Below are 51,720 nucleotides of genomic sequence, written 5' to 3'. Positions count from 1 at the left end.
TAGGTAAGAATGTTATGTTTTTCAAATTAAAAAAAGTATAATGCACTACGGGTTAAGAAAATGTTTAAATTTCATTGAAAAAACACTTAGGCAGGTGAAGGACACCCGGCCTATAGTTCTGGTTCAATGTCATTAAGTTAAGAAAGCTTAATCCGTTGGCAGGGACGCCAACGGTTGCAAAATTAAGTCTTGGCGTCCTCGCTAACGCATAGCATAATGACATTGAGTTCTAGCTAGAATTTGATGTCTTCACCAACCTCAGCCTGTTATATTAGCCAATTTTTAAACAGTTTCTTATAAAATATCAAAATAAATCAACATTTACTGTCATTTCTATTTTGAAAGTTGGGAATTATTACATTATATTTACCCCAACCAAAACCACTACACACAATAATAAAATGGGAGATTTCGACAACAAAGAGAGAGAAGAGGTTTTTTCGAAGAAAGTAAGAGCGGGTAAACGTACTTATTTTTTTGATGTAAAAGCTACACGTTCAGGTGACTATTACCTTACGTTAACCGAGAGTAAGAAAAGATTAGAAGATGGCGTTTTTGTAAAGCACAAAATTTTCTTGTACAAAGAAGATTTCGAGAAATTTACAGAGGGGTTAACAGAAACAGTAGATTATATCAAATCTCGCCAAGAAGTTGTAGAAAAACGCTACGAGTTCTCTGAAAACCCAGAATACGCAGCAAAAGCTGATGACGATTTTTCATTCTAAAATTACTCGATAAAAATATAATCCTTCCCATTTGGGAGGGATTTTTTGTTTAAACAAATCGCCAAATTTTTAGCCACAGATGTACGGATTTAGAACGTTGATTTTTTTGATTAATTTATTCCTATTTTAAAATATAAATAAATTCATCTGTGCATCTGTGGCAAAGAAAACTCCCAAAAATTATGAAACAGTTATCCGTATTTTTTGTAGCCTGTTTAATATCCTTCACAGCTTTTGCTCAAACAGAAAAAATAGATACCAAGCTTACTAAAATGATTGCCGATTTGGCCCAAGGTTTTAATGGTGATGTTGGGATTTATGTAAAATCCTTAAAAACCGGAAAAATAGCTGCGCTAAACGCTGATACCATTTTCCCGACTGCCAGCATGATCAAAGTGCCTATTACCTGTGGAATTTTCGATAAAATTGAGAAAGGAGAATTGGATTATAAAGCACAATTAACCTACAAAGACAGTTTGCTTTATGCTGGCGAGGATATTCTGGGTTCGTTTAAAAACGGTGAAAAGATTTGGTTAGCTAAGGTGTTGATGCTGATGATCACTACCAGTGATAATACGGCAAGTTTATGGTGCCAAAGTTTAGCAGGAACTGGTGTAGCTATTAATAAACTGATGGAGCAGTACGGTCTTCAGCATACTCGTGTGAATTCTAGAACCCCAGATCGCCAAGCTAACCAGCGTAAATATGGTTGGGGCCAAACAACGCCAAGAGAAATGGCAACTTTGCTAACTTTAATTAGAGATGGTAAAATGATTAGCCCGGCGGCATCAGAACGTATTTACAGAAACCTGATCCGCATTTATTTTGATAATGAAGCGCTGTCTGAAATTCCACCTTATGTACAAGTAGCATCTAAATCGGGTGCAGTTAACGCTTCTCGTTCTGAGGTAGTTTTAGTAAATGCACCACACGGCGATTACATTTTCTGCATCACCACAAAAAATCAAAAAGATACCAGATGGCAATACGATAATGAAGGTGAAGTGTTAGTACGCAAATTGAGTAAAATGCTTTGGAACTATTTTGAGCCAAAAAGTAACTGGGAGCCAGCAAAAGGTATGGAAAAGTACCACTAAGATCTAAATTCCACCTAAAACTGCCGAAAATAACGTAACCACATAAAGCCCGATAAATACAATTGCTAAAACACCAAAGTACTTAAAAAGCGATTTTAACCTGTTCATCGCTTCGTTCAGATTTTCTTGTTCGCCGTACAATACACCTTGTTTGGCTTTCATTGCGTAGCGAACCATCAAAAGGCTAGGATAGAAGATCAGTAAACCATAGAATAAAAATACAATGGAAATAGTAGTGCCATCCATTGCTCCTAATTGACCAAGCATTTTTCCCATTTCGGGGTTGGCATTAATGGTTGGACCAACGGTTAATGCTGCTAGCAGCAAAAAAGCCGAAATTACAAAGCCTACAATACCTAAGAAATTTGCCCATTTGGCCATATCGTAGATATAACTACGCATGTCTTCTGTTACGATTAGCTGAGGGTGTTTTTGATTTTCTAGGTCTTGAAACTGCTCTTGATCTTCCATTGCTTTGTATTCTAGGTGCTAAGCTAGGGATTTATTTTTAGAGTTGGAAGGTTGGAAGGTTGGAAGGTTGGAGGGTTTGAGGGTTGGAATCAATAATACGTTTTAAATTTATTAAACCACGAAGTGGTGATATTATTATAGCAAACAGAAAATTTGTAAGAACAACCCCGAAGGGGTGACATTATTGATACGTTTGCAGGCTGAAAAGTAGATAGTTGTAATGCTTTCTGTAAAATAAACCTTATTGGAGCGGTATACCCCCGATTCTTCATCGGGGGATTTAGCGGAAAGAAGGGCTGGCTTTAATTGTAAGTGGGGTTTTGCTTTTCTAATTAAGGTTGGAAGGTTTTTTGGAAAATGACCATTCGAGTTCGTGATAACATTTGAACCGGGCAAATTTCAATGTTACAACAATAAAATAATCAGGCAATAAAACAATAAAACAATTACTTATCTTTGCGCCTTGATTTTGGATTGCTAAGAACAATCTGAAATCGTAAATCTAAAATCGTAAAATATAATGGCATTACAATGTGGTATAGTAGGCTTACCAAACGTAGGTAAATCGACTTTATTTAACTGTTTATCTAACGCAAAGGCGCAATCTGCTAACTTCCCTTTCTGTACAATAGAACCAAATGTGGGCGTAATTACCGTTCCAGACGAGCGTTTAAACAAACTAACAGAACTGGTAAAACCACAACGTGTAGTTCCTAATACGATCGAAATTGTTGATATCGCAGGTCTGGTAAAAGGTGCTTCGAAAGGAGAGGGCTTGGGTAACCAGTTTTTGGGAAATATCAGAGCTACTAATGCTATTATTCACGTTTTACGTTGCTTTGATGATGGAAATATCATTCACGTTGATGGTTCTGTAGATCCAATTCGTGATAAGGAAATTATTGATACCGAGTTACAATTAAAAGATTTAGATACGGTAAGCAAGCGTATCCAAAAGATAGAAAAGCAAGCTAAAAACGATAAAGATGCGAAGAAAGAATTCGATATCTTGTCGGTAGTGAAAGACCATTTAGAAACTGGTAATTCTGTTCGTTCTGCAAACTTATCTGTAGAAGATTTTGAATTTATTGGTGGATTAGGTTTGTTAACCCAAAAACCAGTAATGTACGTTTGTAACGTAGATGAGGCATCGGTAGTAACTGGAAATGCTTATGTAGAGAAAGTTAAAGCCGCGGTAGCTAACGAAAATGCCGAGGTGTTGATTATCTCTGCTAAAATCGAATCGGAAATTGCTGAATTGGAAGATTACGAAGAACGCCAGATCTTTTTGCAAGATTTAGGCTTAGATGAATCTGGTGTAGCAAAGCTGATTAGAGCTGCATATCGTTTGTTAGATTTATATACTTATTTCACTGCTGGTGTACAAGAAGTAAGAGCCTGGACCATTACCAAGGGTTTCACTGCTCCGCAAGCTGCAGGTGTGATCCACACCGATTTTGAGAAAGGTTTTATCCGTGCAGAGGTAATTAAATACAATGATTTTGTAACCTTAGGTTCTGAAAATGCATGTAAAGAAGCTGGTAAATTAGGTGTAGAAGGTAAAGCTTATGTGGTAGAAGATGGTGATATCATGCACTTTAGATTTAATGTGTAACCCCCTAAATCCCTAAATGGGGACTTTGATAGAAACGCCCTTAGATTGCAAAATCTAAGGGCGTTTTGGTTTTTTCGTCTTTGAGAGGATTTAGAGATTACTTAGCTCGGAAATTATGGTGCAATGTGTATTCAAAGCCGTTCAGCCCCACTCTCTTGGCATTACTGAATTTTCGTCATATAATGGCTGCTAACGGTTTCGGGCTTTGCGTTCGGGCGGGTTTCGGAGCACAAAGCTTCAATTTATTGCCAAAGTTTATTAGAAGCACAAAACTCCAAGTTTGCACGTCAGCCCGCCTGACGCAAAACCCGTGTTAGTGGCAGTTTATTCTATTTTTAATTGATTAGTTAAGTTGTCTAAAAATACTTTCGTCAATTCTTTTTGCTTTTTACTTTTCGTTTCGTCAATTAGTTTATTGTAGTAAGTTGAAGCTTTGTCAATTCCTATTTCAGAAAACTCTTTAGCAATTTCTGGTCTATTAATTTTTAAGTTTATCTCTTTTAGTAACCAAATAAAATTGAACTCACTATAAACGTAGTATTTGTCTAAAAGAACAACTCTCTTGCTAGTCAAAAAATCATTAGGTTTTATTCTGTCAAATGGGGTAGGAAAATTATTGAAGTCTTGATAGAATTTTTCTCCAAATTTTTCTAACGCTTCAAATATTTGATTTAAAGATTTGATATTGTCATCTTCATTGTCTCGGAATGTCCAGTGATAATCTCCTTCTCCTTTTGGGCTAAGTCTTTGTCTAACCAAGCAACTTGCATAAGAAACTTTACTTGGGTCAGTTTTACCTGCTAAATCAGGAATAAAGTCAAAGTGAATGGCTGTCTCACAACAAACTAAGCCTCCATACCACGAACCTTGAATACCCAAAATTTGTATAATGTTATTTTCGGTAGTTCTATAAAAATTAAAACCGCTTCCTTTCCATCCTTTTTCCCTAAGTCGTGGAGCCAAAAATTTTGTTGAAAGCTTTTTGAATTCGCTTGCGTTCATTTTATTCGTGAAGGTTGTCTTTAAATTGCCACTAACTAGTGTATTTGCGCAATTATATTACGCCAATCCCGCCTAAAATGGTAGGATTGGCGCAACTGCTCTACGGTAAATATAAATATTTGCTCGGAAAATGAGAATGGGGAAGTAGACCTTAAACCAAAAAAGCAGGGCCGGCATTTCATATGTACAACCCTGCTTTCCTTTATCAGTTAAACAGTTCAACAATCGAACAATTAACTCTATTTCTTCATCATTTTCAAGAAAGTAGCCAATTTAGCTTTCATTTCTCTACGATCTACAATAAAATCTAGGAAACCGTGCTCCAAAACAAATTCTGAAGTTTGGAAACCTTTCGGCAAATCTTTTTTAATCGTTTCTTTAATTACACGAGGACCAGCGAAACCGATTAATGCTCCTGGTTCTGCAATATTGATATCGCCCAACATGGCATAAGAAGCTGTTACACCACCTGTGGTTGGGTCGGTTAATAACGAAATGTAAGGAATTTTTGCCTGACTTAACAAAGCCAGTTTTGCCGATGTTTTAGCCATTTGCATTAATGAAAATGCAGCCTCCATCATACGTGCGCCACCAGATTTAGAAATCATCAAGAAAGGAATTTTCTTTTTCAAGCTGTAGTCAATAGAACGAGCGATTTTTTCGCCCACTACAGAGCCCATAGAACCACCAATGAAATTGAAGTCCATACAAGCAATTACGATATCTTCACCATCTATTTTGCCATAAGCAGCACGGATAGCATCTTTTAAGCCCGTTTTTTTGGTGGTTTCTACAATCCTATCAGTGTAAGGTTTGCTATCTACAAAACTTAACGGATCGCCAGAAGTTAAATTGGCATCTAGCTCTGTAAACTCATTATTATCAAAAAGTACGTTGAAATATTCTTTAGAACCTACGCGTAGGTGGTAACTGCAGTATTGACAAACCCACTTGCTTTCTTGAAGGTCGGCACTGTGAAGGGCTTTCTTGCAGCTCGGACACTTGTTCCATAAGCCATCTGGCGCCTCTTTCTTCTCGTCTGTACTAGTGCTAATCCCTTTATTCTCTCTTTTAAACCAAGACATGTGTATTTTTTAAAATGCGATTACAAAGAAACGAAAAAAAAAATTAACGCAAAACGCAGTTTTCAGTTAATAAACACCAGTTTTTAATTTACAGTTTCATTATTGTTATTTGAAAAGATAGTATAGTACTCCTATTTAAGTTCAGCCCCGCCATCCGCTTTACTTCTCCCGATGAAAAATCGGGATACGTGTTCGCTACTGTCGGGTTTAAAATGCAAATGTTGTGCACAGGTTGAAGTTCTCCAAACCCGATTGCAGTGAAAATACTTTTTGTTGGTGTCACCCTGAGCTTGTCGAAGGGTTGTTTATAATAAGCAGATGCTTCGACAAGCTCAGCATGACAAAGTTGAGTGGCAATTGCAACAAAAAGATTGCAACGGAAAGCGGGACTAGCGGAACGTTTGGAAAACGGCAATTGCTTTTCAAAAATAAATTATCAAAAATCAAATCTCAATGAACAAGCAACCAACTAATGAACCAATTAACAAATGTTGAGCAATGCGAAATCCCGATACTTCCTATCGTGTGGACACATCTCATTCCTCCCCCTTGAATCCCCCTCCAAAGGGGGACACATAGCGCTTAAGCATTTTGCATATCCCCCTCTAAGAGGGGGCAGGGGGAGGAAAAATGGCATTTGCTAATATTTGTGTCCACACGATAGGATACTTCGGGAAACACAATTAGCCAAATAACCAATTAAAACGATTAACCAGAAAACAAGCCTTAGTGTATAATTGACAATAAGTAAAATTTAATTACATTTGTGAACGAACATTAGTTGTTAGATTAATTTTCCTAACTTCGAAACAATAATAAAACTAAATATAAAATGAGTTTAAAAGGCTACAAAGGCGTAATCCACGGGACTGCAGTTCAAGAATTGTTTGAGCAGGCCAAAAAACATCAATTTGCACTTCCAGCAGTAAACGTAACAGGAACCAATACGATTAATGCGGTAATGGAAACTGCGAAGGCGGTAAATTCGCCGGTAATTATCCAATTGTCTAACGGTGGTGCACAGTTTTATGCTGGCAAAACCTTAAATAACGACAATCTACAAGCTTGTGTTTTAGGCGCTGTTTCTGCTGCTAAGCATGTGCATTTATTGGCAGAGCATTACGGTGTTGCGGTTATTTTGCACACTGACCACGCTGCTAAAAAGTTGTTACCTTGGATTGATGGCTTGTTAGACCACGGTGAAAAATTCTTTGCCGAAACTGGTAAACCTTTGTTCTCATCGCACATGTTGGATCTTTCTGAAGAGCCAATTGAAGAAAACATCGAAATTTCTGCCAAATACCTAGAGCGCATGAAAAAACTAGGTATGACTATAGAGATTGAGTTAGGTGTAACTGGTGGTGAAGAAGATGGTGTGGATAACAGCGATGTAGATAGCTCTAAATTATATACGCAACCAAGTGAAGTTGCTTACGCTTACGAAGAACTGAGCAAAGTAAGCGACCAGTTTACGGTTGCGGCAGCTTTTGGTAACGTACATGGCGTATATAAGCCAGGTAATGTGAAATTACAACCAATCATTTTAAAAAATTCTCAAGATTTTATCAAAGAGAAATATAGCTTAACTGCTGAGAAGCCAATTAACTTTGTATTCCACGGTGGTTCTGGTTCTTCGCAAGAAGAAATTAGAGAGGCAATTTCTTACGGAGCAATTAAAATGAACATCGACACAGATTTGCAATGGGCTTTTTGGGATGGTATTTTAGGCTTCTACAAAAAGAACGAAGCTTATTTGCAAGGTCAGATTGGTAACCCTGATGGCGAAGATAAACCTAACAAGAAATTCTACGATCCACGTGTGTGGTTGCGTAAATCGGAAGAAGCGTTTGTTGCTCGTTTAAAAGTAGCTTTCGAAGATTTGAACTGCGTTAACGCAAATGATAAATTGTAAGATTTAGCATCACGTATATTTAAAGCCATCCCGAAATGTCGGGATGGCTTTTTTGTTTGCTAATAGCCCGTAATTGCGAGGCACGAAGCAATCTTAAAAGTTATATCACTAAAGTTGTAGGATTGCTTCGTGCCTCGCAATGACGATAGAACTAAACATTCCTTATAATTCCGTAAATTTCTAGTCTAAAACTTAAAACATGAGCACAAAAAATAAAGTCAGCTTGTTTGAGAGATTTTCAAATGCTGCTACCAAGTTTACAGGAAGTTCGCCAGCTTTTATCTCTGCGGTAGCTATCGTGGTAATCTGGGCAGTTTCGGGTCCAATTTTTCATTACTCTGAAACTTGGCAATTGGTAATCAATACGGGCACTACAATTATCACTTTCCTAATGGTTTTCTTGATCCAAAAAGCACAGAATAAAGATGGAAAAGCCATTCAATTGAAGTTGAATGAGCTGATTGCTTCTCACGAGAAAGCCAGTAATAGGATGGTGGATATTGAAGATTTAACCGAAGAAGAACTAGACCAATTCCATAAGTTTTACGCTACTTTGGCTAAGTTGGCCGATGATGATGCTGACATCCATCAATCGCATTCTATTGATGTGGCTAAGAAACTGCATCGCCAAAAGATGGTGAAAATGATAAAAGACGTGGTGAATGATGGGAAGAGGGATTGAGTTAGCCACAGATGCACAGATTGTGGATTACATAGGGATGAAACACCCGCCCGTTGGGCACCCCTCTGAGAGAGGGGAATGCCATATACAATTCCCTCCGACTAGTCGGAGGGTGGTCGAAGACTGGGGTGTTTTATTAATATGCTCTATTTAATCACTAATTCCTTCCAAACTCTTCCGCTATTAACTCCTTACTCACGGCAGCTCCAGCCATGTTGCCGGCGTAAACTGCATTTGCTACAGCCCGCATCATGCAGGTACTATCGCCAGCAGCAAATATGTTATCTACTGTGGTTTTTTGAAAAGCATCTACTTGTATAAGCCCCATTTCTGTGAACTCGCAGCCTAAGCTTTCTGGTATATTGCTATGTTGTGTAAATGGTATCTTAGCGTATAAGGCATCCAATTTTTGAGTGCTACCATCTGAAAATATCAGTTCTTGAATTTGGCCTTCTTGATGTGAAATTTTTACAATCTCTTTTTCTACTACACCGATATTTCTACTGGCTAAGGTTTTTATTTGTTCACCGCTTAAACCCGACTTTCCGTTGGTGTAAATAGTGAGGTACTTAGTCCAGTTCCAGAGCAGTTTACCAAATTCGTAAGCCATATTTCCATTGGCAAATAAACCAGTTTTCTGATTACGAACTTCGTATCCGTGGCAATACGGACAGTGAATTACACTAATTCCCCAGCATTCGGCAAAACCATCAATATTGGGCATTTCATCTTTAACCCCCGTAGCAAAAATCAACTTTCTGCCTGAGAAAATCTGTTTAGATTGAGTTGTGATCTCAAAACCGTTATCGATCTTTTTACCTTCAATAGCAATATCATTTACAAAAGAAGCAGTATCATAATTGGCAACCTGCGATTTTGCCAGCTCCGAAATTTCCTTCGGAGTTTTGCCATCTTGTGTAAGGAAATTGTGCGAATGTGGTGTTTGTTTATTACATGGATTACCACTGTCAATTATTAAAACTTTTTTTATTGATCTGCCCAAGGCCATTGCCGCAGATAAGCCCGCATAGCTTCCGCCTATGATGATTACATCGAAATTTTGTTGATTTGCCATATTTTGCTCAATTATAATTGAACAAACGTAATTAATTTTTGTTTAATGCAATATTGTTGCGTTTGTTATTTCAAAAGAATGACAATCTTATGCTTCATCCATAAGCTTTTGAAATTGCGTTACAAATTGGCCAACGTGATAGCCATCTGCCAAACCGTGGTGAATATGAATAGAAACAGCCATCGTTTTAATGCCTTCTTTTTCTGTCACTTTACCGAATGATATTTTTGGAGAACTATCCGGAAAGGTAAAACTGCGGGCGTGGGATAGGGAAGTAAAGTCTACCCAAGGAATAGCAGAAAAATGTATTTCGCTAGCTCCAGGTTTTGATGGCGTTAAACCTTCTGTGCTTTGCACTACTTGTATCGCCTTTTGTGCATCGGCAATAAAGATATTTTCATCGGTATTATAATCAAAGTAAGCAAAACCGAAAGTGCCATTTGGACGATTAATGGTAGTAGAAACGCTGGCTTGGTCGTGGATAATTACCTCATCATTTAAAATGCGATAACGAAATTCTTCGATTGAATTGGCAGCTTTTAAAGCTCTGTACAGGTAGTACAAAAAAAACGATTTGCTGGTTGCTTTGGCATTTGCGTAGGCTTTAGTGCAGTCGATATTTACCACCACACCAAAAAAGGGTTCTTCAAATTGACTGAAGAGTTTAAAGTGTTCTCTGCGTTTCCAGGTTTCTATGTTGATTTTTTTCATGTTCTTAGTTATAAGCCACAGATTTATTTAGATAATAATTTATAAAATATTACATCTGTGCATCTGTGGCAAACGTTTTATAACAACCCAATAATCTGGTCAATACTCGTTACCGAAACAAAGTTTGGGTGATTTATTGGTTCTTCATGCAGTTCGTGTACCCAAGTAGTGTGGTAGGGCACTTCTATCGCAAAAGCATTTAAGGCCAGCACAGGCACAATATCCGAACGGCGAGAATTGCCAACCATTAAAAAATGTTCTGGCTTACAATCTAAATGCTTAATTAGTTTTTCGTAATGGCGGGGCTGCTTATCGCTCATAATTTCGATGTGGTGAAAATACTTTGCCAATCCAGATTTTTCTAATTTTCGCTCTTGATCTAATAAATCGCCTTTGGTAGCCATTACCAATCTGTATTTGCCATGCAGGTGTTGTAAGGTTTCTTCAATTCCATCTAAAAGTACGATGGGCTTTTGCAGTAAACGGTGACCAATATCAAATATCTGATTGATTAAATTACCATCTACTTTCTCGCCGCTCAATTTAGTGGCTGTTTCTACCATACAAAGCATGCACCCTTTAATGCCATAACCATACATTTTTAGGTTTTTCATTTCGATATTGAACAACTCTTTAATCACATCATTTTGTGGTAAATGCGGAAGTAACTGAGCAAATTCTAATTCTGCCTCCCTAAAATAAGGTTCGTTCTCCCATAAAGTATCATCGGCATCAAAGGCAATGGTTTTGATTTGGTTCTTCATCGTTTATCTTTGTTAATATTGCAAATGTCTGCGAAATTTTTGCAGCAGAAAAGGACAAATGTCCAAAAGAAATTTATGCTAAGAACAAATACTGATTTTTTAACCTATATCGATAAGCTTTATCAAAGTGATCAATCAGAAATAAGCTTACAGAATTTTGAAAAAGATAGCTTGCTGCTTCGTCAGGGTGAGAAGAGCCATCGGGTTTTCATAATTAAAGAGGGCATTGCAAAATGCTTCTTTGCGGAAGAAAACGGAAAGGATTATATTCTTGAATTTATGAGTAAGGGACAGGTTTTGGGCGAAATTGAAGTGATCCGCCAGATCGCCTGTCTTTGCAATGTAGCTGCACTAACAGATTTACAGGTTTATGTAATTCCAGCTGCTAGTTTTAAAGCGCTTTTAGCAAAAGATTTTACGCTTAACAAAATTCTGTTGGAAGAATTGGCAGAACGTATCATCAACACCAGCAGTCGGGCTTCGTTTCAACAATTATATACTGTAGAGCATGGTTTGGCCAAATTATTAGAGCTACAGGAAAAGCAAAATCTAACTATTAATAAAGAAGATATGGCTGCATATTTAGGGATTACGCTAAGGAGCTTGAATAGAGCATTGAAGAGTATTTAATTACTATTAAAAATCCTATTCGAAACCATCATCGCTTCGCCCCATTTTTCCATATTTAAATTTAACTGAACACCTTTTGAACTTAGATAACTGATCACATTTTCTGTGGCGATATTTCCAGTTAAATCATCAGCAGCCATTGGGCAACCGCCAAAACCTTTCAAGGCACTATCCATTCTGGTACAGCCAGCGGCAAAAGCAGCTTCAATTTTCTCTAAGCGTTGCTGCGGAGTACTATGTAAGTGTAGACCAAACTCGATGTTCGGAAACTGCTGAACTAGGGGAGGAAGTATGGCTGTAATTTTCTCTGGAGTAGAAACACCAACGGTATCAGCAACTGAAATAATTTTAACGCCTTTTTGTACCAATTCGTTCGCCCAATGGGTAACAATATCAGTATTCCAATCATCGCCATAAGGATTGCCAAAACCCATTGACAAATAAACAACAGCTTCTTTTCCGTGCTGATCACAAAGGTTCAGCATTTCTTCAACTGTGTTTAAAGATTGTACAATGCTCGAATTGGTATTGCGCTGCTGAAAAGTTTCTGAAATAGAAAATGGAAAGCCCAAGTATTTAATTTCAGGATGCTTCACTGCATTTTCTACACCTTTTAGGTTAGCTACAATGGCCAATAATTTGGTGCCGCTAGATAAATCCAGTCCTGCTAAAACTTCTTCCGTATCCCGCATTTGCGGAATAGCTTTTGGCGAAACAAAACTACCAAAATCTAAGGTATCGAAACCTACTTGAAGCAATAGGTTGAGGTATTCGATTTTCAACGCTGTTGGTACAAAATCGTGTAAACCCTGCATGGCATCACGAGGGCATTCTACCAATTTAATTGAAGAACTAAAGCTTTCTGTTTTTGTACTCATCGTAATCGGTTAATGCGGCAGTATAAGTTCCGCTCATATATGGCGATGAAATTAGGAAGTCTGCTGTTGCTACATCACAAGCCATCGGAATGTTCCAAACAATGCCCACACGCAATAAAGCTTTCACATCTGGGTCGTGTGGTTGCGCTTCCATCGGATCCCAGAAGAAAATCAGTACATCAATTTCACTTTGTGCAATTAGAGCACCAATTTGTTGGTCGCCACCAAGAGGACCACTCAATAATTTTTTTACTGGCAAGCCTAAGTTTTCTTCTAACAATCTGCCGGTGGTGCCGGTTGCCAATAAATTATGCTGACTGAGCGCTTCTTTGTTGGTGATTGCCCATCTGATTAAATCGTCTTTACGATGATCGTGCGCTACTAATGCAATAGTTTTGTTGGCTTTAAGTTGCTTCTGCGTCATGTGGTTTCTTGTATTCTTTGTAAGGTTTAAATGGTCTGATGATTAGTCGCGTACCTCTATCATAGCTAAAGTAACTCCAAACCCAGTTTACAAAAACTACTAGTTTGTTCCTAAAGCCTACTAAGGTCATTAAATGTACAAACATCCAAGTAAACCATGCAAATATTCCCTGAAATCTTATTTTATTGATATCAACAACCGCCCTGTTTCTACCTACAGTTGCCATAGCGCCTTTATCGAAATATTTAAAAGGTTCAGTAGGTTTGTTTTCAATAATATTGATGATATTTTTTGCCAGATGCTTGCCTTGCTGTATCGCTGCAGGAGCCACTCCTGGATGCCCATTCGGTGTTTCTTCGGTAATCATGGCTGCAACATCGCCTATGGCAAAAACATTTTGATAACCGTCAACCAAGTTAATTTCGTTCACCTTCAAACGGTTTCCTCGCACTAAGATTTCTGTGTTTAAACCATCTAAAACCACACCTTTTACACCAGCGCTCCAAATTACCGTAGCAGATCCAATATTTCTACCATCAACTAATGAAAGCGTTTTTCCATCATAACCTTGCACACGAGCCTCTGTATAAACGGTAACGCCCAGTTCTTCCAAAAACTGTTTAGATTTTTGTTGCGCTTGTACCGACATGGCGCCTAATAATTCCGGAGAACCTTCGATGAGGTAGATGTTTACCTTATTTAAATCTAGTTCCGGATAGTCATTTTTCAGTACGTGTTTCTTCAGCTCGGCAATTGCACCAGCAGTTTCAACGCCTGTTGGTCCGCCGCCAACAACCACAAAATTTAACAGCTCATTTTCTTTTATAGGGTCTTTGGCAATGATTGCTGCTTCCAGATTTTGCAAGATCAAACTTCGTAAATTCAATGCTTCAGGAATTGATTTCATGGGCATGGCATTCTGAGAAATCTCCGTTTGCCCAAAAAAATTACTTGTAGAACCTGTGGCAATAACCAAGTAATCGTAATAACAATCGCCAATGGTAGTTTCCAATCTATTTTCCTCTGGAATAACTTTCTTAACTTCTGTTACCCGAAATTTTAGGTTTTTCTGTCCTTTAAAAATCTTACGGATAGGAAAAGCGATAGAGTCAGCTTCTAAACCGCCAGTAGCCACTTGATAAAGTAGGGGCTGAAAAGTATGGTAATTATGTTTATCTAGAATGACAACGTCGACGTTTTTATTTTTTAGTTTTTTTGCCAGCTCAATGCCACCAAAACCACCACCAATAATTACAATTTTCTTTCTTTGTTCCATAACAAAATTTGAAATTAATAGCCAAACAAAGCTGTTTAACTCAATTTAGCAACATTTTAGTTGCTATTAAGTTTGGTAAATATAGGAATTAAATGGTTGGAGAATTGGTTGGTTTGTAGGTTCTTTTGGTCTAAAGTGATGCTCGTCACAAATGTTGAATTAGCTTGACAAAAGGCTGTTTTGAAAAGGCCTGTGTTGTGGTTTATCGGAAACTATAGCCCCGCTTTCCACTGTAGTCCCGATGAAAAATCGGGATCCACTTCAATCGGGTTTAACAAACCTAAACCTGTGCGCAGCACTTGCATTTTAAACGCGATAGGAGCGAACACGTAGCGGAAACCTATGTTTGCCCGAAGTAAAGCAGGTCGGCGGGAGTGACAGGGATAGAAGTACAAGTTTTGCTTTTCTAAAAATAATTATCGGTTGCATTTGCTTCTTTTTATAAGCTAATCGAAATCTTTTCGTTATTTTTAAATTATGCAAGCATCGCAAAAACCAGACGAAATTAGATTTGAAAGTAGCTTAGAATTGTTGGCCAAGCAAGTGGTAGAAGGTTTTATCACTGGTTTGCATAAAAGTCCGTTTCATGGCTTTTCGGTAGAATTTGCGGAACATAGGCTGTACAATAATGGCGATAGTGTAAAAAGTATTGACTGGAAGTTGTTTGCCAAGACGGATAAACTTTTCAGCAAACGTTATGAGGAAGAGACGAATTTACGCTGTCAGTTTGTGATTGATGTTTCTTCATCTATGTATTTCCCGAATGATAAGTACAATAAACTCACTTTTGCGGTGCAAAGTACAGCCGCTTTGATTTATTTGCTGAAACGCCAGCGAGATGCTTTTGGACTAAGTTTGTTTACAGATGAGTTGAAGCTGAGTACGCCTGCTAAATCTACAAGTGTGCATCAGAAATTTCTGTTTACCAAGTTGGAAGAAGTTTTAGCTTCGCCTCAATTGAATGTGCAAACTGATTTGTCGGCAGCGTTACACCAAATTGCAGATTTGATACATAAACGTTCTTTGGTGGTTATTTTTAGCGATATGTTGCAAACAGCTAACAGTGCAGATCGTTTGGATCAGATTTTTTCTGCCTTGCAGCACCTGAAATTTAATAAACATGAGATGGTTGTTTTTAATGTGACCGATAAGGCTAAGGAGCTGGATTTTGATTTTGAAAACCGTCCATATGAGTTTGTGGATATGGAAAATGGAACGGTTTTGAAAGCACACGCATCTAAAGTTAAAGACGCTTATTTAACGCAAATGAATAATTATAGGGCTAGCTTGGCGTTGAAATGTGCGCAGTATAAAATAGATATGGTTGATGCAGATATCAATGCAGGTTTTAATCAAATTTTAGAAGCGTATTTGATTAAAAGGCAGAAAATGAGTTAAAGCCCTTCTCTGCCTTCGGCATCTCTCCCGGAGTGTGAGATAAAAATATATTCTCGCCATTGCGAGCTTTTTGAAGCAATCTTGCGATAAAGGACTGATAATCAAATTTTAAAACAAGACATCGCTAATTTCGCCATCCTTATCAAATACGGATTTTGCAAACGGACACAAAGGCATAATCTTTAATTGATTTGCTCTGGCATATGCTACGGCTTTCATCACCATTTGTTTGCCAACGCCTTTGCCTTTAAAATCTGGATTTACATCGGTATGGTCTATAATGAATTTGGTTGGACCAGCCCAAGTATAAGTCATTGAACCTGCTTCAGTACCGTTTTCTACCGCTTTGAAGGTGCCTCTTTTTTCGTCGTTTTCTTGAATGATTTCCATGTTGTTTTAGTTTTTTAAGCTTAATTAATCTTCACTTTCTTATGTTTTCCTAAAATATTAAAACCATTAAGGAATTAAGAAACATTAAGTAAGTTCTGTTTGATAGTGTGACTAACTAGCTTTTTGAGTTATTTTATCAATATTTTTGATTATTGTACTACAAGCCTCTCTAATCTCATCTTCCGTAATGATTAGTGGTGGTGCAATTCGCATAGCATCGCTGCAGTGCAAAAACCAATCGCTAATAATCCCATCTTCAATACAAGCATCAATAATTGCTTTGTTGGTTTCAAAACTATCGAAACCTACAGCAAGCATCAAGCCTTTTCCTCTAATTTCGGTGATAGCTGGGTGTTGTAAAAGTGATTTGAAAAGTTGTCCTTTGCTTTCTACGCTGGCAACAATATTCTCATCTGTCAATGTGTTTAAGGTTGCTAAACCAGCTGCACAACAAACGGGATGGCCGCCAAAGGTAGTCATGTGCCCTAAAATTGGGTTGTAAGATAGCACTGACATAATTTCTAGGGAGCTAATAAAAGCACCAATTGGCATTCCGCCGCCAATTCCTTTAGCCAAAAGTAAAATATCTGGAGTTACGTTGTAATGCTCAAAAGCGAACATCTTTCCTGATCTGCCAAAACCAGATTGGATTTCATCAAAGACTAAAAGTGCTCCGGTTTCATCGCATCTTTTTCTCAAAGCATCCATGTAAGCTTGCTCGGCTACTCTGATGCCTGCTTCGCCTTGTATCGGTTCTACAAAAACAGCTGCAGTTTCGCTAGTTATTTTTTCAAGATCAGCAATATTGTTATGGTTGATGAAGTTTACGTTTGGTAAAAAGGGACCGTAGCCTGCAGAATAAAAGTCGCTCTCCATTAAACTTTCTGCACCTTGAGTACTGCCGTGGTAAGCGTTTTTGCAAGCTACAAAACCTTTTCTGCCAGTGTAACGTTTCGCTAATTTCATAGCACCTTCTACGGCTTCGGCACCCGAGTTTACAAAGTAAGTGCTGCTTAAATTGTTCGGTAAAACCGAAGCCAAAGCCGTAGCAAAATTAACCTGCGGACTTTGAACAAACTCGCCATACACCATCAAGTGCATATAGGTTTCGACTTGGTTTTTTACTGCCGAAACTACATTGGGATGGCAATGGCCAACATTACTTACACCAATTCCTGCAATTAAATCCAAATATGCTTTGCCATCAGCATCGTAAATATGAACACCTTTTGCCTTTACAAATTCGAGCATTAAAGGAGTAGGAGAGGTTTGTGCGTTGTGCTGTAGAAAGAGTTGTCGTTGGGTAAGCATGCACAAAAATAACTGATTTAAATTTCAGTTTTTTGGAAATAACGTCAAATAAAAAAGTCCCGGCGTTAAACCGGGACTTTTTCAAATAATTATGTGGTCTAATTAGCTGGCTGAGCAGGCATTGCCGTTCTGTATTGCTGTAAAATTTCCTTTTTGAAAGCTTCTTGCGCTCTGTAGAACTTGCCTACTGTTTTAATTGGTAAGCTAGATTTGAACTTGTTATAGTATTTGCGTTCGATATTCAAGTCACGTTGTCTAAAATTGAAATCGTTTAAAATTAAAGTTTGAATTTCTTCATCATCCAAATCTTCAATTTCTTTCAGTTTTCTAAAGCTGATCATTTTTTGAGAACGCTCTTTCCTTAAAGTAGATAGTTCCCTTACATAATCGTTATAGATTGGCCAGAAAATTTTAGCGTCTTCTGCCGATAAATCCAATTTTGTAGTTAACCAGGCAACTTTTCTGGCTTCCATTTTTTCTCCACCTCCACCACGCGGCCCCTGGGCTGTCGCTAAGAAAGGTATTGAAATTAAAAGTGCGAAAATAAGGTGTTTCATTCTTTATAAATTGTTAGATAAATCACTGGTAGAGAAATTACTTAAGATGTAACTTTCCATTTCGTCATCTGTCACGTTAGCGGTTTTAACATTTTGGCTTTCTTGTACGTATTCTAGAATTACGCTTTCATCTATATCATAAAGCAATTGCTCTTTGGCCAGCTCTGTTTTGCGTAACTGCCTGTTTTGATATTGTTCGTTTGCAAACCAACCGGTAGTTGATGCAAGTACAAGAGAAGCTGCTACGGTATACTTAAACAAAGGTTTTTGCCAAAGTTTAACGGCTTTTTTGGTACTGGTAGTTTTGGCTTCGATATTTTGCTGCAATTGCTCGAAATAACCATTAGGCACTTTAAAGCCAGTAGTTTCTTCTGTAAATTGCGCTAAGGTAATTCTCGAGTTGATTTGGCTTTCCAACTCATCGAAATAATTTGCCGGCACGGTAAAACCTGTCTGTTCACTTTTTTGTAGCGAACTCATAAATACAGACTGATTGATCCTTTCCTCAAGTCCTTCGAAATAATCAGAAGGAACTGTAAAAGGGTTAGATTTTTTCAGTTTAGCTAATCTTGGCGCTTCGTTTTCCCATTCCATATTTTCGGCCATTTTACTCATTCGTATTTATTGATGTTTTTTTAGACAAAAGGTTTAATTTCAATCTTCATTTAATAAAATAGTTTCGATTTTTTTTACAGCGATGTGGAACGAGGCCTTTAAAGCCCCCACGCTGGTGCCTAAAACTTCAGATATTTCTTCGTATTTCATGTCGTCAAAATACTTCATGTTAAAGATGATACGCTGTTTTTCTGGAAGTGTAAGCACGGCTTGTTGCAGTTTGCGCTGAACTTTATCGCCATCAAAATATGTGGAAGAAGCAAGCGTTTCGGCAAGTTCCGTATTCACTTCATCTAAAGAAATATTATTGCGGTTTTTCTTCTTATTAAGAAATGTAATGGATTCGTTGGTAGCAATTCTGTAGATCCAAGTATAAAGCTGCGAATCGCTGCGGAAGTTGTGCAAGTTTTTCCAAACCTTCACAAAGGTTTCCTGAACTAAATCATCGGCATCATCATGGTCTATTACCAACCTGCGGATATGCCAATAGATTTTCTGCTGGTATTTTTGTAGCAATAAGTTGAAACCTACATTGCGAGTTTTTTCTTCATTAAACTTCGAAAGTATCTCTTCGTCTTCAACTTGCTTCATTCAGAATTAGATTTGAGATTCGAGATTTGAGATATGAGATTTAGTCAATGTCTTAAATCTCATATCTAATGTCTCAAATCTATTTTTTTCTAGCCATCACTTTTTGCACTGCTGCAACAATGTCTGATGGATCTAGTTTATATTTTGTCATTAACTGATCTGGTGTACCGCTTTCGCCGAAGCTATCGTTAACAGCCACAAACTCTTGAGGAGCTAAATAAGTAGTTGTTAATAGGTGTGCAACGCTTTCGCCCAAACCACCTAGTTTGTTGTGCTCTTCGCAAGTTACAACGCAACCAGTTTTCTTTACCGACTTTAAGATAGCTTCTTCGTCCAAAGGTTTAATCGTGTGGATATTTATAATTTCAGCATCGATACCTAATTTCTCTAGCTCTTCGCCAGCTTGGATAGCTCTCCAAACCATATGACCAGTAGCAACAATAGTTACATCTTTGCCTTCGTTCACCATCCATGCTTTGCCAATTTCAAACTTTTGATCTTCTGGCGTAAATACAGGGATTACCGGGCGACCAAAACGTAAATAAACTGGGCCTTCGTGATCTACCAATGCTAAAGTAGCTGCTTTAGTTTGGTTATAATCACAAGTGTTAATTACTGTCATGCCAGGCAACATCTTCATTAAACCTATGTCTTCCAAAATTTGGTGGGTAGCGCCATCTTCTCCTAAAGTTAAGCCAGCGTGTGAAGCACAAATTTTAACGTTTTTGCCCGAATAAGCAATAGATTGACGGATCTGATCGTAAACCCTTCCAGTAGAAAAGTTAGCGAAAGTACCAGTGAATGGAATTTTACCACCAATGGTTAAGCCAGCTGCAATGCCCATCATGTTTGCTTCTGCAATACCAACTTGGATAAAACGCTCAGGAAAATCCTTAATAAACGCATCCATTTTTAATGAACCCACTAGATCGGCACATAGCGCAACTACGTTTTCATTTTTTTTGCCTGCCTCATGCAAGCCTGCTCCAAAACCAGAGCGAGTATCTTTCTTATCTGTGTAAGTGTATTTCTTCATTTTTTTAGTATTGAGTAAAGCGTATTGCGTATTGCGATTTCCCTCTATACGCATATCTCTATACGCTGTACTTTGAATTAATAATCCCCAGCTGTTTCTTTGATTTGACCCAAAGCATTTTCCAATTGCTCATCGTTTGGAGCAGAACCGTGCCATTTGTGCGTGCCAACCATAAAATCTACGCCGTAACCCATTTGAGTGCTCATCAAATTTAAAATAGGTTTACCTTTTCCTGTTAGAGATTTAGCGTATTCTAAAGCTTTTACAATCTCGTCCATGTTGTTTCCGTTAGAAGTAATTACATGCCATCCAAAAGCTTCGAATTTAGCCTGTAAATTTTCTAAAGAAAGTACTTTTTCTGTAGGGCCATCAATTTGTTGGCCGTTGTAATCTACACTAGCGATAATGTTATCAACTTTGTTGTGTGGTGCAAACATTAGTGCTTCCCAATTTTGACCTTCTTGCAATTCGCCATCGCCAAGTAAAGCAAAAACTAGAGATTTGTCGCCATTTATTTTTTTGGCAAGGGCTGCCCCAATGGCTACCGAAAGTCCCTGGCCTAAAGAGCCCGAAGCGATACGGATGCCTGGTAAGCCTTCGTGGGTAGTAGGGTGGCCCTGAAGCCTTGAATCTAGTTTTCTAAAAGTTTTTAATTCGCTAATATCAAAATAACCTGCTCTGGCCAATACACTATACCAAACTGGAGAAATATGACCGTTAGATAAAAAGAAAAGATCTTCATTCTTACCGTCCATGTCAAATTTAGGATTGTGGTTCAATACCTCGAAATAAAGAGCCGTGAAGAAATCTGCACAGCCTAACGAAGCGCCCGGATGCCCAGATTGCACTGCGTGTACCATTCGAAGGATATCTCTTCTTACTTGCGAAGCGATGTCTTCTAGTTCACTGATTGTATGTTTCATTAAAAATTAATTATATAGTTATTATAACAAAGTTAATTTTTTTATCTGTTTAAAGACTATCGCTAGATGGGTTTTTATCACTTTTTGTTGTTAATCCAATAAGTAGTTTTCCACATAATTTGGAATTTTGATAAAAAAAATGTTGATAAGTTTGCGAATCTGAAAATTATACTCTTATTTTGAGTACATTATTACCCAAAACTCAACATTTCAGATATTGACGCTTATGAGAATTTTTACTTTTTTAACATTCTTGTTTTTATCTTCAGCGGTTTACGCTCAAACAGGTGCTATTGGTATAGGTACAGAAAACCCTAATGCAAAATCCATTTTAGAAATTTATTCTACTGAAAAAGGTTTGCTGATCCCGAGGCTTACGGAAACACAGCGGAACACTCTGCAGGCTACCGGTGCTACAAATGCAGTGATTAATGGTTTACTTATTTACAATACCAGCACTAACAAATTCAATGTTTGGAACTTAAATAAGTGGGATGAATTAGCTGTTGGTGGGGCTGCGGGTGCACAAGGTCCTAAAGGCGACAAAGGAGATACAGGGTCGGTTGGTCCGCAGGGGCCACAGGGTTTGCCAGGGCCAAAAGGCGATAAAGGCGATGCTGGGACTAATGGAGGTCAAGGTGCAAAAGGCGACAAAGGAGATAAAGGTGACGCTGGTGCAATTGGACCACAAGGTTTGCAAGGTCCAAAAGGTGACAAAGGGGATGCTGGATTAAACGGTGTTAACGGATTAAACGGTGCTACAGGTCCTCAAGGGCCAGCCGGTAGAAATGGCGTAGATGGCGTAAATGGGAATAAGGGAGATAAAGGCGATCCTGGTGATAAAGGTGACAAAGGTGATATAGGAACGCCCGGCGTTAACGGCGCTGTTTGGTCTAATGGTAATTTAAATCCGCCAGTTGCTGCTTCGGAACCAGCAGGTTCTAAAGATGGAGACTATTACCTTAATAATACAAATGGAAAAGTATTTATAAGAAATAACAACGTTTGGCAGGAGGTAGCAAGTTTAACTACTGGTATTGTGGGGCCGGTTGGTCCAGCTGGTGCACAGTGGTTCAATGGAACGCTTAATCCACCAAGTAATGCAACGGAGCCTAGCGGAGTAAATGCAGGTGATTTATATCTGAACAACAATTCCGGAAACGTTTATAAAAGACAAGCTGACGGTACTTGGCAAACCATAGCAAACTTAACTACTGGTATTGTCGGTCCGCAAGGTCCTCAAGGAGCTGTTGGTCCGCAAGGTTTACAGGGTCCTCAAGGTGCTAAAGGCGATAAGGGTGATGCTGGCGTTGCGGGTCCTCAAGGTGCGCAGGGACAACAGGGTGCTATTGGTCCAGATGGCCCTACAGGTTTAACTGGTCCAGCTGGTCCGCAAGGTCCTATAGGCTTAACTGGTCCTCAAGGTCTTAAAGGAGATAAAGGCGACAAGGGTGATAAAGGAGATACAGGTACTACTGGCGCTCAAGGTGCTGTTGGCCCTCAGGGTTTAGCAGGTGCAAAAGGCGATAAGGGAGATAAAGGAGATAAGGGTGATGTAGGTACAACCGGTCCTCAAGGTGCGGTCGGTCCCCAAGGAGCCGTAGGTGCCAAAGGCGATAAGGGCGATAAAGGTGACAAGGGAGATGTTGGTACAACTGGTCCTCAAGGTGCAGTTGGCCCGCAAGGTATAAAAGGAGATAAAGGCGATACGGGTTCTGTTGGCCCTCAAGGTGCTATCGGTTTAACTGGTCCGCAGGGAGCGAAGGGCGATAAAGGCGATGTTGGTTCGCAAGGGCCGCAAGGTTTACCTGGTGCTACAGGCCCTCAAGGGGCTGTGGGGGCAAAAGGGGATAAAGGCGACAAGGGCGACAAAGGTGATGTGGGAGCGACTGGTCCCCAGGGTTCGATAGGTTTAACTGGCCCGGCAGGTCCTGCAGGTCCAACTGGAAGCCCGGGTCCTCAGGGAGCAGTAGGAGCAAAGGGCGACAAAGGTGATAAAGGTGACGCAGGTGTAGCTGGCCCAGTGGGTCCTCGTGGAGCACAGGGAAATCCTGGTGAGCAAGGTCCTGCCGGCCCGCAAGGTCCATCAGGAAATACCGATTCATGGTTGCGCAAAGGTAATGGTGAGGGGAGCTTTGGTGGAACTACAACACCTGGTGTTAACAACGATTTCGTAGGTACTACAGATGCAAAAGAGCTGGTTATTGCAGCTAATAGAACGGAAGGTATCAGATTAGCAACAGATGGTAAGGTAAGAATTGGTACAAATGGTACTTATATTGCATCTATTTCTAAGGCGTCATCAAACGCCAACATTCCTGCTATCGCCGTAAAAAGCTCTCATAAACAAACCTTTACCTTAACTGGAGTGGCTTTAGGTGCAAGTGTATCGGTTTCGCCATCTATAGAATTGCCTACGGGTGTGGTTATCGCTTATGCAAGAGTGGTCTCTGTTGGTTTAGTCGAAGTTAAATTTGTAAATGTAAGCGATACAGCTTCGGCTGCGTTTTCTGCAACTTTCTATATCAGTGCAATTCAATAGCTATGAGAGTAGGTTTTTACTTCGTTAGTATTTTAAGTATTTGTACAAGTTCTCTATTTGGGCAACTTGTAAATAATGGAACTGTACTTTTTGTGGATAAAAACGCTCAGCTTACTGTGAGCGGTAATTATGTTCATAAAGATGGTGATGTAGTAAATAATGGTGAAATAGTTGTAAAAGGAGATTGGAGTAACAAAAGTAAAAATCCAGTTTTCGATACCAAATCTTCAGGAACTGTAATTTTTAATTCAAAGGCAAGCTCATTTGGCGGAAATCCTACATTATTTCCCCATTTGATTTTTAAGGGCAACGGCATTTTTTACGCAAAAGCTCAATTGATAGCAAGGCTTTCTTTAGATATTGATGACGCCGAAATTCAGGCTGTAATTCCAGAAGCTATTACCGTAATGAACGACAATCCGCTTTCTTTGTTTAGAAACACAGGATTTATCAATACAAGTTTAGGTAGTGATGGTTCACTGGTGCGGTACACTAAAGCAGGTGAAGATTATGTTTTTCCTCTTGGTGTAAGTGCCAACCTCTTACGTTTTGTTACCGTGAAACCAAAAGATGCCAATACGATAGCGATGTCTTTTTTAGATAAAGACCCTAGCTCTGGGGGCTATAGCAGATTGAGCAAGACCAATTCGGTAGGCGAAATTAATGATGCCTTCTATCATGTCATCAATAGATTAAAAGGTACTGGAGGAATAGATCTAACCTTCCATACATCGGCAACAGAGAAGTACAACAATTTAGCACGCTGGACGAGAAATACGATATGGGATAAAGCGACATCTGTTCCTAATAAAAGTAATGCTGCAATTGCTCCTGGGTTAACCCAGGCTTTATATCATCAAAATGCAGATTTGGCGTTGGGAAGCAGCGTAGCCTTTGCACTCGCTCAAGTTACAAATGCTAGTCCATTAGAGTTATACAATGCTTTTTCTCCCGATGGCGATGGAAAGAATGATACTTGGGAAGTGAAAAATATTGATGCTTTTCCTGATAACGATTTGAAGATTTTCGACCGTTCTGGAAATTTGGTTTACAGAATGAATAGCTATAATTCATCTAAATATTGGGATGGCCAGAATGTAGCGTCTGGAACTTATATCTACATTCTGAGAGTAAAGATTGATGGAACAGATCAATATTTTAAAGGTTCAATTACCATGGTTAAAAATTAGGCAATGAAAAAGTTTTTGTTTCAGCTTTTAATTGTTGTTTGCCCTTTTGCTGCAATGGCGCAAAATGAGGTAACTTATAGCCAATATATGTTCAATAATTTGTTGGTCAATCCAGCATACGCAGGTTATAAGGAAGATATTAACATCAACTTATTGAGCCGTAATCAATGGGTGGGTATAAAAGGAGCACCAACAACGCAATCTTTAATAGCCGATGGCGCTTTTTTTAACAATAAAAATGTAGGCTTAGGTCTATCTATTTTAAACGATAGGGTTGGTATCCAGGGGCAAACGGCTATCATGGCTAATTACGCTTATCGGTTACCGGTAGGGCAAGAAGGCCGTTTAAGTTTTGGTGTAGGTGTAGGGGCTATACAATTCTCTTTAAATAGCGATAAGGCTATTGTTGGAGATATAACCGATGCTACTTTTAGTGGTACGCAAAACTATCTATCACCCGATGCCAAATTGGGTATACATTACAGCGACGATGTATTTTACGCTGGTCTTTCGGCAAATAACTTGTTAACTACGGCACTTAACAAAAATAATCAGCAGGCTAGGTTCGTGATTTTGCCACCTATCCACATTTTCTTAACAGCGGGAGCGATAATAAATGTTAATGAAGATGTTAAAATGAAACCCTCAGTTATGCTACGTGATGACCCTCAAAGTATGGGTAATTTGGATTTAAACGCATCTTTTTTGTTTAAGGACGTGCTCTGGCTTGGAGGGTCTTATAGGGTGGGTGTTGATATGTGGAAAAATACTAACAATTTAAATCCAACTTTTCAACAAAATTCGCTTGTTGGATTAGTTGAGGTTTTTGTTGCAAAACAGTTTCGCATTGGGTATGCTTACGACTATAGCTTGTCTGGCCTAAAGTCGTACTCATCTGGAAGCCATGAAATATCATTGGGCTTCACTATTGGAAATAAAAACTACAGAAACAGTGCTTTAACTACTCCGCGGTATTTTTAACGCAGAGTTTCTATGAGATTAAAAAAGTTTTTCAGGGTTCTTACTCTTTTCTTGTGTATTTATCTACTGCCTTCCGTACTTTTCTCTGATGATATTAAGGAAGCTGATAAACTTTATAAGCAACTCGATTACAAATATGCCTTAGAGATTTACGAAAAAATCATGAAGGCTAATCCAAACATGGAAGTTGCTCAGAAAATTGCCAATTGCTATCGTTTTATCAATAATACAGAAGCCGCCGAAGTTTGGTACAAAAAAACGATTGGTTATACCGATGCTGCTGCGGAGAACTATCTTTATTTGGCAGAAGCGTTAAAGCAAAACGGAAAATTTGATGAAGCTGCTGCAAATTTTATTGCTTGGGGCCAGAAAAATCCAGCGCAAGCTAAAGAAGCTGAAAAGCAAGCTAATATTTGCAGTGTGGCTAAAACATGGTCAGAAAACCCAGACATTGGTGCACAATTAGAAAATGAAATAGGTTTCAATTCCGAAAATTCTGATTTCAGCCCAGCGAGATTTGGATCAAATATCATCCTTATTTCAGATAGATGGCAAAAAAATAAAAAAGGTGAAGAAATTTACGGTTGGACTGGCAATCCATACTTAAAAATCTATAGTGCTTCTGCTTCATCTAAACAAGTAGATATTCTAAAAGGAACAATCAATAAAGGTTTTCATAGCGGACCTCTTGCTGTTTATCCAAGCTTGGATACGGTTATTTTCACTAGAGCGGTAATGTCTGCCAATAAAAAAATGAAGATTGGCGACACTGGTAAACAATATTTGTTGGTAGCTGTGAAGAAAGGCGATGAGTGGGTAGCGAAAGAGAAATTGCCGTTTAATGAAGAAGGTTTGTTTTCTGTTCAACATCCGGCTTTATCTCCAGATGGTAAGGTATTGTATTTCGCTTCTGATATGCCTGGTGGTTTAGGAGGAATGGATTTGTACTACAGTGAGAAATTGCCAAACGGCACGTGGTCTAAACCTTTAAATTGTGGCGATCAGGTGAATACTCCACAAGATGATGTTTTCCCTACCGTTAGGCAAGATGGTAAGTTCTACTTCGCTTCTAAAGGCCATATTGGCATGGGAGGCTTAGATGTATTTTCTGCTGTTGGTAGTAAAAACAACTTCAAGGAGGTAGAAAACTTAAGAGCACCGCTTAATTCTCCAAAAGACGATTTTGGTATTTTATTTAACAACGATTTAAAAACTGGATATTTATCGAGCAATAGAAACGGAGGTGTAGGACTAGACGATATTTACAGATTTACGACTGGTATCAAAGCTGAGCCGAAATCGCAAATTTATGCGGTAAACGGATCTGTGGTAGAAAAAGGAACCAATGCACCGATTGCTGGTTTAGAAGTTTTATTGATTAACAAAGGTAATGGCACAGAGACTAAGGTTTTCTCTGATGCGCAAGGTAAGTTTGCATTCACCTTAGAAAAGGAAACAGACTACATCGTAAAAGGTAACCCACAGCAATATTTTACCACACAATCTGGAGAAATATCTACTAAGGGTATTAATCAGTCTACGGTTTACGATATTAAGTTTGAGCTAGAGCGTTCTAAAGATGTATTTACGGTAAAACTCAACAACATCTTCTACGATTTCAACAAATGGAATATCAGAAGAGACGCCATTTCTGATTTGGATAAAGTGAACGATTTTATGGCCAGCATGCAGAATGTGCGCATGGAATTGGTAGCGCATACAGATGCAAGAGGTACCGCTGCGTACAATCAGATCTTGTCTGAAAAACGAGCTACAAGCGCTATGGATTATTTAATTAACAAAGGTGTACCTGCAGATCGTTTAAGCGCCATAGGCAAGGGTGAAACAGAGCTACTGAACGAGTGTAGTGATGGCGTTAAATGTACCGAAGCGCAACATCAATTGAACAGACGTACAGAGTTTAAAATTGTGAAAGTGACGCCGGTTGTAGCTATGGCAAAAGTAACTAAACATCAAATGAACTAATCAACACACAATAACCTATTGTAAATCCTTTTCGATTTTTGGAAAGGATTTTTTTATGCGGTGTGTTGCCTAGTTAAAACTTACGAAGTTTCAAAAACTTCGTAAGTTTCATAGCAGTTTGATTTTAACCCAACAACTCTAGCACCTGCGCTGTAGAATTTTTGGTGTCTACTTTTTTAATGATATGCGCAATGTTGCCTTCTTCATCTATTACAAAAGTAGCTCGGTTAGTACCCATATATTTTTTTCCATACATGTTTTTCTCGCCCCAAACGCCATAGGCTTCTACAATTTGCTTGTCGGTATCTGCCAATAAAGTAAAAGGCAAGCTGTGTTTGGTAATAAATTTCTGATGCGATTTTTCATCATCTACGCTTACACCAAGTACTTCAATACCTTTAGCTTGTAAACCTTGGTAGTTATCTCTAAAATCGCAAGCTTCTGCGGTACAGCCTGGCGTGTCATCCTTTGGATAAAAATATAGCACTACTTTTTTGCCTTTAAATTGCTCTAAAGTAACGGTATTGCCATTTTGGTCTTTTGCAGTAAAAGCTGGTGCTTTGCTGCCTTCTTGTAATGTGCTCATTTTGGTTAACTGTTTTATAAAGTATAATCGGTTAACTGTACAAATCGATTAACCAGTTTTGCGATTAATCGATCAAACAATTATTTATAAAATTCTATTGCGTATCTTTTGGTATTGTCCTTCATGTCAACAACAAGCAACTCAAAAGTATGTTTACCTACGGGAGTTCTTTCGTCGAAAGTATGCCAAAGGTTGGCCGTTTTTGTGTCAAATTCCATTAACACCCATTTGCCATCAATATAGCCATTAAAGCTCTTAATGCCTGATAAATTATCGCTGATCCTGAAATTCATTTTGCTTAGGCCGGCCATGTTTTTGCCATTGGCGATATTTACTGGGACAATGTTTGGTGCGATAGTATCAATGGCGATGAAAAAACTGCCGAAGTTACGAGGCTTAGCTTTTACCCAACCGTTTTCAAAATATCCTCCTTGAGAAGAACGACTACTGCTTACAATTAAGGCTTTGCTTTGGTGCTTGATGATCGAACTGTCTGCTTTTATCCAAAGCTCAAAACCTGTGTGTAATGGCGTGAGGTTATTGTGGATGTGGTGAATCTCGGAAAAGGCATTCTGCTGCGGCTTTGCTGTCTTCTTGTACTGAAAATTGAAATCGTTGTACAGCGTGCCTTTCGGTAGAATAACCTTTACATCCTCTTGGTTAAACTCATTTTGTTTATTGTAGCTGAAGTTGGTTCCTATTGGAGGTTCCGGTGTGTTGATCACAGCTTTTGGGTCAGCAAATACATTAAACGCTAAAGTAGTTTTATTGCCCCTCGCATCGCTAATGGTATATTTCACTTTGTGCGTTTTTCCGTCATTAAAGTTGATACGACCATTGTTCACCAAATTGAAATAGATAGGTAAAGGATTTCCTGGGTCTACAAAACTTTTTTGGATGCTTTGTTTCGTACGGAGATAGGTTGGATAATCGATATGAGCATTAATGGCTTTGCTTACATCGAAAGTAAATCTTTCCAAAGCAGAGGTGTAAATTTTAATGTCATCAACTTCTAGTTCTATTGAATATGCACCGTTATTACCAGAAGCACCGTTGTGTCTGTCGTTCACTACAATCCCAAAACCAACTTCGCCACTTAAATTGATGGTGCTAACTTGGTTAAGCTTGTAAATGCCTTTACCGCCAGCTACTTGAAAGTATTGCTTTGGCGTAAATTCGTTAAAAGGTTTGCCATTTAGGCGATAGACATACATGGCATGTATAATCGGAGGAACGTCATCTGATATGCTAATGCCCAACAATTGCGGGTTTATTGTGGCTTCGGTTTTGGTATCACGAATTTCGAAGTGTAGGTGCGGACCGCCAGAGCTACCAGTATTTCCAGTATAGGCAATTACTTCTCCTTTTCTAACGGGTATCAAATCTGCCGAAGGAAACTCATCTATCTCATAAGAAGTTTTTTTGTATTGGATGTTTTTTACAATTTGCGCAATTTTTGGATTAAACCTCGATAAATGCCCATAAACCGTAGTATAACCGTTTGGATGGTTAATGTATAAAGCCAATCCGAAACCGCTGTTCTGCACTCTCAATCTCGAAATGAAACCATCCGCTGGTGCGTAAACTGGATAGCCAATGCGCTGATTGGTTCTAAAATCGATCCCAGAGTGAAAATGGTTAGAACGCAATTCTCCAAAAGATCCTGCCAAAGCTGGCGGTTCAATATCTAAGGGTGAGCGGAAATCTGTTAGCGGATAAGTGAAGTTGCTGTATGTTTTTTGCGCTTTTAGAGGTGTGTAAACTGAAATGAGTAATAAAAGGAAAATAATATAATTGCGCATCAAATTTATTTTATATCAAAATTAAGTAGTTGTTTTTCTTCTAGCCAAGCTTCCAATTTGTCGCCTTGGTTTACTTTGCCCACACCTTCTGGAGTGCCCGTGAAAATTAGGTCTCCTTTTTTTAAGGTGATGTATTGCGACACAAAAGAGATGATCTTTTCAAATGAAAATAAAAGGTTGGCCGTGTGTCCGTTTTGCTTGCTCTCGCCGTTTTTCTTCAATTCAAACCTCAGGTCGTACATATCTTTATAATCGTTCTTTGGTAAGAAATTGCTGATTACTGCAGAGTTATCAAACGCTTTTGCTAATTCCCAAGGCAGTCCTTTTTCTTTGTGCTCGCTTTGGATATCTCTTGCTGTAAAGTCAATACCCAAACCAATTTCTTCGTAATAGTTAGAAGCAAATTTCTCGGCAATATGTTTGCCCTCTTTACAAATTTTAAGTACTATTTCTAGTTCATAATGTACATCGTTAGAAAATTCTGGAATGTAAAAAGGCTTATTGTCTTTTAATACCGCGGTATCGGGTTTTAAAAATATGATGGGTTTTGAAGGGATCGCGTTGTTAAGTTCTGCGGCGTGTGCGGCGTAGTTTCTGCCAATTGCAATAATTTTCATATAGCAAAAATAGGGTATTTTTTTTGGTTAGTTGTTGATTTGGTTAATCGGTTAATTGTTTATTCAGTTAACCAGTTCAAACGATTAACCGATTTAAACACTTAACCCAATTACAATACCGATATCCTTTTAATTACAGGCTCTCCACCCGCTACAATGCGTAGAAAATAAATTCCAGAGTTTAGTTTAGCAGGCATGTTGTAGGTTTTGGTATGCTCGCCATGTTGAATACGTTCGTTAGCAAGGGTCACAATATCATTACCAAGTAAATCAGTAATTTTGATAGACAAACTGGTTTCCTTTTCTAAGCGAAGATTAATGTTTAATTGGTCTACAACCGGATTTGGATATATTTTTAAAACATTGAGTGTTTTTCCATCTTTTCCCTTCGTGCCGTGGTCTGTATTGTTACTGCCAGAGTTGATGTTGTAACTAGGCCTGTAAGTTTGTACGCTGCCTTTAATTACAGGAATACGACTTACTGCTTTAGCTTTAGGTCTTACAGAAAATTTAGTGGTATCGGTTTTTTGGGCGAAAACAGTGCCGCATAACAGCAACAGCATCATTATTAAGGATGCTTTAATGCCATTGAGCGTTATTTTTACTCTGTCTGTTTTCATTAAATGCTTCACAAAAATATAAATATTTAAACAAAAAAATCAAACAAAAAGTTGAAGGTTTATATTATTTAACAATATTTAACAGAGATATAAAATGATTTGGTTTTAGGGCGAGATTTTAAATTTTTAGCTTTTCGAATCAAATCAATTTTAATCTTGAATATTTATGTAATTTTGCTTCAAAATATTATTACGTGTCAAGTCATAAAAACGTTAATGCCCTTACTGCCGGAGGGTTATTATTAACACTAGGTATAGTGTTTGGCGACATAGGAACGTCGCCTCTTTATACATTAAAAGCCATTTTTAACATCGCGTTAGCGAAAATTCAGGTAAACGGACAATGGGTTACTCCTGCGCTAGACGAAAAGCTAGTTTTAGGCGCTTTATCCTGTATTATTTGGACGCTGACTTTGCAAACGACCATCAAATACGTGATCGTTACCTTGCGTGCCGATAACAAAGGTGAGGGTGGAATTTTTTCGCTTTACTCTTTAGTGCGTAAAAAAGCAAAGTGGCTGGTTATTCCTGCAATTATTGGCGGTGCTGCCTTACTTGCCGATGGAATGATTACACCAAGTATTACTGTTACCTCTGCTATTGAAGGTTTAAAATTGAAGTTTCCAGAGCTGTCAATACTGCCTATTGTACTTGCTATCGTGACCGTACTCTTTGTGATACAACAGTTCGGTACCAATTTAGTAGGCAAACTTTTTGGACCAATTATGCTATTGTGGTTTTTGGTGTTGGGCGGTATTGGTTTTATCCAAATAATTGATAGCCCTTTTGTTTTAAAGGCGCTTAACCCTTATTATGCGTTCGATTTATTGCGAACTAACTCAAAAGCATTGCTCATTTTAGGTGGTGTTTTCCTTTGTACAACAGGGGCAGAAGCATTGTATTCTGATTTGGGCCACTGCGGTAAAGCAAATATCCGTGTTGCTTGGGTTTTCGTAAAGCTGATGTTGATATTCAACTATTTAGGTCAGGGTGCTTGGATTTTAAATCACGCTAACTATAATATCGCAACAACAAATCCATTTTTCGAACTCGTGCCAGCTAGTATGGTGCTGTATTTGGTAGGCTTGGCCACACTTGCTGCGGTAATTGCTTCGCAGGCAATGATATCGGGTTCTTACACGCTCATTTCGGAAGCGGTAAGGCTCAACTTATGGCCAAAAGTGAGAATCAACTATCCTAGTGTACAAAAAGGACAGCTTTACGTGCCATCTATCAACTGGATACTTTTTGCCGGCTGTATCATCATCGTTTTGATATTTAAGGATTCGAGCCGCATGGAAGGTGCCTATGGTTTGGCAATTAACCTTACGTTCTTAATGACCACCGTTTTGGTTGCTGTATATATGTTGCGCAAAAAGTTTCCGATGTATTTAATCGTACTGTTTGTTTCGGTTTACATGGCGATAGAATTAGCCTTCTTAGTAGGTAACATGTCTAAATTTACGCACGGCGGATGGTTTGCTCTTTTAATGAGCTCGGTGTTGTTAAGCGTAATGTGGACTTGGTACTCGGCTCGTAAAATCAAAAATCGTTTTGTGAAGTACGTAGAAATTGACGACTACTATGATATCATCAAAGAATTGAGTAGCGATATTTCCGTACCTAAGTTTTCATCTCAATTGGTTTATTTAACTAGTGCCAACTTTAAGCAAGAGATAGAGTCTAAAATCATTTATTCAATAATACAAAAAGAGCCTAAACGTGCAGACGTGTATTGGCTGGTACACGTGGATGTAATGGACGAGCCTTACACCATGGATTACAAAGTAGAATTTTTAATTCCTGGTAAACTGATCAGAATAGATTTTAAACTTGGTTTTAGGATTGAGCAACGTGTAAACTTACTTTATCGTAAAGTGGTTGAAGAATTAGTGAAGAATGGCGAAGTGGATATTACAAGTCAATATGCATCTTTAAATAAACATAAAATAACTGGCGATTTTAGGTTTGTACTTTTAGAGAAAACCATGAGCAAGTTTACCAATTTGAGCTTCTATGAGGAAACCATTATGGATTACTATATGCTGCTTAAAAAACTAAGTTTATCTGAAGTAACCAGTTTCGGCTTAGATTCTAGTTATGTTGATGTAGAAAAGGTACCGTTAATTTTTGTAAGTCCAGATGATGTTGAGTTGCACAGGTTGCCGGTTTAATTGGCCCCTCTCTGCCTTTGGCATCTCTCCCCAAAGGGGAGAGAAACTGAAATTGAAGGTAGTGAGATTTTACCACAACTTGAGAACTTAGCTTAGTTCAAGATCTGCAAAATCAGCGGTTTAAATCTGCGAAAATCAGCGTGGACATTTTAGCAACCAATGAGCTAACGAACCAATGAGCTAGTGAACTAATGAACCAATGAACCAATGAACGATCTAACTACTTCGTCCGTAAATACGTATCAACCAAGAAACAAACAGCAAAAACAACTGAAGCATAACCGTTGGTGGTTGCAAAGGCTCTATCAACCTTACTGATGTCGTTAGGTTTTACCAAGCGGTGCTGATAAACTAACATAGCGCAGAAAAAAACAACTCCAGCATAGTAGGTCCAGCCAAAATCCATGAAATAAATAGGGCTGATAACGCAAGCCGCAGAAAGTACGTGCAAAAACGAAGATAGTTTGAGTGCATTTTTCCTGCCCAATGCAGACGGGATAGAATGTAGTTTTTGAGAACGGTCGAAATCTTCATCCTGCAAAGCATAAATGATATCGAAGCCGCTTACCCAAAACAATACTGCAAACGAATACAACACTGGTACGATACTAAAATGACCAGTTACTGCAATGTAGGCGCCAATAGGAGCTAAGCCCAATCCAACACCCAAAACCAAGTGGCAAAGTGCCGTAAAGCGTTTGGTGTAGCTATAAAAGAGTACCGTGAAAATTGCTATTGGCGATAAATAAAAACAAAGCGGATTGATTAAATAGGTAGTAGCTATGAACAATACGCAGTTAATAATCACGAAAGTTAAAGCCTCTTTAGCAGATATTTTTCCAGCGGGGATATCTCTTGTTGCAGTACGTGGATTTTTAGCATCGATATCTCTATCTAAATATCTATTGAAAGCCATTGCCGCATTACGGGCGAACACCATACAAAGTACAACTGCCAATAACAAATACCAATTAAAAGGATTGCTGGTAGTGGTTACACCCAAGAAAAATCCAATAAATGCAAACGGCATTGCAAATATGGAATGCGCAAATAATACAAGGGAGAAGTATTTCTTCATTTAATTAACGAGGTATAATTGTAGCCTTTGAGCGAAATTTTGTCTATTTTTCTGGATTGCTAGCAGCATAGAATTTTGGATCTATAACCGGTTGTACAAAATCTTGGTTTACTTCCTGAATGAATTGTAACAATTTCTCCTTTCCTTGCCCATTCTCAGAAGAAGTAACAAAAAATGGTGGAACTTCTTCAAACCAGCCAAGCAGTGTTTTATTAAATTTGGCTACGTTTTGGTCTGTTTTCGGTCCAGATTGTTTATCCGATTTAGTATAAACTAGCGCAAAAGGAATTTGGCATTCGCCCAACCAAGAACAAAATTCCAAATCAATTTTTTGAGGTTCTAATCTGCTATCAATTAACACAAAAACGCATTGCAGATTTTCTCTCTTGGTAAGATATGCCCTAATGAATTTCTCCCATTTCTCACGGCTGCTTTTCGAAACTCGTGCGTATCCGTAACCAGGTAAATCTACAATGTACCATTTCTCATTCACTAAAAAATGGTTAATCAACTGCGTTTTTCCTGGTTTTTGCGATGTTTTCGCTAATCCCTGTTGGTTAACCAACATATTGATTAGGGACGATTTACCAACATTAGAACGTCCAATGAAAGCATACTCAGGCATATCTGGTAGCGGCAAAGCCGATACTTTTGTATTACTGACTACGAAGGTTGCAGATTTAATAATCATAAGGCAAAGGTAGTGTTTTGTTACGATTGGTTAATTGTTTAAACCGTTTAAATTGGTTAATCGATTAACTTGCGTGCAGTTAATCAAAGTCCAGGGTTAGCAAGTTAACCAAAATTCATAGTTGTAAATAACCGATTAACCAGTTAACCAATTCCTACAGTTAACCAAAATAACCCTATCTTTGCCGAAGCATGAATCCACAAATTACTCCTTATTCTGGTACCGAAACAAAAAAAGAGCAGGTAGCCAGCATGTTCAATAATATTTCGGGCACTTACGATTTTCTTAACCATTTTCTTTCTTTGGGGATTGATATCATTTGGCGTAAAAAAGCAATTAAAGAACTTTTAACTACTAAACCTCAAAAGATTTTAGATGTAGCTACTGGAACGGGAGACTTTGCATTTGAATCGATCAAGATCTTGAAACCACAACAAATCATTGGTGTAGATATTTCGGAAGGAATGTTGGAAGTAGCAAAAAAGAAAATAGCCGATAGAAACCTAGGTCATGTTTTTTCTGTACAAAAAGGAGATTCTGAGGGCTTGCACTTTGAGGATAATACTTTTGATGCTATCACTGTTGCATTTGGAGTGCGCAACTACGAAAACTTAGAAAAAGGATTGGCTGATATGTTGCGTGTGCTGAAACCAGGAGGTAAGGTGGTTGTTTTAGAGTTTTCTAAACCAAAGGTTTTTCCGGTTAAGCAACTGTATCACTTCTATTTTAAATATGCTACACCATTTTTTGGAGGTTTATTTTCGAAGGATAAAAAAGCTTACGCCTATTTAGAAGAATCGGTACAGGCATTTCCAGATGGTAAGAACTTTACCAACCTCATGGAAAAAGTTGGCTACCAACATACCAAACACCGTTCGCTTACGTTTGGAATTAGTGCCATCTACACAGGTATTAAATGAAGAAAACCTTACTAATTCTCTTATTTTCTTTCATCACGTTTGCGCTTAAGGCTCAAAATTGGGGCGGCGGTATAGATCAGCAGGATTTTAACTGGGGATTTAGTTTCCAATACATAGCATCAGAATATAAGATAATTAGAAGTCCTAACTGGCGTGATGTCTTTCTAGATTACGAACAGAATAATATTCCAATTACAGATCAGCTTAATTCGATAAGCTCACCGCTATCTGCAGGTTTTGGGATAGGTTTTGTTGTGAATTTAAGATTAACCAAGAATGTAGATTTACGGAGTACACCAACTTTGGTGTTTAATGATAGGTTAGTAGATTATCAATACGCATTGCCTTCGGTAAACGGTCCGTCAGATTTTGTTGATGGCAAAACACAACAAAAAGTCTCAGCTACAATGGTAGAATTTCCGCTCGGAATTAAACTGAAATCTGAAAGAAGGAAGGATTTTAGGGCATATTTGTTACTCGGTGCAAAATATTCGATGGATTTAGCTTCTGGCAAAAAAGCAAACGACGATGATAAGGCGCTTATCTACAAAATTTTGAAGAATAAAAGGAATTTTGGATCTTATGAAGCTGCAATAGGCTTCGATCTCTATTTCGAATATTTTAAAATGTCGCCCGAATTAAAAGTTAGCCATTCGTTTGGAGATATCTTAAAGCATGAAAACCACCCATTTGCTAGGCCAATTGAAAAGGCTATTTTAAGGAATTTTACTTTTAGCTTATTTTTCGAGTAAAGCCACATAATTGTGTGTGTCTACAAAAAGTATAACTTTGTGCCAAACGCAAATTGAATAATGGCTAAAATCGCATTAATTACAGGAGCTACATCTGGTATTGGGGCAGCTAGCGCAAATACTTTTGCCGCCGAAGGTTATGATTTGATCTTGATTGCCCGCCGAGAAAATTTGTTAGATGCACAAGCGCAGCAACTTGTAGAAAAACATGGTATCAAAGTGAAAAAAATACAGGCTGATGTAAGGGACAAGGAAAACATCAACTATGTTTTAGAAACTTTGCCTGCCGAGTGGAAGAATGTTGACGTGCTAGTGAACAATGCAGGTTTGAGCCAAGGTTTAGATCCGATAGATAAAGGCGATACGGAAGATTGGGATAGGATGATTGATACCAATATTAAAGGCCTGCTTTACGTAACCAAAGTGGTTTCTAGTTGGATGGTAGAGCGCAAAAAAGGGCACATCATTAATATTGGTTCTATTGCTGGTAAGGAAGTTTATCCTAACGGTAATGTATATTGCGCAACCAAGCATGCGGTAGATGCGCTTAATAAGGGAATGCGTATCGATTTGCTGCCACATGGTATTAAAGTTACTGCAATTAATCCGGGTATGGTAGAAACAGAATTTTCTATTGTACGCTTTAAAGGCGATGAAAATAGAGCTAAAAAGGTATATGACGGATTAGAACCATTAATTGCCCAAGATATTGCTGATGCCATTTGGTATGTAGTAAGCAGACCAGCGCATGTAAACATCAACGATATGCTGATTATGCCAACGGCGCAAGCTACCGGCACCATCGTAAAAAGAAACTAATAAGGTTAACTGTATAATTGGTTAATCGGTTAACTGTACCTTGCCAGCGATTAACCAGTTAACCGATTTTAACAATTAACCATTTTAGACAGTTAACCAAGTAAACAATTAACCATCATAAAATGATTTCAACAAACATAGATCAAGAAATAAAACAAGCAATGTTAGCTAAAGACCAAGTTAAGTTAAGAGGCCTTAGAGCTATCAAAGCTGCGTTGCTGTTAGCAAAAACAGAAAAAGGACAAGCCGAAGATATCAACGAAGAAGCTGAAATAAAAATTTTACAAAAGCTTGTTAAGCAACGTAAAGAATCTGCAGATATCTATAAAACGCAGGGAAGGGAAGATCTTTACCAAGTAGAGCAAGAAGAGATAGATGTGATCTCTAAATTTCTGCCTAAACAAATGGAAAGAGCCGAAATAGAAGCGATTATAGCAAAAATTATTGCCGAAACGGGTGCTGCTTCTGTGAAAGAAATGGGTAAAGTAATGGGCTTGGCAAATAAAGAATTAGCTGGAAAAGCAGAAGGTAAATTAATTGGTGAAATCGTAAAAAGCCAGCTGTCTTAGTCTTTCTACAATAAACTAAATAATAAAAATGTGATATTATTTCACATTAATTGCATTTACTCTATTAACTTAGTGGCATATACCAAACCGCCATGATTTACAAATCAAGGAGGAATAACTAATCATGGCAGCTTCACCACCATTGAAAATAAAGTTAAATAGGTGAAAAAACATACACAATAATATTTATGAATTACGAAGTAATCGAACAAGAGGGTTTCAAATATATAGAGGTTGGGGAAGGAGAACCTTTAGTGTTACTTCATGGTTTGATGGGAGAATTAAGTAACTGGGAATACGCTATTGAGAAATTTAGAAGCAAATATAGAGTCATCGTACCCATATTGCCTATTTACGAATTACCTATATTAACATTGGGTGTGAAAAGCCTATCTAAGCATTTACATCGTTTCCTTAAATTTAAGAAACTAGAACAAGTTGTACTAGTGGGCAATTCTTTAGGAGGTCATGTTGGTTTAGTATTTACTACAGCGCATCAAGAATATGTGAAGGCTTTAGTGCTTACAGGAAGCTCTGGTTTGTATGAAAATGCATTTGGTGGATCTTTCCCTAAAAGAGAGAGTTACGACTTTATTAGAGAAAAAGTAGAGTTTACGTTTTACAATCCGGCAACGGCAACCAAAGAACTGGTTGATGAAGTGTTTAAAACAGTTAACGACCGAGCAAGAGTAATCCGTATTTTGGCTTTAGCAAAATCAGCTATTAGGCACAATATGGCTAAAGAGCTGAAAAAAATAACCATCCCAGTGTCTCTAATTTGGGGCAAACAGGACAAAGTTACTCCTCCAGATGTTGCGAAAGAGTTTCACGAATTGCTGCCAAATTCTGAGCTAAACTGGGTGGATGAATGCGGACACGCACCTATGATGGAGCAACCAGAAGTATTTAACAGCTACTTAGAAAAATTTTTGGACAGAATTTTGCTTAAATAACAGAAAGGCCGAAAATAGAAAGGCTTAAGCTAGTGACATACTGAAAACTGAGAACTGAAAATGATAGCAGGAGAACTCATATCGAACATTATACCACCTTTACGTACATCAGATACTGTACGCAAGGCGTTGGACCGTATGAACGAGTTCAAAGTTTATCACTTGCCTATCGTAAACGAAATTCAATATTTGGGTTTGGTTTCTGAAGAAGAGCTAATGGAAGCTAGAGATATGGAAATTGCAATTGGCGCCTTACCATTAGCTTTGCTTAACACTTTTACTTTCGAGAATGCTCATGTTTATGAAGTAATTAGGTTATTTAGCGAACTTCAGTTATCTGTAGTGCCTGTTTTAGATCAGCAAAAGAATTACTTAGGAGTGGTTTCCATCAATAGCGTACTTAACTACTCGGCAAATCTTTATTCTGTAAACGAGCCAGGCGGCATCATTGTACTTTCCATCTCCAACAGGAATAATTCTTTAGCGCACATGGCGCAAATTGTAGAAGCTGATAATGCACAAATACTATCTTCTTATGTCAATTCATTTGCCGATTCTACTCGTTTGGAAGTTACACTGAAGATAAATAAAACAGATCTTTCTGGTATTGTTTCTTCATTTGAACGCTACGAATATGAAGTTAAAGCAGTTTTTAATAATAGCAATCACGACGACGGTTCTATGGATAGATTTAATTCTTTCATGAACTATTTAAATGTATAAATAGCCGGATGAAAATAGCCCTTTACGGTAGAGATTTTAATGATAGCGTATTACCATTTGTACAAGAGGTGTTCGACACCTTAACTGCAAAAAAACTTGAAGTAACTGTTTATCGTAAATTTTTCGATTTCATTAAAGATAAAATTAAACTTCCATCGCAAATTTCTACTTTTTCTGGTCATACAGAGTTATTAAGCAAAGCTGATATTTTGATAAGTTTAGGGGGCGATGGTACTTTGCTAGATACGTTGGCTCTGGTAAGGGATTCCCAAATTCCTGTAATCGGGATTAACTTTGGGAGATTGGGCTTTTTGGCAAGTATCAATAAAACTGAAATTCAAGGAGCTATTAATGCCTTAATAAATGGCGAGTATGCTATCGATAAACGTAGTTTGTTGAGTTTAGAATCGAAAAGTGGTTTGTTTGGCGACGAAAATTTTGCTTTGAACGATATCACCATCCATAGGCGAGATGATTCTGCCATGATGATTATCCACGCCTATATGAACGGTGAGTTTGTAAACTCATACTGGGCCGATGGATTGATTATTGCAACACCAACGGGATCTACTGCTTATTCGTTAAGTTGCGGTGGTCCAATCATTTTACCAAGTGCACAAAACTTCGTGATTACGCCAGTAGCACCGCATAACCTTAATGTAAGGCCAATTATAGTTCCTGATGATGTAGAGCTAACTTTTGAAGTAGAGGCTCGCAGTACAAAATTCCTCCTTACTTGCGATTCCAGGACGGAAACCGTAGACCGCAGTGTGAAAATCAGTATCAACAAAGCAAAATTTAATATAAATCTTATCCGCCTTAACAATGAAACGTTTCTAACTACGTTAAGGAATAAATTGCTTTGGGGTATCGATACCCGTAATTATTAGGATGAGTTATAAAAAAACGCTATTAGCCATCATTTTTACTTCGTTTCTGTCTTCAAAATCTAACGCCCAAACTTGGGAAGTAGGTTTGCAGGCGGGTGGCGCTGGTTATATGGGCGATTTAAATCCAACCAATCCTTTAAAAGTAAGCGGATTGCATTTAGGCGCATTTGTCAAAGCAAATTTCGATCCTAATTGGGCACTATCTTTTAATTACAACAATGGAAAAATTAAAGCCGATGATGCAAAATCTAGCAACGAGCAGTTTAGGCAGCGTAATTTAAGCTTCAGCAACAAACTTCACGAAATGAGTTTGATGGTCGATTTTAATTTCTTCGACTATTTTTCTGGCGGAGGATATTCAAGGTTTTCTCCTTATTTGTACACAGGCGTAGGTGCGGTACTTTTCAGCCCTAAAGCTATATATCAAGGTACAGAATATAAACTCGCACTTTACGATACAGAAGCGATTGATTATAAAACCTATGCTTTAACAGTGCCTTTTGGTTTCGGTTTAAAGTATAATTTTAAGAGTAATTGGACTATTATGACCAATATCGGTTATAGAAATGCCTATACAGATTACCTAGATGACGTTGGCGATAAATATCCTGACCCAGCAAATTTCTCAAGTGATCAGTCGGTTAGGCAAATTCAAATTGCATTATCAGATAGATCTAATGAAGTTTTAGGCTACAATATTGGAGGTAAAGACATTCAGCGAGGAGATTTTAGAAAAAGAGATACTTATATGTTTGTAGGTATTGGCATAACTTATACCTTTGTGAGCCAAAAGTGCTTTTAAGATAAAGGCCTCAAAAACAGTAATGGATTTTAAAGATCAAATAGATATTAACCGCTTGCCAGAGCATATTGCAATTATTATGGATGGCAACGGTCGTTGGGCAAAAAACCAAGGTAAATTTAGGGTTTTTGGTCACGAGAGTGGTGTGCTTTCTGTAAAGGATATTGTAGAAGGATGTGTAGAGATAGGCGTTAAATATCTTACTGTTTATGCTTTTTCTACCGAAAACTGGAACCGCCCAATAGAAGAGGTAAATGCCTTGATGGAACTCTTGATTTCGACCATTAACCAAGAAGCAGAAACGCTGAATAAAAATAACATTAAGCTAAATGCCATAGGCGATTTAAAATCGTTACCACAAAAATGTATCGATGACCTGGCTGCTGCAATGGATAAAACCAAAGCAAATACTAAATGTACATTAACCTTGGCATTAAGCTATAGTGCCAAATGGGAAATTGTAGAAGCGGCCAGAAAAATAGCCGAACAGGTAAAGGACGGAAAACTAGCTATCAATCAGGTTGATGAGCAACTTTTTGCTTCGCAGTTAACTACGGTAAACATGCCCGATCCCGAGTTAATGATACGTACCAGCGGAGAGCACCGTATCAGTAATTACCTTTTGTGGCAAATGGCTTATACCGAACTATATTTCACAGAAACACTGTGGCCCGATTTCAGAAGAGAACATCTGTATGAGGCCATTGTAGATTATCAAAAACGCGAACGTCGCTTTGGCAAAATTAGTGAGCAATTGAACTAATTTTTCTTTTAACACTTTTTAACATGAGTTTAAATTAACTTAGCAACGTTTTTTAGATTGTAAATGAGAAGAATATACCAACTAGTATTTCTGCTTTTGATCGGTTTTCCGTCGTTAGCACAAATTCGTAACCAACAACAACAAGCTACCCCTTCCTTAAAAGTAAACGGCCTAAATTTAGACTATTTCACCCCAAGAGAATATATTATTGGAGGTACTACTTTAACAGGTTCAAAATATTTAGATAAGGACGTAATTATTGTGCTTTCTAAATTAACCACTGGTGAGTCGATTATGTTGCCAGGCGAAGCTACAGCAAATGCAATCAAAAATCTTTGGGCACAAGGTTTGTTTGATGACATTAAGCTCAACGTATCGAAGATTAACGGCGATACTGTGTATTTTGATATTGAAGTAGTAGAGCTGCCGCGTTTAAGTGGTTTTGAGTTCAACGGTATTAGTAAATCTCAAAAAACAGATATTCAAGAAAAATTGGGCGATAGGGCTGGTAAATCTATCATCAACGATAATTTGTACAATACAACAAGATCTGTAATTACTAAGTATTTGTACGAAAAAGGATTTTTCTACACCACCATCGATTATAAATCTAAACCAGATCCAAATCAGGAAAACAGTGTTATTTTACAAGTTAATATTGATAGAGGACGAAGAGTTAAGGTTCAAAAAATTGAATTTGAAGGAAATAAAGAATTCAGCTCAGCTAAGCTTAGAAAATACTTAAAGAAGACCAAGCAACGTGCTTTCTATAAAGTTTTTGGTAGCGGTAAATTTAATAAAGAGAAATACGAAGAAGATAAACTAAATTTTGTTGCTAAACTACACGAAAAAGGTTATCGCGATGCGGCAATCATTAGTGATAGCGTTTATAAGTACAACGATAAAACGGTTGGCATCAAAATAAAGATGTACGAAGGCCCTAAATATTACTTTGGAAACATTAGTTGGGTTGGTAATGCGAAATACAACACCGATCTGTTAGAGAAGATTTTTGGCATTGAGAAAGGTGAGGTGTTTAGCGAAGAAAAACTAGAGAAAAAACTAAGAGGAAGTGCCAATGGCGATGATGTTTCTAGTCTTTATTTGAACGATGGTTATTTGACTTTTAACGTAGACCCGGTACAAACCAGAATTTACGGCGACACTGTAGACGTAGAAATGCGTATCTACGAGGGGCCTAAATATACAGTAAACAAAGTAAGTGTTCTGGGAAATACCATCACTAATGATAGGGTAGTTTTAAGGGAAATTCGTACCAAGCCTGGAGATTTCTTCTCAAAAGAGCAGTTGATCAGAAGTGTGCGTGAAATTGGTCAGTTAGGTAACTTTGACGAGTCTAAAACCAATCCTGTACCAAAACCAAACCCGGCAGATGGTACTGTAGATATTGTTTACCACGTAGAAGAAAAACCTTCAGATCAAATCGAATTATCAGGTGGTTTTGGTGGTGGCCGTGTTATTGGTACCTTAGGTTTAACCTTCAATAACTTCTCGTTAAGAAATTTATTTAAAGGCGAAGCTTATAGACCATTGCCAAAAGGAGATGGACAAAGGTTGAGCCTACGTGGCCAAACTAATGGTAAATTCTATCAATCGTATAGTTTTTCATTCTCAGAGCCTTGGTTTGGAGGTAAAAAGCCAGTTAGTTTTGGCGTAAGTGCGTTTACATCGCTACAATCTAATGGTTTAGCTAAAACCCACTCAAATTATTATGGCATACGTTTAAATGGTGTTTCGTTTAGCTTGGGTAGAAGGTTAAAATGGCCAGATAACTGGTTCTCATTATCTCACTCTATCAACTTAAATCAGTATATCTTGAACAACTATCCAGGTTTCTTATTTAGCACGGGAGAGTCGTACAACTTAAACTTTACCCAAGAAATTGCTAGGGATTCGAGAAACCATAATATTTTCCCAACTGGTGGTGCATATCTGAGATTTACAGTGCAAGCTACTCCTCCATATTCGTTACTTAACAACGTAAATTACAACACCGCATCTGATAAAGATCGTTACAGATTTACAGAATACCATAAATGGAAAATGGAAGCACAATGGTTCGAAACGGTGGTGGGCAAGTTGGTGTTTAAAGGTCAGGCGCAGTTTGGTTTCTTGGGTTCGTATAACAGTGCTGTAGGTCAGTCGGCATTTGAGCGTTTTAAATTAGGAGGTGACGGTATGCAAGGTTTCGATTTCTTACAAGGTTCGGAAATTATTGCAATGCGTGGTTACTCAAACAACTCGGTTATTCCTGTAGGTGCTAATCCTAATATTGCACAAAACTCTGGTAGTCCTATCTTTACTAAATATGTAATGGAGTTAAGATATCCAGTAATTAGTTCACAACAAGCAACTGCCTTTATGACAGTTTTTGGTGAGGCTGGTAATACTTGGGATAAGTTCCGCGACTTTAATCCATTTAACGTGAGAAGGTCGGTTGGTGTTGGTGCAAAGATATTTTTACCAATTTTCGGATTACTTGGCATAGATTATGGTTATGGATTTGATAACATCCCAGGAGTACCTGATGCTAACAAAGGACAATTCCACTTTAGTATAGCGCAACAAATGGGCGGTTTTAACTAATTGAGAGCGTTTAAAGAACTTAACACACAATTAAAAAGAAATCTTAGTATGAAAAGAATATTTTTAGCAAGCGTTTTACTCTTAATGGCTTTAGGAGTATCGGCACAAAAAATGGCTTACGTAGACACGGAATATATTTTAAAGCATGTTCCTGATTACAAATCATCGTTAACACAAATAGAAGGTTTGTCTAAGCAATACCAAAAAGAAGTTGATGACGTTTTCAAGGAAGTGGATGCAATGTATAAGGCCTATCAAGCAGATCAGGTTTTATTAACTGATGATATGAGAAGACGTAGAGAGAACGATATCATTGAAAAAGAGAAAAAAGCAAAAGAATTACAACGTCAGAAATTTGGTCCTGAGGGAGATTTATTCCAAACTCGTTCTAAATTATTGAAGCCAATTCAAGAAAAAGTTTCTTCTACCATTGCAGAAGTTGCAAAAAACAAATACATTGACTTCGTTTTTGATAAAAGTAGTGAAAGCACCATGATGATTTATGCCAGTGCAAACTACGATATCAGTAACGACGTAATTATAAGATTAGGTTATAAACCCGGAACTTTAGTAAAATAACACATAATAGTCAAAACCGGTTGTAAATCGGCTTAGATTGAAACCAATAACAAACATTAATAACATTAGAAAAAATAGAATGAAAAAGTTAATTAAAGGATTATTTGTAGCGGCAGGATTACTTTTAACTACACAAGTTGTTAACGCTCAGCAAAAATTTGGTCACTTAAACTCAGATGAGATTTTTGGTACTTGGTCAGAAGCTAAAACAGTTTCTACCACTATCGAGAATTTAGCTAAAACTAAGCAAGCTGAAATTGATAAAATGATTGCTGAGTATCAAAATAAATTAAAAGCTGCTCAAGAAAAAGAGAGAACACTTAGTGAGGCAAACAGAGAGGTAGTTGTTAAAGAATTAACCCAAGCTCAAACTGAGTTAACAGATTTACAAAAGAGAATTGAGGATGCTCGTAATAAAGCTAGAGAAACTGTAGAAGCTAAGCAAGCTGAGGTTTTCCCTCCGTTGCAACAAAAAGTAGCTACTGCTATCAATGCCATTTCTAAAGAAAAAGGTTTGGCTTATGTATTTGATATTTCAGCATCTCAAGGTTTCAATAACTTAGTTTATTTTGATGGTGGTGAAGACATCACTCCTGCTGTAAAAGCTAAGTTAGGTATTTCGGCTACTGCTCCAACTGCTGCTAAACCAGCTGCTGGCGCTAAAAAACCTTAATCAAAATATTAAATTAATAAACGGCGGAATTAGGTAAGCTTAATTCCGCTTTTTTATGCACATGAACTTACAAAATTCCATAGGCATATTCGATTCTGGCTTCGGCGGATTAACCATCTTTAAGTCTATTGCAGAAAAGTTGCCATCTTACAATTATATTTATTTAGGCGACAATGCTCGTTCACCTTATGGCGATCATTCTTTCGAAACCGTTTATCAATATACTTTAGAATGTGTAGAATGGCTTTTTGCACAAGGTTGTCCATTGGTAATTTTGGCCTGTAATACAGCATCGGCCAAAGCACTCAGAAATATACAACAGTTAGATTTGCCTAAAAAATATCCAAACCACCGTGTTTTAGGAGTAATAAGACCAACTGCCGAAGTGATAGGAAATGTGAGTGGCACAAAATCAGTAGGCGTGTTAGGTACAAGGGGAACAATCAAATCCGAGTCGTACCTAATCGAGATTAATAAGTTCTTTCCAGAAGTGAGTGTTCATCAGCAGGCTTGTCCAATGTGGGTGCCATTAATAGAAAACGGAGAACATACAGGCAATGGCGCCGATTATTTTGTTAAGCAGTATTTAGATCAGTTGCTTAAACAGTCTCCTTCTATTGACACTATTTTGTTGGCTTGTACACATTATCCATTACTGTTGCCGAAAATAGAAGCGTACCTCTCTTCTAACATCAAAGTAGTTTCGCAGGGCGATATTGTGGCCAATAGTTTAGTGAATTATTTACAACGACATCCAGAGATCGACCAAAAGATAAGCAAGCAAAACCAAGCTTCGTTTTATACTACTGGCGACGCCGAAGCCTTCAACCGACATGCTTCTGTTTTTTTAGAGAAAGAGGTTTTGTCTGTTAAAATAAAACTGTAAGTTTTTCTGTCTCAAAAATATAACACAAAAATGATGTATTTGAAGTAATTCGAGTAGTTTCTTACTAGGTTTTGAATATATAAAAGGGTAAGTTTGCACCTTCATTCACAATCAATGAGCGAACAGATCAAACACGAATGCGGAATAGCCTTTATCCGCTTGTTAAAACCTCTCTCATACTACCAAGAAAAATACGGTACTGCACTTTATGGCCTAAACAAATTGTATTTGTTGATGGAAAAGCAGCACAATCGCGGTCAGGACGGAGCAGGTATTGCAACTATTAAATTAGACATGAAACCGGGTAGCCGCTACATTAGCCGTTATCGCTCGATGGCCCAAAATGCCGTTGCAGATATCTTCGGTTACGTACAAAACAAATTTGTTAGTATACAGGAAGAAACTCCTGAGCTGATGAAGGATACCGAGTTTTTGAAGCAAAATGTGAGCTTTATTGGCGAAGTATTGTTGGGGCACCTTCGTTATGGTACCCACGGTAAAAATAGTATCGAGAATTGCCATCCTTTCTTGCGCCAAAACAACTGGATGACCAGAAACTTGGTCATTGCAGGTAACTTTAACATGACCAATGTAGACGAACTGTTAGAGCAGTTGTACGAACTAGGCCAGCACCCAAAAGAAAAAGCAGATACGGTTACCGTTCTAGAGAAAATAGGTCACTTTTTGGATGATGAAAATCAAGCATTGTTTGATGAATACAAAAAGGATGGCTTAACTAACGTAGAGATTACGCATAAAATTTCAGAGAACTTAAACATCGCAAACATCTTAAAGCGTTCGGCAAAAAGCTGGGATGGTGGTTATGCCATGTCTGGAATTGTTGGTAATGGCGATGCTTTTGTGATGAGAGATCCAGCGGGTATCCGTCCGGCGTTTTATTATGTTGATGATGAAGTGGTGGTTGCCGCTTCAGAAAGACCAGCGATTCAAACTGCATTTAAAGTGCAGATCAATAATGTAAAAGAGATTAAGCCGGGCCATGCCTTGATTATTAAAAAGGATGGAACAGTAACTGAGGAAATGTTCCGTGAACCTTTAGAAAAGAAAGCATGTTCGTTTGAGCGTATTTATTTTTCAAGAGGTAGCGATGCTGATATATACAAAGAGCGTAAAAAACTTGGAGAGCTGTTGTGTGATCCAATCTTGAAGTCGGTTAACTACGATTTAAAGAATACAGTTTTCTCATTTATTCCAAACACCGCCGAAGTTTCTTTTTACGGTATGGTAGATGGGTTGCACAAATACATTAGAGATGTGCAGAAAGAGACGTTGTTGAAGCGCAAAGAGGTTTTGGATGATGTGGCGCTAGACGAATTGCTGTCGATGCGTCCACGTGTAGAGAAATTAGCCATCAAAGATGTGAAGCTACGTACCTTTATCACCCAAGATGCGGATAGGGGAGAAATGGTTGCCCACGTTTACGATACCACTTACGGCGTAATCAAAAATCATACGGACACTTTGGTTGCCGTAGATGATTCGATTGTGAGAGGTACAACTTTAAAGCAAAGTATCATCAAGATTATCGATAGGTTACACCCAAAGAAAATTGTGATTGTTTCTTCTGCGCCGCAGATTAGATACCCGGATTGTTATGGTATCGATATGTCTAAAATGGGGCAATTCGTAGCTTTCGATGCAGCTATTCAATTGCTGAAAGAAAGAGGACAAGAGCATATTATCGAAGATGTTTACCAAAAATGTAAAGCTTCTTTAGAATTGCCGAAAGAAGAAATTGTAAACTACGTAAAAGAGATTTATAAGCCATTTACACCTCAAGAAATTTCGGATAAAATTGCTAAAATTATCACGCCAGCAGAAACAGTTGCAGAAGTTGAAGTAATCTATCAAACTTTGGAAGGCTTGCACGAGGCTTGTCCAAATCACGTTGGCGATTGGTATTTCTCTGGAGATTACCCTACACCAGGGGGTAACAAGGTAGTGAATAAAGCTTTTGTTAACTGGAAAGAAGGAAATAACCAAAGAGCTTATTAAGCTAAAACTTATATCATTTAAAGGGAGAGGTCTTGATAGATTTCTCCTTTTTTGTCTATAACAATGGTCATTGCTGGCTTTCACGGACTTTGTCATTCAGAGCGCAGCGAAGAATCTATTTTAAAATTTGCTAGTTGAGATTATTTAGATGAACTCGATTTATAATCTCGACTTAAAGAATTGCGGATTTCAAATCAGCAGATAAGAGGTTCGGGATTTCAAATCCCGAACAGCGTAGGGAATTAAAAAGGTCGTCATTTCGACTGAAAGGAAAAATCTAGCAAGGTTTCTCTTTTTTATTAAAACCGCGTCGTCATTGCGAGGTACGAAGCAATCTTAAAGCGTGTATGCTTTTGATTAGTAAGATAGCTTCGTACCTCGCAATAATGATGTAACGAGGTTTTCTACTAAACTAATAAACTATAAACAGGCAATTCCTCCACAAAAGAAAAGCCTTTATTTTCGTGATCTATCTGTGCGTAGTAGTGGCTTAACCCATTAGTAATCACTAGCCATTTTGCTTTATACACCGAATTGTATCTTGCGGCTTGGTCAAAGGTAGCTTGTGTGATGTTTACCGAGGGCGCTTTACATTCTACCACCATCAATTTTTCACCTGCTTTCGTTAGCACTAAAATATCGCTACGTTTTCTGGTTTGATTTAGGCTTAATCCACCTTCAATCTGCATTAAACTAACAGGGAACTGTTTTTCTTTAATAAGGTATTTGATAAAATGCTGTCTTACCCATTCCTCAGGTGTGAGTACCAAATGCTTCTTTCTCGCTTCATCAAAAATGTAATGTAGCCCATCCCTTTGGGTAATTTTAAAAGGATAGAAAGGTAGGTTAAGTGGAGTAGGGTTGAACATCAGACATCAAAAATAAGATTGTTTTATTGTTTCATTGCTAGATTGTTGAAAAAGAAATGGTCTAAAGTTTTAGTGGCAGCAGATTGACAATTTTGCTGAAAGGCAGTGTGTAAGTATATACTCGCGTAAAACAGTTAAGTTGTAAGTGTTAGTGCCACAGGATTTTGTACAATAAACCTGAACGAAGTGGAAAGCCCGCAATCCCGATTTTTTCATCGGGAGAGGACTTGTAACGTAGTGCAGGACTACTGGTGGCTATGAAATGCGGAAACTGCTTTCCTGATTTTTAAAACATCAGACAGATAAATAAAAGTATTTTATGATTGAGGTCGGGATAATGGATGTTAGTCTATTTGTCAATAATTCCCCTTTAGGGGTTAGGGGTAAATTTGTAACTTTGAGCATGACTGCCGAAGACATCATTAAGGATTTAAAAGCTAGAAAATTTAAGCCAGTTTATCTATTACAGGGCGAAGAACCCTATTTTATTGATCAGATAGTAGAGTATATGGAGAAACATATACTGTCTGATGGTGAGAAAGGTTTCAACCAGACTGTTTTATACGGTAAAGATACCGATATGGCTACGGTGATGAATGCTGCTAAGCGCTATCCAATGATGTCCGAATATCAATTGATTATTGTAAAAGAAGCGCAAGATTTGAAATGGGCAAACGAAGGGGCTAGTAAAGAAGCTGATTTTACCCTTGCATATTTCGAGAAGCCGTTGCCTAGCACAATTTTAGTACTTGCCTATAAGTATGCTAATTTCGATAAACGTAAAAAGATCTATAAAGCCATTAATAGTAATGGTGTCGTTTTTCAAAGTGATCCAGTAAGAGATTATAAGCTCGTACCTTGGATAGAAGATCATATCAAAACTAAGGGCTACAAAATAGATCCTCAAGCGGTAGCTTTAATGGCTGAATATTTGGGTACAGATCTTTCTAAAATAGCAAATGAGGTTGAAAAATTGTGTTTGAATATAGATAAATCTACCACTATCCAAACAGATCATATTCAGCGAAATATAGGAATTAGTAAGGAATACAATGTGTTTGAACTGCAAAAGGCATTGGCTACACGTAATGTGTTAAAGAGCAATCAGATTATCAATTACTTTGCGGGTAATCCAAAAGCCAACCCAATGATTATGGTAATGGCCAATCTCAATTCTTATTTCTCAAAAATCCTTAAATATCATTATTTAACCAATAAAAACGATGCAGCTAGGGAGCTTGGTGTAAGCCCTTATTTTCTTAAAGATTATGAAGCTGCCGCACGCACTTTTAATGCTGGCAAAACTTTCGATATCATTAGTTTACTAAGAGAGTATGATTTGAAGAGCAAAGGTTTGGATAGTACGGGCAATATATCTGATGGCGATTTATTGAAAGAATTGGTTTTTAAGATATTGCATTAGGTTTTTTGCCACAGATGCACAGATGATGCTGCACTTAATTT

The 51,720-nt window shown here is 38.0% G+C and carries 50 protein-coding genes; 27 read left to right on the top strand and 23 right to left on the bottom strand.

Annotated elements, in window-relative coordinates:
* Positions 1-401 precede the first annotated feature (401 nt).
* Together REI64_RS16125 and REI64_RS16120 are read left to right on the top strand one after the other, a co-directional pair.
* The gene (locus REI64_RS16125) at positions 402-725 is read left to right on the top strand and encodes a DUF3276 family protein (protein ID WP_308851171.1); all 324 of its coding nucleotides are present in this window, start codon (positions 402-404) and stop codon (positions 723-725) included.
* A 182-nt stretch (positions 726-907) separates the two neighbouring features.
* Complete coding sequence (locus REI64_RS16120; RefSeq protein WP_308851170.1) at positions 908-1,822, top strand: serine hydrolase; 915 nt, start codon at positions 908-910, stop codon at positions 1,820-1,822.
* Between the two features lie 3 nt (positions 1,823-1,825).
* Here the strand turns inward: REI64_RS16120 and REI64_RS16115 are convergent, their stop codons facing one another.
* Positions 1,826-2,293, bottom strand: coding sequence for a DUF5362 family protein (locus REI64_RS16115; RefSeq protein ID WP_308851169.1), 468 nt, complete (start codon positions 2,291-2,293; stop codon positions 1,826-1,828).
* Positions 2,294-2,813: 520 nt separating this feature from the next.
* On the opposite strand from REI64_RS16115, the gene ychF reads away from it, so the two are divergent.
* The gene (gene ychF / locus REI64_RS16110; RefSeq protein ID WP_308851168.1) at positions 2,814-3,908 is read left to right on the top strand and encodes a redox-regulated ATPase YchF; all 1,095 of its coding nucleotides are present in this window, start codon (positions 2,814-2,816) and stop codon (positions 3,906-3,908) included.
* A gap of 324 nt (positions 3,909-4,232) precedes the next feature.
* Here the strand turns inward: ychF and REI64_RS16105 are convergent, their stop codons facing one another.
* Positions 4,233-4,910, bottom strand: a complete 678-nt coding sequence (locus tag REI64_RS16105) for a DUF4304 domain-containing protein (RefSeq protein ID WP_308851167.1) — start codon at positions 4,908-4,910, stop codon at positions 4,233-4,235.
* A 239-nt stretch (positions 4,911-5,149) separates the two neighbouring features.
* Complete coding sequence (accD, locus tag REI64_RS16100; protein ID WP_308851166.1) at positions 5,150-5,995, bottom strand: acetyl-CoA carboxylase, carboxyltransferase subunit beta; 846 nt, start codon at positions 5,993-5,995, stop codon at positions 5,150-5,152.
* 832 nt (positions 5,996-6,827) lie between these two features.
* Between accD and fbaA the strand changes: the two genes are divergently transcribed.
* Both fbaA and REI64_RS16090 read left to right on the top strand, forming a co-directional pair.
* Positions 6,828-7,907: a class II fructose-bisphosphate aldolase gene (gene fbaA, locus REI64_RS16095; protein ID WP_308851165.1), complete on the top strand. Its 1,080-nt coding sequence runs from the start codon at positions 6,828-6,830 to the stop codon at positions 7,905-7,907.
* A 199-nt stretch (positions 7,908-8,106) separates the two neighbouring features.
* A complete protein-coding gene (locus REI64_RS16090; protein ID WP_308851164.1) occupies positions 8,107-8,589 on the top strand; it encodes a low affinity iron permease family protein in 483 nt (160 codons plus the stop codon).
* Positions 8,590-8,746: 157 nt separating this feature from the next.
* Here REI64_RS16090 and REI64_RS16085 read toward each other — a convergent pair whose 3' ends face one another.
* The 3 genes from REI64_RS16085 to REI64_RS16075 all read right to left on the bottom strand — a co-directional run bounded on the left by REI64_RS16085 (position 8,747) and on the right by REI64_RS16075 (position 11,139).
* Positions 8,747-9,664: an NAD(P)/FAD-dependent oxidoreductase gene (locus tag REI64_RS16085; protein ID WP_308851163.1), complete on the bottom strand. Its 918-nt coding sequence runs from the start codon at positions 9,662-9,664 to the stop codon at positions 8,747-8,749.
* An 87-nt stretch (positions 9,665-9,751) separates the two neighbouring features.
* Positions 9,752-10,375, bottom strand: coding sequence for a chloramphenicol acetyltransferase (locus REI64_RS16080; protein WP_308851162.1), 624 nt, complete (start codon positions 10,373-10,375; stop codon positions 9,752-9,754).
* A 77-nt stretch (positions 10,376-10,452) separates the two neighbouring features.
* Positions 10,453-11,139: an HAD family hydrolase gene (locus REI64_RS16075; RefSeq protein WP_308851161.1), complete on the bottom strand. Its 687-nt coding sequence runs from the start codon at positions 11,137-11,139 to the stop codon at positions 10,453-10,455.
* Between the two features lie 75 nt (positions 11,140-11,214).
* On the opposite strand from REI64_RS16075, the gene REI64_RS16070 reads away from it, so the two are divergent.
* A complete protein-coding gene (locus REI64_RS16070; protein ID WP_308851160.1) occupies positions 11,215-11,769 on the top strand; it encodes a Crp/Fnr family transcriptional regulator in 555 nt (184 codons plus the stop codon).
* Here REI64_RS16070 and REI64_RS16065 read toward each other — a convergent pair.
* From REI64_RS16065 to REI64_RS16055, 3 genes are read right to left on the bottom strand one after another with little or no spacing between them, the layout of a single operon-like run.
* Positions 11,766-12,647, bottom strand: a complete 882-nt coding sequence (locus REI64_RS16065; protein WP_308851159.1) for a hydroxymethylglutaryl-CoA lyase — start codon at positions 12,645-12,647, stop codon at positions 11,766-11,768. The two genes, REI64_RS16070 and REI64_RS16065, sit on opposite strands and share 4 nt — an antisense overlap.
* Positions 12,622-13,071 carry a methylglyoxal synthase gene (locus REI64_RS16060; protein WP_308851158.1) on the bottom strand — a complete coding sequence of 150 codons (450 nt, stop codon included), beginning with the start codon at positions 13,069-13,071 and terminating at the stop codon, positions 12,622-12,624. Before REI64_RS16060 ends, REI64_RS16065 begins: the two co-directional genes overlap by 26 nt.
* Positions 13,052-14,347, bottom strand: coding sequence for an NAD(P)/FAD-dependent oxidoreductase (locus tag REI64_RS16055; protein ID WP_308851157.1), 1,296 nt, complete (start codon positions 14,345-14,347; stop codon positions 13,052-13,054). Before REI64_RS16055 ends, REI64_RS16060 begins: the two co-directional genes overlap by 20 nt.
* Before the next feature lie 477 nt (positions 14,348-14,824).
* On the opposite strand from REI64_RS16055, the gene REI64_RS16050 reads away from it, so the two are divergent.
* Positions 14,825-15,745, top strand: a complete 921-nt coding sequence (locus REI64_RS16050; RefSeq protein ID WP_308851156.1) for a DUF58 domain-containing protein — start codon at positions 14,825-14,827, stop codon at positions 15,743-15,745.
* 108 nt (positions 15,746-15,853) lie between these two features.
* On the opposite strand, the gene REI64_RS16045 is transcribed toward REI64_RS16050, so the two are convergent.
* The 7 genes from REI64_RS16045 to REI64_RS16015 form a co-directional block, all read right to left on the bottom strand.
* The gene (locus REI64_RS16045) at positions 15,854-16,135 is read right to left on the bottom strand and encodes a GNAT family N-acetyltransferase (RefSeq protein WP_308851155.1); all 282 of its coding nucleotides are present in this window, start codon (positions 16,133-16,135) and stop codon (positions 15,854-15,856) included.
* A gap of 111 nt (positions 16,136-16,246) precedes the next feature.
* The gene (locus REI64_RS16040; RefSeq protein WP_308851154.1) at positions 16,247-17,446 is read right to left on the bottom strand and encodes an aspartate aminotransferase family protein; all 1,200 of its coding nucleotides are present in this window, start codon (positions 17,444-17,446) and stop codon (positions 16,247-16,249) included.
* Positions 17,447-17,544: 98 nt separating this feature from the next.
* The gene (locus REI64_RS16035) at positions 17,545-18,003 is read right to left on the bottom strand and encodes a hypothetical protein (protein ID WP_308851153.1); all 459 of its coding nucleotides are present in this window, start codon (positions 18,001-18,003) and stop codon (positions 17,545-17,547) included.
* 3 nt (positions 18,004-18,006) lie between these two features.
* Positions 18,007-18,618, bottom strand: coding sequence for a hypothetical protein (locus REI64_RS16030; RefSeq protein WP_308851152.1), 612 nt, complete (start codon positions 18,616-18,618; stop codon positions 18,007-18,009).
* 39 nt (positions 18,619-18,657) lie between these two features.
* On the bottom strand, positions 18,658-19,209 hold the full coding sequence (locus REI64_RS16025; protein WP_308851151.1) for a sigma-70 family RNA polymerase sigma factor: 552 nt from the start codon (positions 19,207-19,209) through the stop codon (positions 18,658-18,660).
* A gap of 79 nt (positions 19,210-19,288) precedes the next feature.
* Positions 19,289-20,245 (bottom strand): transketolase family protein, encoded by a 957-nt coding sequence (locus tag REI64_RS16020; RefSeq protein ID WP_308851150.1) that lies wholly within the window; start codon positions 20,243-20,245, stop codon positions 19,289-19,291.
* 77 nt (positions 20,246-20,322) lie between these two features.
* Positions 20,323-21,168 (bottom strand): transketolase, encoded by an 846-nt coding sequence (locus tag REI64_RS16015; RefSeq protein WP_308851149.1) that lies wholly within the window; start codon positions 21,166-21,168, stop codon positions 20,323-20,325.
* 226 nt (positions 21,169-21,394) lie between these two features.
* Between REI64_RS16015 and REI64_RS16010 the strand changes: the two genes are divergently transcribed.
* Genes REI64_RS16010 through REI64_RS15995 form a run of 4 tightly spaced genes read left to right on the top strand, consistent with a single transcriptional unit; the run spans position 21,395 to position 27,867 of the window.
* Complete coding sequence (locus tag REI64_RS16010; protein ID WP_308851148.1) at positions 21,395-23,710, top strand: hypothetical protein; 2,316 nt, start codon at positions 21,395-21,397, stop codon at positions 23,708-23,710.
* Positions 23,711-23,712: 2 nt separating this feature from the next.
* Entirely contained in the window at positions 23,713-24,900 is a 1,188-nt protein-coding gene (locus REI64_RS16005) for a gliding motility-associated C-terminal domain-containing protein (RefSeq protein ID WP_308851147.1), read from the top strand.
* A gap of 3 nt (positions 24,901-24,903) precedes the next feature.
* Positions 24,904-25,881 carry a type IX secretion system membrane protein PorP/SprF gene (locus REI64_RS16000; RefSeq protein WP_308851146.1) on the top strand — a complete coding sequence of 326 codons (978 nt, stop codon included), beginning with the start codon at positions 24,904-24,906 and terminating at the stop codon, positions 25,879-25,881.
* A 12-nt stretch (positions 25,882-25,893) separates the two neighbouring features.
* Positions 25,894-27,867, top strand: a complete 1,974-nt coding sequence (locus REI64_RS15995; RefSeq protein ID WP_308851145.1) for an OmpA family protein — start codon at positions 25,894-25,896, stop codon at positions 27,865-27,867.
* A 124-nt stretch (positions 27,868-27,991) separates the two neighbouring features.
* Here the strand turns inward: REI64_RS15995 and bcp are convergent, their stop codons facing one another.
* The 4 genes from bcp to REI64_RS15975 all read right to left on the bottom strand — a co-directional run bounded on the left by bcp (position 27,992) and on the right by REI64_RS15975 (position 31,492).
* Positions 27,992-28,453 carry a thioredoxin-dependent thiol peroxidase gene (bcp, locus tag REI64_RS15990; protein WP_308851144.1) on the bottom strand — a complete coding sequence of 154 codons (462 nt, stop codon included), beginning with the start codon at positions 28,451-28,453 and terminating at the stop codon, positions 27,992-27,994.
* Between the two features lie 80 nt (positions 28,454-28,533).
* Positions 28,534-30,255 (bottom strand): M23 family metallopeptidase, encoded by a 1,722-nt coding sequence (locus tag REI64_RS15985; protein ID WP_308851143.1) that lies wholly within the window; start codon positions 30,253-30,255, stop codon positions 28,534-28,536.
* 5 nt (positions 30,256-30,260) lie between these two features.
* Positions 30,261-30,872 carry a fumarylacetoacetate hydrolase family protein gene (locus REI64_RS15980; protein ID WP_308851142.1) on the bottom strand — a complete coding sequence of 204 codons (612 nt, stop codon included), beginning with the start codon at positions 30,870-30,872 and terminating at the stop codon, positions 30,261-30,263.
* A 110-nt stretch (positions 30,873-30,982) separates the two neighbouring features.
* Positions 30,983-31,492, bottom strand: a complete 510-nt coding sequence (locus REI64_RS15975) for a T9SS type A sorting domain-containing protein (protein WP_308851141.1) — start codon at positions 31,490-31,492, stop codon at positions 30,983-30,985.
* A 194-nt stretch (positions 31,493-31,686) separates the two neighbouring features.
* Here REI64_RS15975 and REI64_RS15970 point away from each other — a divergent pair, with 194 nt between their 5' ends.
* Positions 31,687-33,666 (top strand): KUP/HAK/KT family potassium transporter, encoded by a 1,980-nt coding sequence (locus REI64_RS15970; RefSeq protein ID WP_308851140.1) that lies wholly within the window; start codon positions 31,687-31,689, stop codon positions 33,664-33,666.
* Positions 33,667-33,886: 220 nt separating this feature from the next.
* Here REI64_RS15970 and REI64_RS15965 read toward each other — a convergent pair whose 3' ends face one another.
* Both REI64_RS15965 and yihA read right to left on the bottom strand, forming a co-directional pair.
* Entirely contained in the window at positions 33,887-34,744 is an 858-nt protein-coding gene (locus tag REI64_RS15965; protein ID WP_308851139.1) for a UbiA-like polyprenyltransferase, read from the bottom strand.
* Between the two features lie 43 nt (positions 34,745-34,787).
* On the bottom strand, positions 34,788-35,435 hold the full coding sequence (gene yihA / locus REI64_RS15960) for a ribosome biogenesis GTP-binding protein YihA/YsxC (protein WP_308851138.1): 648 nt from the start codon (positions 35,433-35,435) through the stop codon (positions 34,788-34,790).
* 191 nt (positions 35,436-35,626) lie between these two features.
* Here yihA and ubiE point away from each other — a divergent pair, with 191 nt between their 5' ends.
* The 14 genes from ubiE (at position 35,627) to REI64_RS15890 (ending at position 49,387) form a co-directional block, all read left to right on the top strand.
* A complete protein-coding gene (ubiE, locus tag REI64_RS15955) occupies positions 35,627-36,355 on the top strand; it encodes a bifunctional demethylmenaquinone methyltransferase/2-methoxy-6-polyprenyl-1,4-benzoquinol methylase UbiE (protein ID WP_308851137.1) in 729 nt (242 codons plus the stop codon).
* Complete coding sequence (locus tag REI64_RS15950; RefSeq protein ID WP_308851136.1) at positions 36,352-37,107, top strand: outer membrane beta-barrel protein; 756 nt, start codon at positions 36,352-36,354, stop codon at positions 37,105-37,107. Before ubiE ends, REI64_RS15950 begins: the two co-directional genes overlap by 4 nt.
* Positions 37,108-37,167: 60 nt before the next feature.
* On the top strand, positions 37,168-37,926 hold the full coding sequence (locus tag REI64_RS15945) for an SDR family NAD(P)-dependent oxidoreductase (RefSeq protein ID WP_308851135.1): 759 nt from the start codon (positions 37,168-37,170) through the stop codon (positions 37,924-37,926).
* A gap of 122 nt (positions 37,927-38,048) precedes the next feature.
* Positions 38,049-38,495, top strand: coding sequence for a GatB/YqeY domain-containing protein (locus REI64_RS15940; protein WP_308851134.1), 447 nt, complete (start codon positions 38,049-38,051; stop codon positions 38,493-38,495).
* Positions 38,496-38,683: 188 nt separating this feature from the next.
* A complete protein-coding gene (locus tag REI64_RS15935) occupies positions 38,684-39,448 on the top strand; it encodes an alpha/beta hydrolase (protein ID WP_308851133.1) in 765 nt (254 codons plus the stop codon).
* A 60-nt stretch (positions 39,449-39,508) separates the two neighbouring features.
* Positions 39,509-40,171: a CBS domain-containing protein gene (locus REI64_RS15930; RefSeq protein ID WP_308851132.1), complete on the top strand. Its 663-nt coding sequence runs from the start codon at positions 39,509-39,511 to the stop codon at positions 40,169-40,171.
* An 8-nt stretch (positions 40,172-40,179) separates the two neighbouring features.
* Entirely contained in the window at positions 40,180-41,061 is an 882-nt protein-coding gene (locus REI64_RS15925) for an NAD kinase (protein ID WP_308851131.1), read from the top strand.
* A 1-nt stretch (position 41,062) separates the two neighbouring features.
* Positions 41,063-41,863 carry a DUF6089 family protein gene (locus tag REI64_RS15920; RefSeq protein WP_308851130.1) on the top strand — a complete coding sequence of 267 codons (801 nt, stop codon included), beginning with the start codon at positions 41,063-41,065 and terminating at the stop codon, positions 41,861-41,863.
* A 1-nt stretch (position 41,864) separates the two neighbouring features.
* A complete protein-coding gene (locus REI64_RS15915) occupies positions 41,865-42,626 on the top strand; it encodes an isoprenyl transferase (RefSeq protein ID WP_308851173.1) in 762 nt (253 codons plus the stop codon).
* Between the two features lie 63 nt (positions 42,627-42,689).
* Positions 42,690-45,233, top strand: a complete 2,544-nt coding sequence (gene bamA, locus REI64_RS15910; protein ID WP_308851129.1) for an outer membrane protein assembly factor BamA — start codon at positions 42,690-42,692, stop codon at positions 45,231-45,233.
* A gap of 48 nt (positions 45,234-45,281) precedes the next feature.
* Entirely contained in the window at positions 45,282-45,812 is a 531-nt protein-coding gene (locus REI64_RS15905; RefSeq protein ID WP_308851128.1) for an OmpH family outer membrane protein, read from the top strand.
* A gap of 79 nt (positions 45,813-45,891) precedes the next feature.
* The gene (locus tag REI64_RS15900) at positions 45,892-46,485 is read left to right on the top strand and encodes an OmpH family outer membrane protein (protein WP_308851127.1); all 594 of its coding nucleotides are present in this window, start codon (positions 45,892-45,894) and stop codon (positions 46,483-46,485) included.
* A gap of 61 nt (positions 46,486-46,546) precedes the next feature.
* On the top strand, positions 46,547-47,371 hold the full coding sequence (murI, locus tag REI64_RS15895) for a glutamate racemase (protein WP_308851126.1): 825 nt from the start codon (positions 46,547-46,549) through the stop codon (positions 47,369-47,371).
* A gap of 114 nt (positions 47,372-47,485) precedes the next feature.
* Entirely contained in the window at positions 47,486-49,387 is a 1,902-nt protein-coding gene (locus REI64_RS15890; RefSeq protein WP_308851125.1) for a class II glutamine amidotransferase, read from the top strand.
* A 407-nt stretch (positions 49,388-49,794) separates the two neighbouring features.
* Here the strand turns inward: REI64_RS15890 and REI64_RS15885 are convergent, their stop codons facing one another.
* Entirely contained in the window at positions 49,795-50,256 is a 462-nt protein-coding gene (locus tag REI64_RS15885) for a type I restriction enzyme HsdR N-terminal domain-containing protein (RefSeq protein WP_308851124.1), read from the bottom strand.
* Between the two features lie 403 nt (positions 50,257-50,659).
* Here REI64_RS15885 and holA point away from each other — a divergent pair, with 403 nt between their 5' ends.
* Positions 50,660-51,679, top strand: a complete 1,020-nt coding sequence (holA, locus tag REI64_RS15880; protein WP_308851123.1) for a DNA polymerase III subunit delta — start codon at positions 50,660-50,662, stop codon at positions 51,677-51,679.
* Positions 51,680-51,720: the final 41 nt, after the last annotated feature.

The organism is Pedobacter sp. (genome assembly GCF_031119335.1).
In the GTDB taxonomy this organism is placed as follows: domain Bacteria; phylum Bacteroidota; class Bacteroidia; order Sphingobacteriales; family Sphingobacteriaceae; genus Pedobacter.
The sequence above is the reverse complement of the archived record's forward strand: the minus strand, read 5'-3'. Positions and strand labels throughout refer to the sequence as shown.

Coding starts and splice junctions, on each gene's coding strand:
- REI64_RS15905 (WP_308851128.1), top strand. CDS start 45,282: ATGAAAAGAATATTTTTAGCAAGCGTTTTACTCTTAATGGCTTTAGGA.
- REI64_RS16080 (WP_308851162.1), bottom strand. CDS start 10,375: ATGAAAAAAATCAACATAGAAACCTGGAAACGCAGAGAACACTTTAAA.
- REI64_RS15890 (WP_308851125.1), top strand. CDS start 47,486: ATGAGCGAACAGATCAAACACGAATGCGGAATAGCCTTTATCCGCTTG.
- ychF (WP_308851168.1), top strand. CDS start 2,814: ATGGCATTACAATGTGGTATAGTAGGCTTACCAAACGTAGGTAAATCG.
- REI64_RS15975 (WP_308851141.1), bottom strand. CDS start 31,492: ATGAAAACAGACAGAGTAAAAATAACGCTCAATGGCATTAAAGCATCC.
- REI64_RS16120 (WP_308851170.1), top strand. CDS start 908: ATGAAACAGTTATCCGTATTTTTTGTAGCCTGTTTAATATCCTTCACA.
- REI64_RS16070 (WP_308851160.1), top strand. CDS start 11,215: ATGCTAAGAACAAATACTGATTTTTTAACCTATATCGATAAGCTTTAT.
- REI64_RS16115 (WP_308851169.1), bottom strand. CDS start 2,293: ATGGAAGATCAAGAGCAGTTTCAAGACCTAGAAAATCAAAAACACCCT.
- bamA (WP_308851129.1), top strand. CDS start 42,690: ATGAGAAGAATATACCAACTAGTATTTCTGCTTTTGATCGGTTTTCCG.
- REI64_RS15995 (WP_308851145.1), top strand. CDS start 25,894: ATGAGATTAAAAAAGTTTTTCAGGGTTCTTACTCTTTTCTTGTGTATT.
- holA (WP_308851123.1), top strand. CDS start 50,660: ATGACTGCCGAAGACATCATTAAGGATTTAAAAGCTAGAAAATTTAAG.
- REI64_RS15900 (WP_308851127.1), top strand. CDS start 45,892: ATGAAAAAGTTAATTAAAGGATTATTTGTAGCGGCAGGATTACTTTTA.
- REI64_RS15950 (WP_308851136.1), top strand. CDS start 36,352: ATGAAGAAAACCTTACTAATTCTCTTATTTTCTTTCATCACGTTTGCG.
- REI64_RS16040 (WP_308851154.1), bottom strand. CDS start 17,446: ATGCTTACCCAACGACAACTCTTTCTACAGCACAACGCACAAACCTCT.
- REI64_RS16045 (WP_308851155.1), bottom strand. CDS start 16,135: ATGGAAATCATTCAAGAAAACGACGAAAAAAGAGGCACCTTCAAAGCG.
- REI64_RS15925 (WP_308851131.1), top strand. CDS start 40,180: ATGAAAATAGCCCTTTACGGTAGAGATTTTAATGATAGCGTATTACCA.
- REI64_RS16085 (WP_308851163.1), bottom strand. CDS start 9,664: ATGGCAAATCAACAAAATTTCGATGTAATCATCATAGGCGGAAGCTAT.
- REI64_RS15965 (WP_308851139.1), bottom strand. CDS start 34,744: ATGAAGAAATACTTCTCCCTTGTATTATTTGCGCATTCCATATTTGCA.
- REI64_RS16125 (WP_308851171.1), top strand. CDS start 402: ATGGGAGATTTCGACAACAAAGAGAGAGAAGAGGTTTTTTCGAAGAAA.
- REI64_RS16055 (WP_308851157.1), bottom strand. CDS start 14,347: ATGGAACAAAGAAAGAAAATTGTAATTATTGGTGGTGGTTTTGGTGGC.
- REI64_RS16105 (WP_308851167.1), bottom strand. CDS start 4,910: ATGAACGCAAGCGAATTCAAAAAGCTTTCAACAAAATTTTTGGCTCCA.
- murI (WP_308851126.1), top strand. CDS start 46,547: ATGAACTTACAAAATTCCATAGGCATATTCGATTCTGGCTTCGGCGGA.
- REI64_RS16090 (WP_308851164.1), top strand. CDS start 8,107: ATGAGCACAAAAAATAAAGTCAGCTTGTTTGAGAGATTTTCAAATGCT.
- REI64_RS16065 (WP_308851159.1), bottom strand. CDS start 12,647: ATGAGTACAAAAACAGAAAGCTTTAGTTCTTCAATTAAATTGGTAGAA.
- REI64_RS16010 (WP_308851148.1), top strand. CDS start 21,395: ATGAGAATTTTTACTTTTTTAACATTCTTGTTTTTATCTTCAGCGGTT.
- REI64_RS16020 (WP_308851150.1), bottom strand. CDS start 20,245: ATGAAGAAATACACTTACACAGATAAGAAAGATACTCGCTCTGGTTTT.
- accD (WP_308851166.1), bottom strand. CDS start 5,995: ATGTCTTGGTTTAAAAGAGAGAATAAAGGGATTAGCACTAGTACAGAC.
- REI64_RS16030 (WP_308851152.1), bottom strand. CDS start 18,618: ATGAGTAAAATGGCCGAAAATATGGAATGGGAAAACGAAGCGCCAAGA.
- REI64_RS16000 (WP_308851146.1), top strand. CDS start 24,904: ATGAAAAAGTTTTTGTTTCAGCTTTTAATTGTTGTTTGCCCTTTTGCT.
- ubiE (WP_308851137.1), top strand. CDS start 35,627: ATGAATCCACAAATTACTCCTTATTCTGGTACCGAAACAAAAAAAGAG.
- REI64_RS15940 (WP_308851134.1), top strand. CDS start 38,049: ATGATTTCAACAAACATAGATCAAGAAATAAAACAAGCAATGTTAGCT.
- REI64_RS16005 (WP_308851147.1), top strand. CDS start 23,713: ATGAGAGTAGGTTTTTACTTCGTTAGTATTTTAAGTATTTGTACAAGT.
- fbaA (WP_308851165.1), top strand. CDS start 6,828: ATGAGTTTAAAAGGCTACAAAGGCGTAATCCACGGGACTGCAGTTCAA.
- REI64_RS16050 (WP_308851156.1), top strand. CDS start 14,825: ATGCAAGCATCGCAAAAACCAGACGAAATTAGATTTGAAAGTAGCTTA.
- REI64_RS15985 (WP_308851143.1), bottom strand. CDS start 30,255: ATGCGCAATTATATTATTTTCCTTTTATTACTCATTTCAGTTTACACA.
- REI64_RS15935 (WP_308851133.1), top strand. CDS start 38,684: ATGAATTACGAAGTAATCGAACAAGAGGGTTTCAAATATATAGAGGTT.
- REI64_RS16060 (WP_308851158.1), bottom strand. CDS start 13,071: ATGACGCAGAAGCAACTTAAAGCCAACAAAACTATTGCATTAGTAGCG.
- REI64_RS16075 (WP_308851161.1), bottom strand. CDS start 11,139: ATGAAGAACCAAATCAAAACCATTGCCTTTGATGCCGATGATACTTTA.
- REI64_RS15980 (WP_308851142.1), bottom strand. CDS start 30,872: ATGAAAATTATTGCAATTGGCAGAAACTACGCCGCACACGCCGCAGAA.
- yihA (WP_308851138.1), bottom strand. CDS start 35,435: ATGATTATTAAATCTGCAACCTTCGTAGTCAGTAATACAAAAGTATCG.
- REI64_RS16035 (WP_308851153.1), bottom strand. CDS start 18,003: ATGAAACACCTTATTTTCGCACTTTTAATTTCAATACCTTTCTTAGCG.
- bcp (WP_308851144.1), bottom strand. CDS start 28,453: ATGAGCACATTACAAGAAGGCAGCAAAGCACCAGCTTTTACTGCAAAA.
- REI64_RS15945 (WP_308851135.1), top strand. CDS start 37,168: ATGGCTAAAATCGCATTAATTACAGGAGCTACATCTGGTATTGGGGCA.
- REI64_RS15930 (WP_308851132.1), top strand. CDS start 39,509: ATGATAGCAGGAGAACTCATATCGAACATTATACCACCTTTACGTACA.
- REI64_RS15920 (WP_308851130.1), top strand. CDS start 41,063: ATGAGTTATAAAAAAACGCTATTAGCCATCATTTTTACTTCGTTTCTG.
- REI64_RS15885 (WP_308851124.1), bottom strand. CDS start 50,256: ATGTTCAACCCTACTCCACTTAACCTACCTTTCTATCCTTTTAAAATT.
- REI64_RS16025 (WP_308851151.1), bottom strand. CDS start 19,209: ATGAAGCAAGTTGAAGACGAAGAGATACTTTCGAAGTTTAATGAAGAA.
- REI64_RS16015 (WP_308851149.1), bottom strand. CDS start 21,168: ATGAAACATACAATCAGTGAACTAGAAGACATCGCTTCGCAAGTAAGA.